This is a genomic window from Cytobacillus gottheilii (assembly GCF_018582665.1).
Taxonomy (GTDB): Bacteria; Bacillota; Bacilli; order Bacillales; family Cytobacillaceae; genus Cytobacillus; species Cytobacillus gottheilii.
Map to the genome: position 1 here is coordinate 3715344 of NZ_CP071709.1, position 55250 is coordinate 3770593.

General features: G+C 38.2%; 77 protein-coding genes and 1 riboswitch (1 of these 78 only partly in view). Of the genes, 12 read left to right on the forward strand and 65 right to left on the reverse strand.

What is annotated here, in order from left to right; genetic code table 11:
- From J1899_RS18440 to J1899_RS18540, 21 genes are all read right to left on the reverse strand, one after another.
- Positions 1-476, reverse strand: partial view of a hypothetical protein gene (locus tag J1899_RS18440; protein ID WP_214475719.1) — the 5' portion only. Its footprint begins 244 nt before the window's first position; 476 of the gene's 720 nt are visible here — the first part of the coding sequence; it begins with the start codon at positions 474-476; the stop codon falls past the left edge of the window.
- 251 nt (positions 477-727) lie between these two features.
- On the reverse strand, positions 728-1150 hold the full coding sequence (locus J1899_RS18445; RefSeq protein WP_214475721.1) for a phage tail assembly chaperone: 423 nt from the start codon (positions 1148-1150) through the stop codon (positions 728-730).
- Positions 1151-1209: 59 nt separating this feature from the next.
- Positions 1210-1680, reverse strand: coding sequence for a phage tail tube protein (locus tag J1899_RS18450; RefSeq protein WP_214475724.1), 471 nt, complete (start codon positions 1678-1680; stop codon positions 1210-1212).
- A gap of 33 nt (positions 1681-1713) precedes the next feature.
- The gene (locus tag J1899_RS18455) at positions 1714-2373 is read right to left on the reverse strand and encodes a MerR family transcriptional regulator (protein WP_214475726.1); all 660 of its coding nucleotides are present in this window, start codon (positions 2371-2373) and stop codon (positions 1714-1716) included.
- Positions 2374-2427: 54 nt separating this feature from the next.
- A complete protein-coding gene (locus J1899_RS18460) occupies positions 2428-3735 on the reverse strand; it encodes a phage tail sheath family protein (RefSeq protein ID WP_214475741.1) in 1308 nt (435 codons plus the stop codon).
- Positions 3736-3918, reverse strand: a complete 183-nt coding sequence (locus tag J1899_RS18465; RefSeq protein WP_214475743.1) for a hypothetical protein — start codon at positions 3916-3918, stop codon at positions 3736-3738. It lies immediately after the preceding gene.
- 1 nt (position 3919) lies between these two features.
- A complete protein-coding gene (locus J1899_RS18470) occupies positions 3920-4351 on the reverse strand; it encodes a phage tail terminator family protein (RefSeq protein WP_214475746.1) in 432 nt (143 codons plus the stop codon).
- Positions 4348-4842: an HK97 gp10 family phage protein gene (locus J1899_RS18475; protein WP_214475747.1), complete on the reverse strand. Its 495-nt coding sequence runs from the start codon at positions 4840-4842 to the stop codon at positions 4348-4350. The genes J1899_RS18470 and J1899_RS18475 overlap by 4 nt, the downstream gene beginning before the upstream one ends.
- Positions 4842-5207, reverse strand: coding sequence for an ABC transporter ATP-binding protein (locus J1899_RS18480; protein ID WP_214475750.1), 366 nt, complete (start codon positions 5205-5207; stop codon positions 4842-4844). The genes J1899_RS18475 and J1899_RS18480 overlap by 1 nt, the downstream gene beginning before the upstream one ends.
- Complete coding sequence (locus J1899_RS18485; protein ID WP_214475753.1) at positions 5204-5584, reverse strand: phage head-tail connector protein; 381 nt, start codon at positions 5582-5584, stop codon at positions 5204-5206. The genes J1899_RS18480 and J1899_RS18485 overlap by 4 nt, the downstream gene beginning before the upstream one ends.
- A complete protein-coding gene (locus tag J1899_RS18490; protein WP_214475755.1) occupies positions 5574-5903 on the reverse strand; it encodes a DUF7210 family protein in 330 nt (109 codons plus the stop codon). The genes J1899_RS18485 and J1899_RS18490 overlap by 11 nt, the downstream gene beginning before the upstream one ends.
- Before the next feature lie 41 nt (positions 5904-5944).
- Positions 5945-6988, reverse strand: a complete 1044-nt coding sequence (locus J1899_RS18495; RefSeq protein ID WP_214475758.1) for a major capsid protein — start codon at positions 6986-6988, stop codon at positions 5945-5947.
- Positions 6989-7015: 27 nt separating this feature from the next.
- The gene (locus J1899_RS18500; protein ID WP_214475759.1) at positions 7016-7387 is read right to left on the reverse strand and encodes a hypothetical protein; all 372 of its coding nucleotides are present in this window, start codon (positions 7385-7387) and stop codon (positions 7016-7018) included.
- Positions 7388-7400: 13 nt separating this feature from the next.
- A complete protein-coding gene (locus tag J1899_RS18505) occupies positions 7401-8126 on the reverse strand; it encodes a DUF4355 domain-containing protein (protein WP_214475762.1) in 726 nt (241 codons plus the stop codon).
- Between the two features lie 82 nt (positions 8127-8208).
- Positions 8209-9237, reverse strand: a complete 1029-nt coding sequence (locus J1899_RS18510) for a minor capsid protein (RefSeq protein ID WP_214475765.1) — start codon at positions 9235-9237, stop codon at positions 8209-8211.
- Entirely contained in the window at positions 9234-10571 is a 1338-nt protein-coding gene (locus tag J1899_RS18515; RefSeq protein WP_214475768.1) for a phage portal protein, read from the reverse strand. Before J1899_RS18515 ends, J1899_RS18510 begins: the two co-directional genes overlap by 4 nt.
- Before the next feature lie 12 nt (positions 10572-10583).
- Complete coding sequence (locus J1899_RS18520) at positions 10584-11879, reverse strand: PBSX family phage terminase large subunit (protein ID WP_214478910.1); 1296 nt, start codon at positions 11877-11879, stop codon at positions 10584-10586.
- Positions 11866-12636: a phage terminase small subunit gene (gene terS / locus J1899_RS18525; protein ID WP_214475771.1), complete on the reverse strand. Its 771-nt coding sequence runs from the start codon at positions 12634-12636 to the stop codon at positions 11866-11868. Before terS ends, J1899_RS18520 begins: the two co-directional genes overlap by 14 nt.
- Before the next feature lie 61 nt (positions 12637-12697).
- Positions 12698-13165: a hypothetical protein gene (locus tag J1899_RS18530; protein ID WP_214475774.1), complete on the reverse strand. Its 468-nt coding sequence runs from the start codon at positions 13163-13165 to the stop codon at positions 12698-12700.
- A gap of 14 nt (positions 13166-13179) precedes the next feature.
- Positions 13180-13635, reverse strand: a complete 456-nt coding sequence (locus J1899_RS18535) for a hypothetical protein (protein ID WP_214475775.1) — start codon at positions 13633-13635, stop codon at positions 13180-13182.
- Between the two features lie 222 nt (positions 13636-13857).
- Complete coding sequence (locus J1899_RS18540) at positions 13858-14316, reverse strand: helix-turn-helix domain-containing protein (protein WP_214475780.1); 459 nt, start codon at positions 14314-14316, stop codon at positions 13858-13860.
- 86 nt (positions 14317-14402) lie between these two features.
- Here J1899_RS18540 and J1899_RS18545 point away from each other — a divergent pair, with 86 nt between their 5' ends.
- A complete protein-coding gene (locus J1899_RS18545; RefSeq protein ID WP_214478979.1) occupies positions 14403-14567 on the forward strand; it encodes a DUF8096 family protein in 165 nt (54 codons plus the stop codon).
- 1011 nt (positions 14568-15578) lie between these two features.
- Here J1899_RS18545 and J1899_RS18550 read toward each other — a convergent pair.
- The 25 genes from J1899_RS18550 to J1899_RS18670 all read right to left on the reverse strand — a co-directional run bounded on the left by J1899_RS18550 (position 15579) and on the right by J1899_RS18670 (position 28444).
- Positions 15579-15824: a hypothetical protein gene (locus J1899_RS18550; RefSeq protein WP_214475782.1), complete on the reverse strand. Its 246-nt coding sequence runs from the start codon at positions 15822-15824 to the stop codon at positions 15579-15581.
- Between the two features lie 55 nt (positions 15825-15879).
- Positions 15880-16050, reverse strand: coding sequence for a hypothetical protein (locus tag J1899_RS18555; RefSeq protein WP_214475785.1), 171 nt, complete (start codon positions 16048-16050; stop codon positions 15880-15882).
- A 28-nt stretch (positions 16051-16078) separates the two neighbouring features.
- Positions 16079-17083, reverse strand: a complete 1005-nt coding sequence (locus J1899_RS18560; RefSeq protein WP_214475787.1) for a DNA cytosine methyltransferase — start codon at positions 17081-17083, stop codon at positions 16079-16081.
- Positions 17084-17115: 32 nt separating this feature from the next.
- Positions 17116-17463 (reverse strand): YopX family protein, encoded by a 348-nt coding sequence (locus J1899_RS18565; RefSeq protein WP_425514983.1) that lies wholly within the window; start codon positions 17461-17463, stop codon positions 17116-17118.
- Positions 17464-17716: 253 nt separating this feature from the next.
- Positions 17717-18112 carry a hypothetical protein gene (locus tag J1899_RS18570; RefSeq protein WP_214475791.1) on the reverse strand — a complete coding sequence of 132 codons (396 nt, stop codon included), beginning with the start codon at positions 18110-18112 and terminating at the stop codon, positions 17717-17719.
- 32 nt (positions 18113-18144) lie between these two features.
- Complete coding sequence (locus J1899_RS18575) at positions 18145-18642, reverse strand: site-specific integrase (RefSeq protein ID WP_425515013.1); 498 nt, start codon at positions 18640-18642, stop codon at positions 18145-18147.
- A gap of 59 nt (positions 18643-18701) precedes the next feature.
- Entirely contained in the window at positions 18702-18905 is a 204-nt protein-coding gene (locus J1899_RS18580) for a hypothetical protein (RefSeq protein ID WP_214475794.1), read from the reverse strand.
- 168 nt (positions 18906-19073) lie between these two features.
- Positions 19074-19493, reverse strand: coding sequence for a RusA family crossover junction endodeoxyribonuclease (locus J1899_RS18585; protein WP_214475797.1), 420 nt, complete (start codon positions 19491-19493; stop codon positions 19074-19076).
- The gene (locus J1899_RS18590) at positions 19493-19693 is read right to left on the reverse strand and encodes a DUF6011 domain-containing protein (protein WP_214475800.1); all 201 of its coding nucleotides are present in this window, start codon (positions 19691-19693) and stop codon (positions 19493-19495) included. The genes J1899_RS18585 and J1899_RS18590 overlap by 1 nt, the downstream gene beginning before the upstream one ends.
- Entirely contained in the window at positions 19693-19908 is a 216-nt protein-coding gene (locus J1899_RS18595; protein WP_214475802.1) for a hypothetical protein, read from the reverse strand. The genes J1899_RS18590 and J1899_RS18595 overlap by 1 nt, the downstream gene beginning before the upstream one ends.
- Before the next feature lie 96 nt (positions 19909-20004).
- Positions 20005-20331, reverse strand: a complete 327-nt coding sequence (locus tag J1899_RS18600; protein ID WP_214475805.1) for a hypothetical protein — start codon at positions 20329-20331, stop codon at positions 20005-20007.
- A gap of 271 nt (positions 20332-20602) precedes the next feature.
- Positions 20603-20791, reverse strand: a complete 189-nt coding sequence (locus J1899_RS18605; RefSeq protein WP_214475806.1) for a hypothetical protein — start codon at positions 20789-20791, stop codon at positions 20603-20605.
- Positions 20792-20793: 2 nt separating this feature from the next.
- Positions 20794-21657, reverse strand: a complete 864-nt coding sequence (locus J1899_RS18610) for a DnaD domain-containing protein (RefSeq protein WP_214475809.1) — start codon at positions 21655-21657, stop codon at positions 20794-20796.
- Positions 21658-21707: 50 nt separating this feature from the next.
- Positions 21708-22409 (reverse strand): MBL fold metallo-hydrolase, encoded by a 702-nt coding sequence (locus tag J1899_RS18615; RefSeq protein ID WP_214475811.1) that lies wholly within the window; start codon positions 22407-22409, stop codon positions 21708-21710.
- Positions 22409-23323: a recombinase RecT gene (locus tag J1899_RS18620; RefSeq protein WP_214475814.1), complete on the reverse strand. Its 915-nt coding sequence runs from the start codon at positions 23321-23323 to the stop codon at positions 22409-22411. Before J1899_RS18620 ends, J1899_RS18615 begins: the two co-directional genes overlap by 1 nt.
- Positions 23320-23490 (reverse strand): hypothetical protein, encoded by a 171-nt coding sequence (locus J1899_RS18625; RefSeq protein WP_214475816.1) that lies wholly within the window; start codon positions 23488-23490, stop codon positions 23320-23322. Before J1899_RS18625 ends, J1899_RS18620 begins: the two co-directional genes overlap by 4 nt.
- A complete protein-coding gene (locus J1899_RS18630) occupies positions 23490-25475 on the reverse strand; it encodes an AAA family ATPase (RefSeq protein ID WP_214475819.1) in 1986 nt (661 codons plus the stop codon). The genes J1899_RS18625 and J1899_RS18630 overlap by 1 nt, the downstream gene beginning before the upstream one ends.
- Positions 25460-25645: a hypothetical protein gene (locus tag J1899_RS18635; RefSeq protein WP_214475821.1), complete on the reverse strand. Its 186-nt coding sequence runs from the start codon at positions 25643-25645 to the stop codon at positions 25460-25462. The genes J1899_RS18630 and J1899_RS18635 overlap by 16 nt, the downstream gene beginning before the upstream one ends.
- A gap of 505 nt (positions 25646-26150) precedes the next feature.
- The gene (locus J1899_RS18640) at positions 26151-26459 is read right to left on the reverse strand and encodes a DUF6075 family protein (protein WP_214475824.1); all 309 of its coding nucleotides are present in this window, start codon (positions 26457-26459) and stop codon (positions 26151-26153) included.
- Positions 26460-26472: 13 nt separating this feature from the next.
- Entirely contained in the window at positions 26473-26736 is a 264-nt protein-coding gene (locus J1899_RS18645) for a helix-turn-helix domain-containing protein (RefSeq protein WP_214475827.1), read from the reverse strand.
- 142 nt (positions 26737-26878) lie between these two features.
- Complete coding sequence (locus tag J1899_RS18650) at positions 26879-27550, reverse strand: Rha family transcriptional regulator (protein WP_214475830.1); 672 nt, start codon at positions 27548-27550, stop codon at positions 26879-26881.
- A complete protein-coding gene (locus J1899_RS18655) occupies positions 27550-27876 on the reverse strand; it encodes a hypothetical protein (RefSeq protein WP_214475832.1) in 327 nt (108 codons plus the stop codon). The genes J1899_RS18650 and J1899_RS18655 overlap by 1 nt, the downstream gene beginning before the upstream one ends.
- 7 nt (positions 27877-27883) lie before the next feature.
- A complete protein-coding gene (locus J1899_RS18660) occupies positions 27884-28033 on the reverse strand; it encodes a hypothetical protein (RefSeq protein ID WP_214475836.1) in 150 nt (49 codons plus the stop codon).
- Between the two features lie 13 nt (positions 28034-28046).
- Positions 28047-28199 (reverse strand): hypothetical protein, encoded by a 153-nt coding sequence (locus J1899_RS18665; protein ID WP_214475839.1) that lies wholly within the window; start codon positions 28197-28199, stop codon positions 28047-28049.
- Positions 28200-28231: 32 nt separating this feature from the next.
- Entirely contained in the window at positions 28232-28444 is a 213-nt protein-coding gene (locus J1899_RS18670; protein WP_214475842.1) for a helix-turn-helix transcriptional regulator, read from the reverse strand.
- 168 nt (positions 28445-28612) lie between these two features.
- On the opposite strand from J1899_RS18670, the gene J1899_RS18675 reads away from it, so the two are divergent.
- The 5 genes from J1899_RS18675 to J1899_RS18695 all read left to right on the forward strand — a co-directional run bounded on the left by J1899_RS18675 (position 28613) and on the right by J1899_RS18695 (position 31581).
- Positions 28613-28939: a helix-turn-helix domain-containing protein gene (locus J1899_RS18675; protein ID WP_214475846.1), complete on the forward strand. Its 327-nt coding sequence runs from the start codon at positions 28613-28615 to the stop codon at positions 28937-28939.
- Positions 28940-29012: 73 nt separating this feature from the next.
- The gene (locus J1899_RS18680) at positions 29013-29630 is read left to right on the forward strand and encodes an ImmA/IrrE family metallo-endopeptidase (RefSeq protein WP_214475849.1); all 618 of its coding nucleotides are present in this window, start codon (positions 29013-29015) and stop codon (positions 29628-29630) included.
- Positions 29630-29986: a hypothetical protein gene (locus J1899_RS18685; RefSeq protein ID WP_214475851.1), complete on the forward strand. Its 357-nt coding sequence runs from the start codon at positions 29630-29632 to the stop codon at positions 29984-29986. The genes J1899_RS18680 and J1899_RS18685 overlap by 1 nt, the downstream gene beginning before the upstream one ends.
- A 4-nt stretch (positions 29987-29990) precedes the next feature.
- Entirely contained in the window at positions 29991-30368 is a 378-nt protein-coding gene (locus tag J1899_RS18690) for a hypothetical protein (RefSeq protein WP_214475852.1), read from the forward strand.
- A 37-nt stretch (positions 30369-30405) separates the two neighbouring features.
- Complete coding sequence (locus J1899_RS18695) at positions 30406-31581, forward strand: tyrosine-type recombinase/integrase (protein WP_214475855.1); 1176 nt, start codon at positions 30406-30408, stop codon at positions 31579-31581.
- A gap of 681 nt (positions 31582-32262) precedes the next feature.
- On the opposite strand, the gene J1899_RS18700 is transcribed toward J1899_RS18695, so the two are convergent.
- Both J1899_RS18700 and J1899_RS18705 read right to left on the reverse strand, forming a co-directional pair.
- Complete coding sequence (locus tag J1899_RS18700) at positions 32263-32913, reverse strand: DUF4309 domain-containing protein (protein WP_214475857.1); 651 nt, start codon at positions 32911-32913, stop codon at positions 32263-32265.
- 178 nt (positions 32914-33091) lie between these two features.
- Positions 33092-33415: a YuzD family protein gene (locus tag J1899_RS18705; protein ID WP_066442788.1), complete on the reverse strand. Its 324-nt coding sequence runs from the start codon at positions 33413-33415 to the stop codon at positions 33092-33094.
- 150 nt (positions 33416-33565) lie between these two features.
- Between J1899_RS18705 and J1899_RS18710 the strand changes: the two genes are divergently transcribed.
- Complete coding sequence (locus tag J1899_RS18710; RefSeq protein ID WP_066442787.1) at positions 33566-33805, forward strand: NifU family protein; 240 nt, start codon at positions 33566-33568, stop codon at positions 33803-33805.
- A gap of 16 nt (positions 33806-33821) precedes the next feature.
- Here the strand turns inward: J1899_RS18710 and thrB are convergent, their stop codons facing one another.
- From thrB to yutH, 4 genes are all read right to left on the reverse strand, one after another.
- Complete coding sequence (thrB, locus tag J1899_RS18715) at positions 33822-34748, reverse strand: homoserine kinase (protein WP_214475859.1); 927 nt, start codon at positions 34746-34748, stop codon at positions 33822-33824.
- The gene (gene thrC, locus J1899_RS18720; RefSeq protein WP_214475861.1) at positions 34745-35806 is read right to left on the reverse strand and encodes a threonine synthase; all 1062 of its coding nucleotides are present in this window, start codon (positions 35804-35806) and stop codon (positions 34745-34747) included. The genes thrB and thrC overlap by 4 nt, the downstream gene beginning before the upstream one ends.
- Positions 35803-37101 (reverse strand): homoserine dehydrogenase, encoded by a 1299-nt coding sequence (locus tag J1899_RS18725; protein ID WP_214475863.1) that lies wholly within the window; start codon positions 37099-37101, stop codon positions 35803-35805. Before J1899_RS18725 ends, thrC begins: the two co-directional genes overlap by 4 nt.
- 190 nt (positions 37102-37291) lie before the next feature.
- A complete protein-coding gene (gene yutH, locus J1899_RS18730) occupies positions 37292-38299 on the reverse strand; it encodes a spore coat putative kinase YutH (protein WP_066442783.1) in 1008 nt (335 codons plus the stop codon).
- 198 nt (positions 38300-38497) lie between these two features.
- Between yutH and J1899_RS18735 the strand changes: the two genes are divergently transcribed.
- Positions 38498-38998 carry a phosphatidylglycerophosphatase A family protein gene (locus tag J1899_RS18735; RefSeq protein WP_066442782.1) on the forward strand — a complete coding sequence of 167 codons (501 nt, stop codon included), beginning with the start codon at positions 38498-38500 and terminating at the stop codon, positions 38996-38998.
- Positions 38999-39052: 54 nt separating this feature from the next.
- Here the strand turns inward: J1899_RS18735 and J1899_RS18740 are convergent, their stop codons facing one another.
- The 3 genes from J1899_RS18740 to J1899_RS18750 are packed head-to-tail and all read right to left on the reverse strand — an operon-like array spanning position 39053 to position 41609.
- Entirely contained in the window at positions 39053-39817 is a 765-nt protein-coding gene (locus J1899_RS18740) for a TIGR01457 family HAD-type hydrolase (protein WP_214475865.1), read from the reverse strand.
- Between the two features lie 29 nt (positions 39818-39846).
- Entirely contained in the window at positions 39847-40284 is a 438-nt protein-coding gene (locus J1899_RS18745; protein ID WP_214475868.1) for a DUF86 domain-containing protein, read from the reverse strand.
- A gap of 17 nt (positions 40285-40301) precedes the next feature.
- Positions 40302-41609 (reverse strand): EAL domain-containing protein, encoded by a 1308-nt coding sequence (locus J1899_RS18750; RefSeq protein WP_066442779.1) that lies wholly within the window; start codon positions 41607-41609, stop codon positions 40302-40304.
- Positions 41610-41793: 184 nt separating this feature from the next.
- On the opposite strand from J1899_RS18750, the gene J1899_RS18755 reads away from it, so the two are divergent.
- Together J1899_RS18755 and J1899_RS18760 are read left to right on the forward strand one after the other, a co-directional pair.
- Entirely contained in the window at positions 41794-42060 is a 267-nt protein-coding gene (locus tag J1899_RS18755; RefSeq protein ID WP_214475870.1) for a DUF3055 domain-containing protein, read from the forward strand.
- Positions 42061-42140: 80 nt separating this feature from the next.
- Positions 42141-42428 carry a cytosolic protein gene (locus tag J1899_RS18760; protein WP_151574304.1) on the forward strand — a complete coding sequence of 96 codons (288 nt, stop codon included), beginning with the start codon at positions 42141-42143 and terminating at the stop codon, positions 42426-42428.
- 91 nt (positions 42429-42519) lie between these two features.
- Here the strand turns inward: J1899_RS18760 and J1899_RS18765 are convergent, their stop codons facing one another.
- A complete protein-coding gene (locus tag J1899_RS18765) occupies positions 42520-42795 on the reverse strand; it encodes a YutD family protein (protein WP_066442777.1) in 276 nt (91 codons plus the stop codon).
- 122 nt (positions 42796-42917) lie between these two features.
- On the opposite strand from J1899_RS18765, the gene J1899_RS18770 reads away from it, so the two are divergent.
- Positions 42918-43541 carry a YhcN/YlaJ family sporulation lipoprotein gene (locus J1899_RS18770; RefSeq protein WP_343216728.1) on the forward strand — a complete coding sequence of 208 codons (624 nt, stop codon included), beginning with the start codon at positions 42918-42920 and terminating at the stop codon, positions 43539-43541.
- Positions 43542-43588: 47 nt separating this feature from the next.
- Here J1899_RS18770 and lipA read toward each other — a convergent pair whose 3' ends face one another.
- Positions 43589-44506, reverse strand: a complete 918-nt coding sequence (gene lipA / locus J1899_RS18775) for a lipoyl synthase (protein WP_066442775.1) — start codon at positions 44504-44506, stop codon at positions 43589-43591.
- A gap of 254 nt (positions 44507-44760) precedes the next feature.
- Here lipA and J1899_RS18780 point away from each other — a divergent pair, with 254 nt between their 5' ends.
- Complete coding sequence (locus J1899_RS18780; protein WP_246586725.1) at positions 44761-45687, forward strand: M23 family metallopeptidase; 927 nt, start codon at positions 44761-44763, stop codon at positions 45685-45687.
- A gap of 103 nt (positions 45688-45790) precedes the next feature.
- Here the strand turns inward: J1899_RS18780 and J1899_RS18785 are convergent, their stop codons facing one another.
- From J1899_RS18785 to J1899_RS18820, 8 genes are all read right to left on the reverse strand, one after another.
- Positions 45791-45898 (reverse strand): MetS family NSS transporter small subunit, encoded by a 108-nt coding sequence (locus J1899_RS18785; RefSeq protein ID WP_151574298.1) that lies wholly within the window; start codon positions 45896-45898, stop codon positions 45791-45793.
- Positions 45898-47409 carry a sodium-dependent transporter gene (locus tag J1899_RS18790; protein WP_214475871.1) on the reverse strand — a complete coding sequence of 504 codons (1512 nt, stop codon included), beginning with the start codon at positions 47407-47409 and terminating at the stop codon, positions 45898-45900. The genes J1899_RS18785 and J1899_RS18790 overlap by 1 nt, the downstream gene beginning before the upstream one ends.
- Before the next feature lie 334 nt (positions 47410-47743).
- Positions 47744-49318, reverse strand: coding sequence for a Na+/H+ antiporter NhaC family protein (locus J1899_RS18795; RefSeq protein ID WP_214475873.1), 1575 nt, complete (start codon positions 49316-49318; stop codon positions 47744-47746).
- A gap of 116 nt (positions 49319-49434) precedes the next feature.
- Positions 49435-49656, reverse strand: a riboswitch (Lysine riboswitch).
- An 84-nt stretch (positions 49657-49740) separates the two neighbouring features.
- Positions 49741-50832: an HD-GYP domain-containing protein gene (locus J1899_RS18800; protein ID WP_214475876.1), complete on the reverse strand. Its 1092-nt coding sequence runs from the start codon at positions 50830-50832 to the stop codon at positions 49741-49743.
- 278 nt (positions 50833-51110) lie between these two features.
- The gene (locus J1899_RS18805) at positions 51111-51413 is read right to left on the reverse strand and encodes a YunC family protein (RefSeq protein ID WP_066442771.1); all 303 of its coding nucleotides are present in this window, start codon (positions 51411-51413) and stop codon (positions 51111-51113) included.
- A 94-nt stretch (positions 51414-51507) separates the two neighbouring features.
- The gene (locus J1899_RS18810; RefSeq protein ID WP_066442770.1) at positions 51508-52353 is read right to left on the reverse strand and encodes a DUF72 domain-containing protein; all 846 of its coding nucleotides are present in this window, start codon (positions 52351-52353) and stop codon (positions 51508-51510) included.
- Between the two features lie 187 nt (positions 52354-52540).
- Positions 52541-54667 carry a heavy metal translocating P-type ATPase gene (locus J1899_RS18815; protein ID WP_214475878.1) on the reverse strand — a complete coding sequence of 709 codons (2127 nt, stop codon included), beginning with the start codon at positions 54665-54667 and terminating at the stop codon, positions 52541-52543.
- Positions 54660-55028 carry an ArsR/SmtB family transcription factor gene (locus J1899_RS18820; protein ID WP_066442769.1) on the reverse strand — a complete coding sequence of 123 codons (369 nt, stop codon included), beginning with the start codon at positions 55026-55028 and terminating at the stop codon, positions 54660-54662. Before J1899_RS18820 ends, J1899_RS18815 begins: the two co-directional genes overlap by 8 nt.
- Positions 55029-55250 lie beyond the last annotated feature (222 nt).

Genomic DNA, 55250 nt, shown 5'->3' on the forward strand with positions numbered 1-55250 from the left:
ACATAGCTTTTTTGAATTTCGATATCAGTTTTTATAGTAATATCACTTATCTTTATCAAATCTAATTCATAAGTGTTGTTATTTCTCTCAAAAATCACCTTATCAGGGCATCTATACAAATGTACTTCTGCTCCCTCACTAATAGGTAAACCGTCCATATGTTTTCCCGTTATACAAATATCTGCATTAAGGTCATTGATCCTCGCCTTTGATCCAGGAACTTCTCTTTCTTTTTTATATTGTTCGTCTTTTCTTCTTTGCTTTTCTTTGCTTTTATTATCTCTATGAATCTCGTTAAGTGTTTTAAACTTTTTTATGAAGAGAATCTGCAAAAGTACAAATACAATGATAACACCAATGAACACAACATAACCACCGACGCTTGTATCATTTCCTAATTGCGCAAATAGTCCAATACCAAGTACAAATAAAACCAGGGCGTTAGCTATTGCTAAGAGTAACCATAACATTCTCATATCGTGTAGCCCCCTTTGTATTCTATATATATTAGAATATAACAAAAAAGGGCTATTTTACTATCGTTTTCTTTTTCTTGTTCCAGATTTGCTCTTTTTTTGCTCTTCTTTATCTTTCTCAATTTTTATTTGCACCGCAGCAATAACCATTGCTTTCTCAAACTTAGGCAAATTATTAAACTCTGATGGCCATTTATGAAGCTTATGCAAACAATAATAAGCAACATTAGCTTCAAAATCGCCATCATTAATTAGTTTTTTGCTTCTTCTACAGCCTCATCCATAGAAATCTCAAAGCCGTTTACCTCTTGAACTTTGGTTAGGTAGTCAGCATACTCACCCGGTGTAAGCATTTTCTTTAATACTGCATCATCACCCATTACCCCGTAGCTGTTTTGTAAATCGGCATCATGCAGGTTAGGATATACAGTACATTTAGCAGCAAGCTTCCCTAAATACTTCGGGAAATCCGTTTCTGGTACGAACTGATTTTTCTTTCCAGGCACTGGCACACGACGAGTACAAGCCTTTCTTAGAGCTTCATCTTCTTCTGAAGTAATTGAGCAGACTTCCCACTCTACAGGCTTTCCATCTTCAACAAACCGCTTAGAAGCAACGTACTTTTCATTTTCAATTTTTAATGCATTTTGGCTAAGAAATGCGTTCAAACTCATATATATCACCCTGTCCTTTTATTGTTTTTTAAAGTAAAACTCCCCATAAAGGGGAGCGATTATTGCATACCAGGCAGCAATGTAAACTTCTCAGGAATCTCAAAATCATCGAACGTAAAATCTAAGTCCTCATCAAGGTATTCTGCATCTGCATCGAATTTTGTTAGGATACCACCATCAATATTACAATCTTTTAAAATAACAGTCTGTCTGCCTACGGATGAAGTAGGATCTTCATTCGTAACTTGCATATCAAAGTAAATATCCTCACCTGTCTCTTTAAAACGATAAAGTAGTTCACGGAAAATGGAAGTATTATAGTGGAAAGTCGCTGATCCACTACCAGTCCACCCAGTCGATTTGTTCCCTCTTCCTGTTCTGCCTAGGATCGGTACTTCACTTTTAGATTTCTCAATAGAAGCTTCTAGATTAATAGCTTGCATAAAATTGTAGCGATTTCCATCGATCGTAACGAAACACTCAGCCAATGAAGCGCTGACTGCATCTTTAGCATTCATGGTTTGTCTCATATTCTCAGCTCCTTCCAAAAATAAGAACCAGCACTATTTGTACTGGTTCTTCCTTACATTCAGGCTTATGATTTCTTCAACAGCAAGTCCTTTATAATATCTAGCTCTTAGAGTACTTTCTTTCAATCCTGTGAGTTCAGATAACTGTTTAATAGTGTAAAGTTCCCCTCGATACTCGATTCTAATAGATAACCTCTTATTTCTATTTTGCTGATTTAAAGGGATCCACATACAGTTTTCAGGACAGTAATCACTATTTACATCTTTTCTCTCAATAGACAACCCTTCTTCATAACCGGCTCTAATTGCCCATTCTTTGAACGATGAATAGTCTTTCCATTCTTCACATACCTTAATCCCGCGACCACCGTAATCCCGATAAGGTATTGAATTAGAATTGTCGCATCGCCGTTTCATTCCTGCCCAAACACCATATAGCTTTGTACCGAAATCGCCATGCTTTCTAGATCTTTCACCAATCTTTGATTTATATCCTCTTACACTGGATATTTCTTTAGACAAACACCCACATGACTTAGTATTGCCGTTTGCCAAATGGACTCTTCTGATAACCTTCTCTATTCCACAATCACACTTACACAACCATCTTGACCCTTTGTCAATATTTTCGACACGCTTAACAACAACCAATCTCCCGAATCTCTCGCCAGTTAAATCACTTACTCTTCTCATGATATAACCTCCCTAAAAAAGATTATACCATTACGCTACCTATACAGTCATATATCAGTTCACTGTTACTGTCATATATAATTGCGACATAGCATTTACAACAGTTACAACATCACCAACAACAACAGCTTTTTTACCTTCACCTTGATCCACCGTTACATTTTCGGCATTGAAGTCCTCAATAGCCTGTAGAGTTTCTAATTCTTTATGATGCTTTACAATGTCGTTCCATAGGGAGACACGGCCGGATTCATTATTAGGAATTTTGCCAAGATATTTGTTATTGAAGATAACGGCAATATCATTAGCGATTTGATCGAGGACACGAATGGTTTGATTGCTGCTAAAGTCGCTATTCTTCTCTGGTGTATAGGTGACCAAGGTATTGATGTCCTCAAGGACCCTTACCTCATCTCCAACCTTATGAAATATGAATTTACCAGCTTTTAAAGCATCCTCAAGTGCTGTTTGAGTATAAGCAACATCGATCAAATATTCACCATCATACCGTTTGTTGGTATTGGATTTATTGATAGCACAACCTGCAGCTGCGCCAGTAACCCAATAAACCAAAGCATGAGGATCATCTTCTTCATTGAGGACCTTATTTTCAACTGAAATAACACCTTCATAATCTGCAAGTGTCTGATAAACAACCGTCTGGAACTTCGCACCTACTCTGTCACGCATACGTTTTGTGAATGCAGCAAAAAGTGCGGTAATGGCTGAATCACTAGTTGTACATCCAAGCGCATTAAAGTTATATGATTCAATCTTATCTAAGAAATCTTGAAATTCCGCCCCCGTTGGCGCTGATCCGTTACCTCCACCAGTGAAAGGTTCGCCTGCAGTTGCTGCAAGAGTAGATTCAGATTTCCAAGTTACAAAATCATTTGGAACGAGCTCAGAAGTCTCGCTGACAGTCTGACTATCTACTGTCGTTGTTCCTAATAACGTAACCACGTCAAACTTCTCAGAATCGTCTATATTCGTAGTTACAACGGTTTTTAAGTCATTGCCCCTAATACCTCCGTAATTTGCTGTAGCAAAGGAATTTGAAGCTTTTACTCCTGTGTTCAACTTATATAAATAAGCAGTGTGGATATTTCTAAATAGGTCTCTAATCGGCTTGAGTTTTTCATGGCCATAAGGATAACCAAAGATATTCAAAGAATTGCGTTCCAGATCATCAACTTTAACCGTAAAGACCTCACCCTCTACTCCCCAATCTAGCTGTAGAGCAAGTGCTGCTGTCCCTCGATCAGATAAAACAGAAGAAGCACGGGCCGCGCTAATAAAATTGATGTATGCACCTGGTAACACTTTATTTTGTGATGTAAACGTTCCGCCACCTAATGCCAATTATTTCACCCTCTTTTTCATGAATTTTTCTATAGTTTGATCAACCTCAGCTAAACTGTATTGTTGATCGTCCTTCAATAAGACACTTAACAAATCGCGTCTTTCTCTGTAATTTGCTGCTTTTAGAATCTGCTCTTTAGAAAAAACAGCTTCCTTAACAGATACTGGTTGCTTATTTACCAATTCAATCACCCCTTACCGTTCCAGTTACGGCCAGATCTCCCATTGACTCCTCAACAACTGCTTCTCGCCTTACGAAAAGGTTGAAATTGACCATAAAATGAAGCACTCCATCGACAACTTCACTGTTCATGTTGGTCCCACGTATTAGATCACCATTGACAGTGATGTATTCTAAAACATCCGATAGTTCCTCAGCTACTTCGTTTAACTCCAAGTTCCTGTCAGTTACACTTTTAGGGAAATAGTGAATATCAAAGAAATGTTCTTTAAAATATCTTTGACCAATTACCTGTGTCTGGCCATTCCGCAAAAAGGCAATAAAAAAACAAGGCTCATTAAGACCTTGTTTAATTTCTTCACTATAAATTCCATAGCTGTCACCAAATTCTTGGTTCAGTTTTATTGAAATCCCATCAATAATGCTATTAATCACTGAAAACACCTTCTTAAAAATTCAGCTACTCGTGTATTTACAATTGCTTGAGCTTGAGACCGTAATTCATCTTCTGAAATGCTAAGCATAAATTGCCCAGGTACCCAGCCTTTATGATTTCTGGTCCTATGTCCAAATTCCACATAGGGAGCATAATGAACAGGATTAATAACCAAAATTTTAAAAACGTTACCTGTCTTGGTTACAGGTAATGAATCTGCATAAACTTTTGCATTTTTGTTAGAACTACCACTTGCTGCTTCGGCGTGGGTTTTGGCAGTCCATCCTCTTTTTAATGTGCCTCCCACTTTGCCTGTCGATGCAGGATACTTACCAGTGGGCGTTCGTTTAATTACCTTAGCAAGCAATCGGGCTGCAAGTTCTTTTGCAACATCTTCGCAAAATTTATCAAACTCACTGGCTTGTACTTTGTTCAGTTGTCTCTGCAAATCTCTTAATTGTTGAAAATCTACCGTTCCCCAACTTGCCATTATGCCCACCCCTCAAACAATTTTAAGGATATCTCTTGATGAGTCGGATATACTGCTGGCAAACCACTCTGTGAATAGGAAGTTGTTACACCGTTCTGTGTGACAGTTATTTTAGATCCTGCTTTTATCTCAAGTTCAGGAGCAATAAAAAGTTTTGTAGTTTGTGCAATTGTCGTTGCGTTGTCCCGTTGGTTCGCTGCTGGAATAGTCTTAAATGACAAATGACAAGCTTGTCCACTTAAGACTGAAACTTCTTCTTGTTTTGTTCTTTTTGTGACTGGATCCCTTACAGATTGATATTCGCTAATTGTACACAATCCTGTATACATTGTTTCAATTGCTTTACGATGCCTATTGATATTCATATCGTTTTCAACCTTCGATACTTATTTAATTCAACAGAATAGTTTAAAACTAGGGAATCTAAGCTCCCTTTTGACGCACTGGTAATGTCATTACCTTTACTTGCATAAGAAACGTTCGTATCCCCTAATTTAACGGATGCAATGCCGTCACTGACACTTTCCATGACAGCTTGCTCATTAGGATGCTCAATCCGTAAAATATCGATTGTCATAGATGCCCAAACAAACTTAAGTTCTTCTGGCACCCTCGGCTGGTTGCAGTATGACTTGATCTTCATTTCGATTTGCTCAATGTATTCTTCGATTAGATCATCTAGAGAATCATCTTCAATTAATTTAAGGCGCCTTTTTACAATGGCAAGGACTTTATCCTTCATTAATAAGGCCGCCTTTTAGAAGATAATCGTAATCTTCCTCGGTCACTTCCGTTTTTTCTCCCTTTTTATAACGAACCGTGCCAAACTTAACATTCTTATTAAAACTAACTACTGTTAACTTTGGTTTATCCTCTGAATTATCATTGCTATCATTCAGTTCGTTATTAGATTCTAAAATATCATTTAAAGCATCTAGGAGTGTCTTACGCTTTTTTCCTTGCGATTCATAGGCAAGAGCCTCTTCTGCAGTTATTTCAGCTTTTTGTACAACTTCTAGGACTTCATTAACGTTTAAACTGTTGTATTGTTCCTCTGTCATTTGAAAATCCTCCTAAAAAACAGAGAGGCATTAAGCCTCTCTTAATTTACTTTTGCAATGAAGATGTTATCGATAGTTTCAAAGCTTGGTAGAGTGATCATTGAAACAATAGTTTGAACGTTTACAGGATGTGGTTCTTTAACAGTTGTAACAGCAATACCCGTGTTCACGATTGAAACATCTGCAGCAGTGCTTCCAGTCATTAAATCAGCTTCTTCAGGTGTTGTGCCGAAATAAGTGCTACCTAATGCACCATCTGGCAGCAAAGTTACATGATCATCTGGATAGAACAATTTGCTTGCTCCTGTTTCATCTTTATACTTTTTACTGTAAACCGCAACGTTGATGCCTACTTTATCCTGCAAGTATTGTTTTAATAGTGCATCCGTAAGAATGATGTTTTGTCCACCAAGTGGATTCATATCCAATCGGATACTCTTATTTTTAAGCAAGTATCCCCATGTTTTACGAGTCATAAGGGCGTTGGTTGGACGAACTCCGGTGTCATCCTCAACTTTATCCTGCCAAGCAATGATATCTTGGATAGGCTCTGAAGCATCATCTGCCCAAAGCGCAGTACCGGTAAGTGTTTCTTTATGCTCTTCTGACATTTTGTAATCATAATCATAATTAATGCGGTTAGCCGTAATGCTAATTTTACCGGTTGATAACAATTGCATAATCATTCTTTCAGGCTGAACAAGAGCGCCAGAAACAAGGTTTGTTACATCATCATAAATATTGTTAATCAACGGTTGGACCATGCTGTCTAGATTAGCTGCAATAAGGCGATTTAATTCCTGGCGATCCTTCTCTCCGATACGCATAGCTTCACGGAAGAAAGGCATTTCTGTTTGAATTTTGCTAAATCCGATTCGATCTCTTACTGTAGCCTTTGTATCGAATTCAGATGGCATTAAAGCAACCGGCAGCCCTTTAGACCCCTTAATCCAGCTAAGGTCTAATCCTAATTGTTTCTTAGCCGGGAATAGTGTTTGTCCTAATGAAGGCGTATTGTTAGATGGATTGTTTTGATAATAAGCTGCAATATTTGGTGCGTTTACTAAATCAAAAATTGTTGGCATGTGATCATTCCTCTCTTATTCCAAAAATTATTTTAAGAATGTGACTTGTTTTAGTGCTGCTATTTCTTCTGCTGTAGGTTGAGCTGGTAACTTATCCAAAGCAACAAAACCATGAATTAATGCCGCACCAGGCGCTGGACCATAAGTGACATCAACATCGTTAAATAGGATACCTTCTGCATTTGAAGCACCGTCTGCTACAGTTGCTTTTACTGCTTGTACGGTGTCATCAGCTAAAAAACCGCCGCCTAAGATAGTACCTGCAGGAACAATCTTCTTACCGTCTTCATTCGCTGAGACACCTGCATCACTGACTGTGACAGCAACATTTACATAATGATCCGGGAATTTTAAAATTTCTTTTTTGTTTGTATAGCTTGTTTGTACAAATTTGCTCATTAAAGTTCACTCCTTATTTAAAGTAAGATTGACGAGCTTTTTCAAGCTCCTCATTGTTCTTCGTAAAAGATTCAGCAACTTTCTTGCCATATTCTCCAGCTTGATTTGAAGCATTACCAACACCAGGCGTAGATCCTTTCATCTTTTCGGTTACCGCTGCATCTACTGCTGCACGGAAAGCTTTTTCAAACGTTTCAACATTACTGTTTGTCCTTTCAGCATCTTCAGCTAGCAAAAGATCAGCAAAATCAATCGGCAGCTTCTTACCATCAAGAATTTTAATGGTCTCCAATTTGAGTTCCCTTTGTTGCAGGGCCCTCTCTTTGTCTTTTAAATCATTTTCTTGCTTTTGTAGAAGCGCCTGCCTTTTTTCGTCTTCTGACATTTTGGCAAGCTTGGCAGCTTCTTGTTTCTCTTGCTCGAGCTTTTGGCTATATTCTGATTCCCATTTTTGCTGAGCCGTTTGTAAAGCACTTGTGACACGTTTATCTGCTTCACTTTGAAGAAGCTTTTTTAATTCTTCCTCTGTCTTTGGCAGTTCAAAATTATTGCCCTGCCCTGCTCCATTACCACCGTCATTTCCTTGGCCCTGTCCTTCGCCAGTTCCTGCTGCTCCTGCTCCTGTTCCTTCTCCACTTTCTCCTGCATGACGCTGTAAATCTAAAGGAAAAAATGACTTAAATGGCTTTCTTTCAGTAATATCAATTGTCTTAAACTGCTGTGGAATAATAGATTTCAATGTACTTCCTCCTAATGCCCCTCATAGTTCATGCCTACAAGTTGCAGTTTTTTGGCAAAATAAAAAGCCGCGTCAGCGACTGTTATGAAGCGTATTTTTCTTTCCATTCTTTGTAGGTGATGTTTGCAGGTACATAATAGGTTTTACCATCAGCACCCCTAGCAGCTCGCTCACCAAAGTTGTCATCAAAGTAAGGAACCGTAACCGTCCGGCACCAGGCATGAAAGGGTGGAGCTGTTGTGCCCACTTCATAATCCTTCATGTCAAACACTTTACCATCTAGATCTTGGCATATTTTACTCGTCTTGTTATCCAAAGTGGCTACAATCTCAAATTTATCGACATTAAGATCATTAAACGTTTCCTTTTGAGATGCTGAAGCAAAAAAAGCAGATTCAGTCATGATCAAACGGCCAGCTTTTCTCTTGGATACATCGAACTTCTCTGAAATCAATTTGATCATGCCATCCGGACTGTCACCACGAATTATCGACTGTGACAATTCGTTATGCAGCACGTTGATCAACTCAGTTTTATTTTTCCATATTCGATCAGAGAAATTTAATCCATCCGGTGCCCACGGTTTTAAAGCTACTCTGCTTATTCTCTTGGGATCCAGCGCAGGAATTGCCCACCCTACTGTTAAACCTTTTTGAACCTCAAAAATTGTTTGGTAATAACTCTCTGATATTAAAGTAGTTGAAAGAGCAGTAATGTTTTCTTGCTGCTGTGCAAAAATCACTTCCACTTGTTGTTGTATTTGAAGGCGCATGGCTTCTAAATACGAAATGTGTACTCTTGCTGAAGCATTCTCTAATTGACGTATCCACTGCTGGTTTAGTGCGTTTTGTTCTCCGTATTTTATATACTCTCGAACATCCCATTTAAACTCTTTTAATTCATTCTTGGATAACAGCTTTCGAGCATCAGCTAGAGTAATATTGTCGTTGTTGACACCTAACCTTGTATACCACTTCAGCAAATCCTTCTCCAAGCTCGCTAGTGCGATTTGATACTGGTTAATAATCTCTTTGTTGGCTTTATCTCCATCTTTCAACAGGCGCTCTTCTAGAGCTTCAAAACGCTTCCTCCAATATTCTTGTGATTTCATTCTTCTTCACCTTCATTGTTAGGAGGTACAGTTTGCTGCAGGTAAGGATCTTCACCAATAAGTTTATTTTGTTCTTCATCTTTTCTAGCGATTTCAGCATCAGCATCGTCGATAAAGGGCAACAAAGCAATCTGTGTTTTTTCACTAAGAATACCTGCTAAATCTTTAATCATTTGAACCAATTCGATTGTATTCTTAGGGATATTTCTGTGGAATTTAAGATTGATATTGTTGTAATCATACTGACCACCTTTGATGTTAAGGAAATGAGTGATCATCCGTAGTCGTTTGATCAATGGAGATTTAAACTTACGCTCCTTGATGGAAGCAATCTGCTCTAACCCCCAAAGCTTATATTTCATGGCTTCTCCAGATACATTGCCAGCAAACTGTTCATCAGATAAATCAGGTACTTGGCTTATCCGGTTAATATCCTTTTGCAGCCTAGTTTTATGATTCTCATTTGCCTGGTCATTAATTTGCTTAGTCAGCCACTCTGCTTTTCCGTTATCAGGTAGTAAGAAAACACGTTCTTCTTTAACCTGTCTTAAGTCTTCCTTATCAGTGCCTTGCATACCAAAAAGCATTAGATAAGCATCGGTGAAATATTCAAAGTCATTAGCCGTATCAGATTGCGATTTATTATAGGCATCAATTGATGAAAGCACTACTTCAAAATCACCCATCAATTCGTTGTTATTGGTGTATTCAATAACTGGAACTTCACCAAAATAATGATCACGGCGTTCGTATTCCTCAAACATTCCGTTAGCAGCATGATAATGTATGATTTCGTTCGCAGTATAAACCTCAGCCATTTCAGTTTTTTCCCCTGTAAGGATATCCTCTGTTTGATATTTACGAATGGCAAAAATAAGTTTTTCGTCAATGTCATTTGAATAAACAGGAATAATTGTCTTCTTATCGACCTGTTTAAACCGCACATTAGCTTCTTCATCGGCATACATCAATTCATAAGCGCGACCAGCAATACTTAGAGATTTAGCAATCTCAAAATTAACATCCTCTTCTACATTGGCATCCAGGATCTCAAACACCTTTTCTATTAATTCCTTATCGTCGCTCTCATAAGTGACTGGAATGCCCATAAAATAACCGGTAGCATTATCTGTAATAAGCTTCGCATAGTTGACTACTATTTTATTGTTCGGTTTATCAAGTTCCACTTCTCTTTTTAAAATTTCGTGCTCGCCTTTATAGTAATCTTCTAGTTTAGCGAGTCGGACAGCTTCGTGTGTTCCCCATTTGTTAATAACATTTGTTAGCAGCAAGGGATTTATTTCGACATCTTTAGGTACCTTTATTTTCTGCAAGTTATCACCACCTTATAGGCCTAATGAGGATTTGCTCATAGAGCCAAGTTTAGATTTATTAAATATGATCGTATTCACAAAATAACGATCTGCATCCATCTGGTGGTCATTCTGCTTCACTGGTTTATCCTCACCTCGTTTAGCAGCCTTTTCATCCCAGATGTAAGAAGAAAACTCTCTAAATGTTTCTTTGCAGCAGTCATTGTACATGATTAATTTATCGTTTAAGGCATTTGCTAAGTTTCTTATTCCATCAATTACTTCGTTTTTTGCTTTAATGACGTTGAATCGATTTTTCTTGAGAAGTGCTATAAAAGAAGCTGCAGACGGGTCAACTATGATTCCCTTAAGTGGAGTCGATCCTGCCACAAACTCCTGTAGGTCCTCAAGATATTCCTGGTCTGTTTTTTGCTTGCTCTTCTGCCGACCATCATAATGATACTCTTTAACTTTGTACCAAACTCCATCACAAAGACCCCAAAGACCAAATGTCGTTGGGTTCTGAGTACCATAGTCAATGCTGACATAGTGTTTCGTATATACTCTCTCGTTTGTCTGGACAACATGCTTATCTTTATCAAACATGTCATAAATGACACCTTCAGCCATTACCCATAAACCCATGATATAACGCTGAAAGAATACACCAGAAAACATACGGCAAAATCTATCTTTTACTTTTTCAGATAACGATAGATTATCATCCATCATGAAATGGAGAACATAGATTTTCTTTTCCTTAGCTTTATCAATGAATTCAGTTTTGAACCAATGATAAGGACCAGCTGGGTTACAGTTAAAGAATACTTTTGCTCCGTTTTCCCCAGTCTCTGCAGAACAACGACCAATCGCCTGATCAACAAATGATTTCGGAAAAAGAGCAACCTCATCCAAATAAGCGCCGGCAGCCGTTAAACCTTGTAGAACGTCTTGGCTGGCTTCGTTTGTGGCACCAAACAGATAATAAGTATTCGTGCCAATAACGATATGAGGATTCTCCGATCGATGGTAATGGAAATCGATGCCCTTAGCCGTTAATATTTGAAACATTGGCTCGAGCACGTTACGTTTTAAAGCACCCATGGACTTACCAGCTAGGATAAAGTTTTGATTTTTATGCTTTGCTAAGGACCAGGTAATGAATGAATCAATCATGGCCACTGTCTTGCCAGAACGAATAGAGCCATGGCAGATGATCATATCATATTCTTTATAAGGGCTTTTATCGGTCCACCACATCAGCAGCTTCTTCTGTTTATTGCTAAAAGGCTTGAACTTAAATGATGTGTTCTTTTTACGCTTCCTCATCATCTAACACCTCGTCTGCAAAAACCTCTGCTGCCTGTGCTCCTAAAGCTTCGACATAGCTATTTGCTTGTGCATGGGCATCACCTTCATTGTCACCGCGTAAGTTGCCAAGTTCAAGCTTGCTCTTATCAACTGACAACTGCATTTGCTCCAGTTTAAGTCTGCGTTCATCGTCTTCATGAGCCATATCATTAAATTGCTTAATAAGCGAACGCAATTCACTCATGGCTCTAGATTGGGCATTCATGAAGTTTGCTTGCTTATCCCAAGCAAATTGTATTTCATATTCTAATTCGTCACCGTACATACCAGGCTTTTCTTTCTTCAGCTGCTGAGTGAGATCATATTTGTCTTCAACATACATGATTTTTTGAGCACGAATAATGGCTGCATACTGAATCTCAATCTGATCATATATTAGATCAGCTGGTGAACGCTCTTGCATGATCTCGATGATCTCTAGTGTCTCGGCAGGAAGGAACTTAGAGAATAACCCATGTTTCTCAGCAACCTTGTTCCGTTTTGTAAACTGGTTCTGAGGATTAGGGTTGCCACTTCTTTTCCTTGGCGCACCCTCTTTTTCAAGGGTTGCAACCTTTTTCTTTTGGGTTGCATCCTTTTTAGGGGAACCTCTCGACCAACCTTCACGGCTTTTTCTGCTCTTTAAAGTACCTATTTTGATATCATGTTTTTCAGCAAGCGCCTTTAATGTAATTTTAGAGGTTTCAAATTCTTTTCTAATGTCATCCCAGTTCATTTTACATGGCACCTGCCTCCTAACATGTTATTACAATAAAAAAAGCACCCGGTATGGGTGCTTAGGCGTATCTTTCAAAGAAAAACCTTTTATAATCTTTTGGTGACACTACTTTATCTTTGCTTAACTTAAAACTAATCAATAATCGATCTTCACCGTATTTTTCATCGAATTTGTTTAATAATTGAATATTAGAATCTAAAAAATGTTTGAATCTCCATATTGAGTTCCAGATGATTCTAACAGCGATTAAAAAGTTTGAAGAACTTAAAATCTTTTTAAGTCTTTTCTTCTTTCTCACAGAAAACTCATCGCTTCTGTTTATTTCATGAATAAATTCTGATTTGTGGTTAACTATATCTCTATAGGCAAAAATGGGTAATGCAATTTGCAATATTATAATATTAACTACTTTTATAAAGTAATGTCTGTTTCTATTTGAATAATAAAATATTCTTAACAACCCACCCACTATAATTGAAAACAGAAACGCAACAAGAAGATAAATAATTTGAGTATTACTGATCATTATTATCGCCTCCTTTATGCAGCTTTTTCTCTATTTTGAACTAAACTAGGTGCATGCCTAACTCCTTGGTTAACTACCTCTACCCCTATAACAATCATTACTAACAACAAACTTATAAAAACATAAATGCCAGCATTAAAAGAACTTATAAAACTGGTCAAAAAGTTATCAGGATTCCCAGATAATATATAGCCCTTTTGAACTTTTTCTAGAATCAAGAATCCAAAGTAACCTAGTCCGTCAATAATTGAAAAGACTAGGGAGATAATAAATCCACATACACCAATAATTCTTTCCAATCCAATATTATAATATGCAACATGAGTATAATCAATGAGTAACATTAAAAAGAAAACTAATCTAGAAGCAAAAAATATTTTCACCTCTAATTCAGTGCTAGGATGGAAATTAATTAAGAGTAAATTAAATCCAATGAGAACTAAGCGAAAAACCACAAGTAATAATTTCATTTAACCACCTAACCAGTAAAAATATTCCTGTTCATAAACATATAATATCCAATATAGAACATTTTATCAATCCTTTTACCTATTTATTCTCTATATAGTAGGGAAAATCCTTCTTTACTGGTCTTTATTTCCAACAAAAAGTGCCACCGCAAGGTGACACCCAAAGGAGGAATTATGGCTTACCAACCAAAGAGAGCTTTCCGCTCCATCCTGCCTCCCATTTTAGCAAGCCGATTTATGATTCAGCAATTTCGTTTCATTTGTAACATTTGGAACATCTGAACTCATTTGGGAAACTATAGCATCTTTTATTCGCCCGATGTGCGAATGAGACAATCCCATATGAAGGGCAATCCATCTATAGCTTTTCCCTTCTAAAATCCAATGAAGCACTTCTTGTTCACGATTATCCCTAATGAGATGAAGCCTATCCTGAATAACGGAAATCTTTTCCTCATATTTATGAATAACTCCATAACGTTTCTCACGGCGCTTTACTTCTCTATAAACAGGATCACTTGTTGTTCCTTGAGGTTTAGGCATAGATGACTCATCACCATATTGGGCCGTCAAGCCTTCTCCTGCATCTTTCATGGAATCCCTTAAAACCTTAATAGAATTCATCATCCAATGGTAATCCTTTAGAATGGATTCAATTTGTTTGCTGGCAGCTTCTTTCAAGTGGACCCCTCCCATGATATAATTTAGTGGGCTGGCCGGGAGAGATCCTGGCTTTTTATTTTGTGTAAAGGGTGATACGTGATACCGTGGAAAAAGAAATCGATCTAAATGTTATTTACGAATATAAAGATTATCCTGATAAGAATAGTGGCCGCTGCGACAACTGTGACTCAGCCACTTTTAAAAGTACTGTTGGTGGCGGTAAATACATTCGTGAATGCCAAAACTGCGGTATGAAGAAAAATATATAAGGCTAACATCTACCCTTGGCTATGTTCAAGGGTTTTTAATTTACTGGCTCTATCTTGTGTTTCATAAAATTATCGAACTGTTCAACTGAATTCATTTTAGCCATTCTTTGTGTTGTTTGTTAAAACTCAATATTAATGCTATTGTTAACATGCACAGTGTTCCACCTGTGCTAGAGGAGCTTCACTTTGGTAAGTGATCTTAAACAGCATTTTATTAGGGAACTTGGTCATTTGCTTAATGAATTTAAAACCTGTACTGATTTTCATGTTAAGACAGTCATCTGCGAACATATCCTCTTGATTTGCATTGCATTAGTCAGTATTTCTGATTAATGCTTTTTTGAATGCTGTTTATATGTCGCAGTATGTGTCTCCTAAACATAACCTACCTTGTGTTTATTATCGTTGTATAATCCAATTTAAATTGCACACTCTAAAAAAAACGAGGTGGACAAGATGTTAGTCAACTTTTTTAGAGTATTTAATGCAATAGTTTTATGGGCAATAGTTTTCTTTTTTCTTCCCAAGCAATCCCTGAAAAGGTTTCTTCCTGTAACAGTTTTTTGTTCTGCCATTTTATTAATACAAACGCTTTTGAATCCTATATTTAATTGGTGGAAAGTTAAAGGCGGATATAAATATATGGTCTTCGACGCACTAGCCTTTATATTGGGACCGTTCTTTACTATAAATTTATGGGTATTCCACTTCACATATAAAAAATTTACTCTGTATGCTTTAATCAATTTAATAATGGATTTAATATTCGCATATATCCTAAGTCCTTTTTTTGAAAAAGTTGGCCACTATAAATTAAAAAACTTTTCACGTACAACATTATTTATTATTAGTTATTCATATGCCTTAATTAACTATGTTTTTCAAATGCTTTTTGAGAAGAATAATGTTCCAGAGAACAACTCTTAATAAAAATCCACTCGTGCCGAACAATAAATGTTTTCCACTTAGTTGTTCGGCAACAGCACTATCATTTTGTTTCATAAGGTTCATTTAAGATTGCATATGTTTGGCTAAACCAAACCAATTCTTCATAGAATCGACATCTCTTTCAGTCAATCGTGTTTGTAACTGAGATCCTTTTGAATACACCGTTAGCAAGATTTCATTTGTTTTGTAATCCATCGTGAACGAAGAAAAATTTGCTTCTTGTTTTATTTCTTCCGTTCCACAAGTAGGGCATTTTATCTCATAATCTTTATTGAATTCTTGATTACACAACTCACATTTATTATTCATAAAATCCTCCTTCATGTATGTTGTCTATTGCGAAACACGTTGCTTACCGTGTTTCCTATTTAACCTTTTTAAAATCTTTGTCATGAAATGCTACACAATAGCCATTTGTATAAACCATTGTTTTCTCCCCATAACTACCCTTGAAAACTTTTGCAGTGTAAGTTTCCCCTTGTACAATCCCTAACCAGCTGTCGGTTTTGATTGCTTTAACTAAAAACTCCTCCACCTTTTAGGTCACTCCCTTACTCTTGTGTTTAACAGATCAACTGCAGCTGCCCTGTTGAATCCGTTATTAATTCCATTCCATAATTTCCATCTAATATCACCTTGAATATCGCTTCTAAGACTGGAACCACAATGCTATTACCGGCAAGAGCATATAACGTAGCATTCCTTTTACCTGCTTTTGTCGGAAACTCTTTTAGCATGAGATCAAAGTCCTCATCATCAAATCCAAGCAACCTCCAGCATTCACGTTCAGTTAAGTAACGATATTGTGGTCTGTTTAAGCGAATTATGCCTGCATTTGGGCATCGATCTTGTCTTTCGGTTATCGTGTAACAGAAATCGGTAATGACATCCAATTGCCGTTTATAACTTCCACTAGGATTAGGATTAAATTCTTTGATCTTGTTTAGCATGGAAGGAATCGTAATTAGATATTGTTCTGGAATATCATCGTCTGGACCATACTCCAAGAATGAATTAATATCCTTCATCGGCTGATGCTGCACCTTTCCAAAATCAAATGTTTCTCCACCTAATAATGAAGCGCAAAATACTCTTTCTCTTGCATGAGGAATGCCGAACTTTCGAGCATCCAATACATCAAATGAGTTTGTGTATCCTAAATCCCTCATCTGCTGCAAGTAATAATTGAAAATCGGTACGACGTCTTTATCAAGGACACCTTTAACGTTCTCCCAGATGACCACTTTCGGCTTCCACTCGCCCATTTCCTTAATAATCCTTAATGTTTCGAGCATTAACTTTGAACGGGAACCGTCACTATTTCCTTTTCGATCTCGATTACCTCTGCTGTTATCCTGGCATGGTGATCCATGAACTAATATGTCTGGCTTTAGATTCCAACCGCGAATATCCTGCGGTTTATGAAGGTGATCATACAAAGCGTTATAGGCTTTAACCCTGTTCGCCTGCCATTCCACATAATCGATGCACTTATGATCTACACCAAGATTGATTAATGCTTTTCGAGGCGCGCCAATGCCTCCGAATAATTCAAGTATCTTAATCACTGGGCCAACCCCTTTCTAGGAAACTTAATAATTCAAGAGTTGATTAAATGTTTGTCCTCGTAAATGTTGCCGATTACTTCAACCTCTTCACAACATGTTAAATACTGAAAATTGCTGCCGTAGTTTTCATTTCCATTAGTTGCTTTGAAATCTAACTCCGATACGTCATATACAACGATTCCAACAAAGGATTTCCCATCATAGGTTGTATCAACAACATCCCCCTCATAAATCTCCTTGCCGTTCTTGTCTTTTAGACCTGTGTATTGCATGTATACTCCGTTTTCCTCTGCAAATATTTCATTGATGTTTCCATTGAAAGATGGCTCTAACATGCCAATTTTGTTCCCATACCAACCACGAAACTTTATCTCACGCACGTTCATTCCTCCTATTCGTTTTTCCGTATACTTTCCATTCACATGGAGAACAGAAAACTGGATTTATAGGCATCCCATAACAACCGCACATATATCCACTACAGCAATATTCAGATTTATAATCCTTTTGAACAAGAATTAACCGACCGCACCAATCACAACGATCATTTATGCGATTCTTTGTAAATCTCCATCTTTGCCTGTTTTTAGCCGCCACTTTCAAACCTCCAATTTAACGAAACATAATACAAAATTAATTACCTTTTTTATAGATTTCAGTACCTATTACTCGTGGATCGTGCACTTCAACAAGCCACTTGATCCAATTATTTGTCGTGTATCCTAGTTGAGAATAAATTTCCATTAACCACTCAGTGCTTTTTGAGCCATTTGCCTTATGGCCGAACCTCTCAACCCATGAATCAAAATCTTCATCAATCTTTACAAGACTATCCAAAGTCCAATTCAGATTATCTGGATATCGCTTTTCATATGCCTTAATTTTTTTGTTTAACTCAAGAGGTCTTTTTACATTTTCTCTTCTCGTTTTTAATCTTTTTAATTCATCTCTTAATTCCGAAATCTTTGTTTCTATCACTTCTATTTCAACATCTAAATCCACTAGATATTCCAAAGTTACTTTGCTCAAATTGATCACCACTTTCTAGAATTTATTGCTCCCTATAAACTAAAGCCATCTACCTTCTCATCGATGATATCTTGAGTGATCCCGATGTAACGCATTGTCACCGCCGGACTGCTATGGTTAAATATCTGCTGCAAGACTGCCACGTCTTTATACCGCTGGTAAAAGTGATACCCGAATGTCTTACGAAGGGTATGCGTACCGATCTCCTCTAAACCAACCTCACGGGCAGCTGCATTTAATATCTTCCATGCCTGCACCCGATGTATCCGATCACGGCCGCGCCTGGATTGAAACAGGTATGCAGCCACTTCCTTATCAATTGTAAAATTGCTTATATGATCCTGGAGCTCGCTATTGATCTTAAACCGTTTCAATTTCCCAGTTTTCTGTTCCGTGATTATGATATGGCTTTTGTTCCTAACATCACCGACTCTTAGTGCCAGCAAATCACTGATCCTCAAACCTGTATTGATTCCCAAAACGAATAGAAAGTAATTTCTGTAATGCTGTTGCATCAAGACCTCTTTCATTGCCGCGATTTTTGCCACGTCCCGTATGGGTTGTACGGTTTTCAATTTTGACATCTCCCTTATTTGATTTTTAAATATGTTCTGATTTTTTCTGCTGTCTTTGTTCCGATGCCCGGCACGCTTTCTAAGCCTTCAAGCAAGGTCATAAGATGCTTAGCGTCCTCAGCGCGTTGAATGTCTGCTCCAGTCTTTAAACCCTTCTGAAAAGCAGTTTTTATTGCTGGAGCAATATCCTTCTTGATTTGCTTAAGCGCCTTTCCCATTGCTGAACCTCACCTTTGGAATCTCAGTACCACCTAACCGATTGCATGCTGCACCCATCCGTGATGAACAACCTTTATAAAGACTGCAGCGAAGAAAACAAGCCATCATCTTATCCTCTTTCCGAATCCAAGCCGGCCGATCATCAGCGATTAAAACACTATGCACGACTACACCTCCAAAGAGATTTTTTCTTCACTAGCCTCCCATATTTCAAAACCAATACCCGGATTAAAGGAGTAAACCTTTTTACTATGAACCTCATAAACTTGGTTATCATCAGCCCAAGCAACTTTATTCAAACTGTCAAAAAATCCTTTTATTAAATTATCTATATCAGGTTTAGACTTATGAATAGCTCCATTGGAGTGATCCTTTTTCTTCTGGCTCCAGCTCTTCGGGATTGGCATATAAAACGTTACATCAACCAAAATTGGATTCTTGGTGGGAGTTTTAATATGCTGCCTCGTTAACCAAGCAATATGCCGCTTATATTCTAGATACTTTTTAGCCCGTTCATCCACAAACTTTTGTCTCTGAGTTGTTCGGACAGCTCCCATTGGCTGGATAGGGATGAATAACTTGTGCATTAGTGTTTTGCTCCTTCATTTAAATAATCATCGATTACCATTTGACCTTCCGGAGGCTCTTCTGCTACTATCTCCATCTTAAGTTGGTCTTGGTCCGCAGTATCTTTTAATTCAGACAGCTTACGAGCACAGACAGGTCCAATACCTGCTGCAATGCTCTTCGCGCTTTTTAAAGGACGGTTGCACATTGGGCAATTCATTAAGCTTCCCTCCTCATCACAGCAATCCAGCAAGAGTTATGATTGTTCTGGACAAAAATTTTCCTGTTGTAAGCATCTGTCTTAAATACCTTTCCTTCACTTCCGTATTCTTTTAAAGGGGTAACAATCTCAAACCCTCTCTTTAACAAATCCTGTATTGCCTGCTCTGCTTCGTGTTTGCGCCTTCTGGTGATCTTTGTTTGTTGGAAAGCCATCGACAATCCTCCTAATCAATTCATCCTGAGCCTCGGATGTCTTTTCCGTAAATCTAGCTATGTAGAGCAGCTGACTCAGGGTTGCATTGCTTAAATTCATTTACCTGTGCCCTCCACGGTCAGCAATTCAAGTGCGATTTGGATATAATCTTTGGACTCTGATTCCGTTGCTCTCAGTCCAGCTTTTAGGATCTCGATAACATGCGCTTTTCGCTCTCTAGCGCACTGACGATATTTCAGAAAGTCAGCGATTTCTTCATCCGCCATAGCTTCCCAATCGTAGTTAAGATAGTGCTGCAAAGCTTCTCCGTACCTTTCAACTCCGATATCATCTTGTTTATACATGACGGCCTGCAAATGACTTAATGACCTTTCTGATACCTCATGCTTTGGCACTTCTTCAAAATTTATATTTCTTGTCATAAAGTAACTTCCCCTCATGATGACCTGTATTTAAGTTGGTAACACTCCATGCAAGGCCCCGGCACTACATAACCGTTAGGATTTCCGCATTCTTTGCATTTAAGAGAGTGAGTGGTCCATTCGTTTTTGCATTCCTCGTCCTGGCAACGCATATCAAGTAACTCGTTGTTTTTTCTAAGTACCATGCCCTTAGTAAGGCATTTAGGACAACGTGAGACTGGTTTTACATTGTTGATTGACATTTAAACTGCTCCTTTCAAAACCATGTATTTTATGTTCTTTCGGTGTCTATGTCACGAAACGAAGCAAGAACATATTCGTATTTCAATTCTTCATAACTTAGCTGATCAAGGGGTATGCCTTGCTGACTGACTTGGATGCTCATACCTTGCAACCTTTCAAGAATGAAATTCTTTTTCAACCGTTTTTCTGCAACAGCAGCCTTATAAAGGACACCCATTCTTACCCACTCCCACGTAATCTTTTTAAAGCATCGTTCATTTTGGCTCTTTTAGCTTCTTCATCATTGACCGGTTTAGGGTTGCTGTTATTCTCCTGTTTATCATCAAACCATCCCGGTACCATTTCTGTTCTAATGCCTTTTCTGGGAGAAAAGTTGCTTTGCTGTTTACGTTGATTGTGTTGTTCTTGCTCTCTCTCAACGTCGGACATGCTCTTAACTCCTTGCTTTGCCCACCTGTTCAAAATGCTCCTAGCATACGCATATTTAGCTCCGGCTTCGGCAGCCTTTCTGAATGCAGTGCATACAACTTCAACCTCTAATCCATCTTGATCAATAAAACTATTAATCTCTTGAATCTGAATTGGATTAGGTTGTCCAGAAAAGCAAATCATGTATTCGTCAAAATAATTCGCGTGCGTAGCAGTAGCTGTTTTTATTGTTTCGTTTTGTTTAGTTTCTTTTAGTTTATTTAATGCGGAACTATCTCCGGCACTACCTACGGAACAACCCTCGGCACTATCCGTGACACTAACCGCGGAATTTATTTCCGTAGGTATGAAAGGCGCGGAATAATTTTCCGTAGAGAAGAAAGATATCAACTTATAAATAGGAGCTCTTCCGCCCTTCCTGGAGATGAAATCTATTCTGTTTTTCTGCTTAAGTTCATTTCTAACTTTTCGAAGGGTTCGATCGGTTAAACCTGTCTTAACGCAAAGCACCGATTCAGCTACCGTAAATGTTTCTGCCCATGCAGCCTTATTATTTATGTGCATTAATGCGTACCATAAATTAATTGCTGATGGAGACAGTTCATTTAGTTCGAGCCAATCATAGAAAGCGTTAAGCTCCTTAATGTAATTCATGTTGACTTATCCCCTCCTTTACAGTTTCTTGTTATATACAGAGCTGGTGTTTATGGAATGAAAACTAACTTTCCAGTTAACGCTTGTATTTCTCGTTTAAATAGATCTTCGTTACTATTTGTATCACTAAGATGCAGCAACCAAATCTCCTGAACCTTACTAAGATCATTTGCTTTAAAAAACTCTTTAACATTCTCTAAGCTAAAATGCGACTGTTCTAATCGCTTTTTCATCACTTTTGGCAACCTGCCATCAATGATGTTTTGGACTAGGATATCTCTTGAATAATTGCACTCCACCATGATGTGTGTAAGACCTTCAAACTTGTATTTGATGTAGTAAGTGTCAGTGGCGAATAAAAGCTTTTCTCCTGCTTCGTTGGCCAGTAAGAACCCAAAAGGCTCGCTGACATCATGCTGAACATCGAATGGCTTTATGGTCCAGGTACCTATTTGAAATTGTTGCAGGGAATTCACTCTTTTAATACGATGATGATCAACCTTAAGGGCATCTGCAGTACCGTTTGACATATAGCAGTTAATCCCCGATTTCAGCACATCTTTAATACTTTTAGAGTGATCTCCATGCTCATGCGTTATTAAGCAGCCAGCAACCTCTGACAGTCGAAAATTAAATGCTCTTTGTATTTCTTTGTAGTTAATACCGCATTCCAGCAGAAGGGGAGTATGACCGTCTGTAACACGGTAGCAGTTCCCCTTACTTCCAGATGCGATTGATGTGATCTCAATCATTACCAGTTCGGACCATCATCGGCAGCATGCCCCCGTTGACTTTCGTCAGTATGTTGGAACTGATCCTGTTTCTTTTCTTCTGAAGCATCAATAATCACAGGTTGCTTTTTTAAAGGTTCATTTCTCTTAATATCAATAACTTCTTGATTTGCATTTTGCTCAATTTCCTTTTGAGTAGCATATTCAGGGTTAATTTCTTTACGATCATCTTCATACTCATGTTCTGTTGACCTATTAATGGCATCTACAAGTAAATCACTATCATCAGATGTGTTAATAAAGGATTTAGCAGCACGATTGATTACTGTACGTTTTGCCATTTCTTGAGGGAATTTATTTTGCACGTTCTTTGTTTTTGCTTGGCTCCAGGAAGTATCGATTTCTTTTCGAGTCATAACAGTTAGTATTTCTTCATCGTCATTTGTTTTTACAACCGCATAGGCACCTAAGATTTCGTTATCCCTATTCAGAAAATTAGTTTCATGCTTTATGAGTTTTTCTCGACCACCTTCGATTGCATAATCAAACACATCTCCTTCAAAGATCACGTTTGCCCAGATATCTTTGACGTTTGTTAATCGCTTAAGAACTGCCTGTGTACCGAAGTAGGAGCGATTTAATTGCAATTGGTTGCCGTAAACAATGAAGTAGCATTGCGTCTTTGCTGGACTTAGTCCCTGTGTAACCATGTCCAAGAGAGTATTTGCGATTGATTCCCTTGTACAAACATCTAAGGCTGGCTTACCATTCTTGTCTTTTATTTCTTGTAATTTGAAAAAAGCACTCTTTAATGCATTACTTGCATTGTAACTAGGAGGCAGGACTAAACCGTCATCCTGCAACCTAGTCAAGCTTTTGTTCACGTCATCTGTTATATCCTTCTGGATTATTGAGACTTGATTATTATTACTCATGATTGAACCTCCTTCACTACTGTCTGGGAATTCTCTGTCAACTCATACACTGTACGTTTATTTAAATGTTGATTTTTAAATGAAAGGACTGCTTCTTGAGCGTTGTTAGCTTCTATCTCTCCCCTGATGGTAATAACCTTCTCTTCTTCAATGATGTACTTAGCCACTAGATTGCCTCCTTCATATCTTCTGGATCTGTTTCCACTCTTAGCTTCTTATCATGCTCAGAGACTACAAGACTCACCGTTTGTGACTTAGTATCAATTATCTTAGTGACTGCTTCACTGTTGTCTATGAAGATTGGCGCAAAGAAACCGTAATGCTCTGAAAGGGTATTAATGATGTCTAGGCCGACATTAATCCTAGCAGCGTTGTTCAGACCGCTAGAATATGGGACACCGTTATATGTCGTTTCGCAAATTTCTTCCAAACCTCCATTGATATTTGTTTTAAATAGATTAAAACGTGCATATTTGAAACGGCTGTTGATCTTATCTTCCAACAGATCAACTTTAGTTCTGATGAATTGATCAGCAAGATAAAGCTCGTGCTCTATACGTTCGAACTCAGCACCCAATTCTCTTTCCTGTGCTTCTAATTCAGAAATCCGGACATTAGCATGGTCGACAACGGAAAATTTACTAATTTCATCTTGTTTTACATCACGCATATCACGCAATTTCATGATTTCACTTTGAATGTATTTTACTGATTCCTCAGCTAATTCTTGTACCTGTTTAATTCCTTCTTCTAATGTCTGCTTTTCTATGAGTTTTTCAACATATGCAGTATTATCAAGGACATCGGTTACAAGGCCTTCTTGTTGTTGAAGTTGAGTTTCAAGCTTCGCTACCAATTCTTCCTTTTCAGTAACTTGGGAGTTGAGTTTTTCATAATCTTTTTTCAATTTTTCATTATCACTATTTAGAGATTCCTTACGAGCCTTCGCTTGTTTTCCTCTCGTGTCGATCCCTTCTAGCTTTCGTGCCTTTTCAAGATTAAATTGTTCCAGAGCTTTCTCACGGGCAGCACTTACTTGTTCTTCTGGTAGTGCCTGTCCACAAGAAGGACATTCACATTCTAAATTATGAGTAAACACCTGGTTATTAATCTCATGCCATTCATCACGCAGTATTGAAAGCTGAGTATCAATGGATTTAATGTTTTCATCATTATGACGCTTGCTAGAAGTGATACTGCTGACCTTAGATTGCAGTATAGATAGGTTAGATTTCTCTTCTTGAATGCGGGCTCTCAATTGGTAGATCGTATCTTTTGCGCCAGCATCATGATCACGCTTGATTTCTAAGAGTGCTATTTCAATTTCCTGAATTTCCTTCTGTTTATCAGAAATGGCTTTACCGTTCTTAATGCTGCTGATCTGTGTCATGAGTTCATCTATCTCTGCATTCAGCTTCTTTACCTCTGCTTCAAGTGAAATTTTATCTACATCACTTAGATCTGGTATCCCGCGCTGAACCTCGCTGATGCGGACTGGAATTCTATCAAGTTCCTTATTAATCTCAGCTCTCCTTGCGGCGATGATCTTTCTGTGATCTTCAAGTTTTCGAGCTTGTAAGATTGTTGGAAGTGCAGCTAATTCAGGATTACTGGCAATTACATCGTCATCTGAGATATCACCACAAATTTCTAGCAATGTTTTACGACGATCCTGCCACTTAAGCTGCTCATTAAAGAAAGAAGGGCTCGTAAGAAGTTTGAATACATCTTCTTGAACAATTGAATCAACAAGCGCTTTATATTCCTTTAGCTTTGAAGGGACACCATCGATGAAGTAATCTGTTGTGTGTCCCGAAAACTCTGCAGTTGCAGAACCACGCTTCTTTGTCCATTTCTCGGAATAGACTTTTTTAAGTGAAAGTTGCTTTCCATCCAGATAAAACTGACCTTCCACTTCATGATCAAGACCATGCAATTCTTTGCCATCGGCTAAAGTTTTTAATGAAAAGTCCTTTTTGTTTTGGCTATCTTTATCGAATAGCAACCAAACAAAGGCATCGAATAAAGTAGTCTTTCCAGTGGCATTATCACCAAAAATTTTTACATTTCCACCAGCAGCCATTAACGAAAATTCCTTAACTCCTTTAAAATTTCTAAGTGTGAGGGTAAGTAAAGTTAAGCGCTTTGACATTTCATTTCCTCCTTTAAGTCCTGATCGAGAGTTTCATATGCTTCAACCAAATCTTCAAAAACTCGACTGCCGTCTAAAACAGGGGCATTTTTCTTCAACGTATTGAATAGACTAGTTAATATAGGATTTACAGGCTCGTACACCATTCCTTTTTTAGTTTCAAAAGACACAGTTTTATCCTCCCTTTACCGCCAAATGGCAGTATGATAAAATGACGATAATAATATTTTTTCAAGCCGACTCCTGTTGCAGCAGGGGTCTTTTTTGTGTAGCAACATATGCACGTCTAATGGACATGTAGCGATCAACAGGACTCAAACTAAGCCAATCCTTTACTTTTACTCGCATGACCTGCCTCCTCTCTATCTAGTTTTCATGGATCAGTTGGTGCTTTGTTCCGCACCGTTCAGACTAGGAAGGTAAAGGGGGATGGGGAGAAAACCCTTCCTAGCCTCAACGACGAGAACAAAGGTTCTTGTCGCGCCATCTTATTTGTGTTAAAATGACATTAATTCGATTATTCTGCGTCGTTGACGCTGATTGGGCAGTGAGCTGGGCAAAGCTTACTGCTTTTTCTTTTCTGCTTTGAAATCTCCGTAAACTACTCCTATAAAAAAAGTCAGTAATGGCAGTAACATCAGTACTGCGATATATTGATCCATTTCATAAACCCTCCTAAAAGAACCTTAATCTGATAGCTTCCATTGCTAGCTTTTTATTGTTGTCATCCAATAGATCCATATCTGATAGATTTACTTTGTTGTTCTGATTAAATAAATGGAGCGCAAGATTCAGCATGAACTTCTCTGAACTTGACCAAGGCGCTGCGTTTCTTTTTAATGCAGTTATCTTGATCGTGCCTTCTTCTAAATCAAAATATTTAGTGGTAAAAACACTTTGTAGTTTTACGTTATTTTTAAATAGATAAATAACAGCTCTCCAATAACGATCGTTACTCATATACGAAGGAATCACGTTCCCCATTTTGTTCACTTCCTTATAAGAATTTGATAAACCCACCAACTAACGGCATCATCTGTTGCATCAACATGACTGGATCAACTCCAGAGACAATTGCACAAGCAATGTCTGTTGCAGATGTTTCATTCATCCATCTGATAAATGTTCCTAAATCTAATGTTTTCTTATCGCTCTCTATTTTTGATATGCAGCTCCGGGACCTATGTAATTTTTCTGCTAGTTGTTCTTGTGAGAACCCGGCTTTTTCTCTGCAAATCTTCAAAATTCCACCGACTTGCATCTTTCTATCTCCCCTCCTCTTTTGTTCCAGTTTGGAACAGTGCCAGCGCGGAACAGATTTTTAACTAGATTGCTAATAAAATATATATATGAAGGAAAGCGCACCGTTTCTTTAGCCTGGCAGCTTCACGGTGCTGCTTTACTCATGCTGTTTTGCGTGGTATCCAGCTTTCTATGTAACGAAGAGCCGCCTGCAGCTCCTTCTTCTTGAGGTCTTTATAGCTGGCAACACCGAAACGGTCTTTAATTTCTCGATGCAATTCTCTAAAAAGGGTTGGCCGAACTTTGGGATCATCACTGGTCTCATAAACTTTAGTAGCAATTCCTCTTTGTAGCCTACGTTGTTCACCTGATGTAAGAGTGATCTGTTCATCAACCTTTTGTTCAAGTGTGATGATTTTATTTTCGATCTGATCTACCTTTTCAGATGTTTCAAGTGTGATTCTCATAGAGGCCATGAGTTGCTCTCTTTCAGTCAGCACACGTGGCTGTGATAGTTGTTCACGCATTTTTTTGAATTCTTGTATGAATTTCACTTTCATAGTCATTGCTTCTGGAGTTACATAAGACATTGCGATTATAGTGAAAGCATCTTCTGTTAAGTTGATCTTTCGGTATTTCCTATGCCGATCGTTTACATAAGTTGACTCCTTAAAGTTTAGGAGTGAGAATTCCTTTTCTCCGGCAGCAACCAATTTTTCGATTTGATTTTCAATGTCTGAAACAACATTGTCATGACGCTTTCCAAAAACTTCAGCAACTGTGAGACTGTCAGTAACAGCTTGATTTTTTTCAATAAAAACTAATTGGTTCATTACATAGCCTCCTTACTAAAATAATTAGTGTTCTTATCAACCCATGTTGAGTTGTTAGTTATCCAACTAAAAACTTGCTCTCTGGGATATCTAGCGCGAACATCCTTCAATTTCGGAAATGTTGGAATAGCTACAATTTTATTTACAGTGGATTTTTCAACTTGAAAGATCTCAACAAGGTGCTCCTTTGTTAGAACCTCTGGAAAACTGAATTTTTTCCTGGCATCTTCTACACCTTGTTCGTAAGCTTGCTGACAGAGTAGTTTGATATGATCAACCACTACTTCGTTGGCCATTTCACTTAACGGAATATTAATGCTTGGCATATATTAATCACCTCGGTTCTGTATTATCGAGTAACTCAACAATCTCCATGAGTTTTTCAGTGACATCTGCATTCGAGTAATCGTCATTTAGCATCATGGCTGATTCTAGGACTTTGAGTTTGATTTCAGCCCAGATGACTTTCTGGGTGATATCCATTTGCTTCCTCCCTTTAAGGAATGCGAATAAACTGTTGCTGACTGAGTTCTTTCAGTTCAGCTTCCATACTTTCAATGATGCTAGGAACATCTGCGAAAGTAACATGGTTATCTGAGAATAATTGAAGAAGATCTTGCAAGACTTTGTCTTTTTGTTTTTGGGTCATTTTCTGCACTCTCCTTGGTTGGGTGACTCAATTCAACCAACTTCGCGAATCGCGTAGCGACTAGGTAAAAAAATTTCTTCGGTAGACATGTTATAAAGTTTTGCAATTTCTTTGGCTCTTTCAGCACTTATTTGTCTTTGCCCATTTTCAATTTGAGAAAGGTATCCTCCAGATATATTAAGCAATTTAGCTGCGTTTTCTATACTCAATCCAGCTTGTAACCTAGCTTGTTTTGGAAGACTCATTACTTATCACTCCCTTCAAAACTTTGCATATTGTGTTGTTAAATATATATTAACATCGCATAACGCAAAGAGTCAACGCATTTTGCAAAGTTTTTTAAAAAAAGTTGAAGTTTGCATATTGCGAAGTATAATTTATATTAAGAACATATAATGTAAGGTGGTATACCGATGGAGTTTGGCCAAAGGTTAAGAAGCTTACGGAAAGAAAGAAAGTTAACCTCAAAACAACTCGGTGAAAAATTCAAGCTTGCAGAGTCTACTATTTCTGGATATGAGACTGGTGCAAGAAAACCTGATATAGAATTGGTTAAGTCTTTTGCTCACTTCTTTGAAGTTTCAACTGACTATATCCTCGGGGAATCAAACGAACGCGAAAAAGAGAAAAAGAACATTAATTCTGCGTTTCATGATTATGAAAATATTACCGAAGAAGAAAAAGACTATCTTGATCTTCAACTTGAGATATTCCGTAAAATGAAAGAAAAAAATAAGTAAGGGAGCCATCCCTTTTTTATTTTCACTTTAAATAGAACATACGTTTGTAAAATCAACCAAGGGAGAGATTATTGTGTTCGCAAACTATGTAAAAACCGAACTGGAACTAATCATTGAGGATATTTACAAAAGAAATGATATGTGGTCACCAGCTGATCTAACCCTCAGAAACTTAGAAGCTGCGTTCAATATTAAAGTAAAATTTTTAGATGATGCACCAAATAGGGCGATCTGGGATGACGACTTTGCTGTAGTGTTTTTAAATCCTAAACAATCAGTTAAAGAGATTCGCTCTGTATTTTTTCATGAAATTGGTCATCCGTTTAGACATGTAGGAAGCCAGGAGCAGTTACCTGATTTGTTTCGACATTTACAAGAAACGCAAGCAAATCAATTTTTGTTATACGCAGCAATACCGTTCTATATGTTTGAGGAATTAGAAAAACCGTTAAGTGAACACGAATTTATTAATTTAATAGAAGAAACTTTTCTAATTAATCGTGATATAGCGGTGAAAAGGCTAGAACAGATAAGAAATAGAGTTCGCACATTTGAAATGGATAATAAATTAAAAGAACGAGAGAAACATAGATATCGTAAGGCTTCTACGATGCTCTCACCTGAAACTATAAGAATTCTTAATCAACTAAATAAACAAATTAGTGTAAATAAAGATGAGGTGAAAATCTAATGATTAGACAAGCAGTTTATTATGATGAGATTGATGCCATGATCTACCCGTATTGGTATGGCATTAGATTTGAAGATGATGATGTGGATTGGTCAGAAGAGACATTTTATTTCGATGTTACAGCTCCGTTTGAGCGTATAAAGACTACCGATTTAGATGACAGCTTAATGAGTGTATCAATCGACTCTGCTGAGATTTTGAAATCCACATTGCGGCCAAATCGCCTAGGCATTTCTCTATCTCGCATTAAAGCTCGCGCTCTAGAACAAGATGCAAATGTCCATTATATAAGGCAATTCATTCTGCTTGTTGCAGATGTTGAAGAATGTTTATTGCTAAATAATCAAAGGTGGTAATCCAATGCCTCAGCAAAGACTTTATTTTGAAGAAATAAATAAGCTACTGGTGCCCTATATGTACGTACTCACTTTCAAACCAACAGAAATCAAGTGGGACAAGCCTGTACATTTCTTTGATGCAATTACACCTTTTAATTATGTAGGAACTGAAAAATTCAATGAGAATCTTAACAGTGCTGCTATTTATTTTTCAGATTTTATTTTTAATGAAGTGATTCCCGATCGTTTTGGTTTAAATTTAGTTTCTATTAAGAAAAGGATTCATGATCACGGTGTAGACCCTTATGTAATCAATCAATTTATACTACCCACAAATGAAATCAGCAAAGTAATGTCCGTTATACCCAAAGAAAATAATAAGAGTATTTTACTTATATGAGGAGATCTTCCTCATTCAAACTGGAGGAGGATTCAGCATGCACTTTAGGGAAGTCAAACTTAAAAAAGGTAAAGTAATAGAAGCGCAATCTGATACTTTAAAAGACCCCGTTAGTGGTAAAAGAAGACAAATATCCGCCAGGGGGAAAAGCAAGAAGGAAGCTAAAGCGAATCTTGAAAAGAAACTAAAGGAAATTGAGGAGTTTGGTTTACTTACAGGTACAACTTCAAATACGACATTTGCTGAACTTGCTTCTTCTTGGTTGGATGCTAATAAAAATAATCTAAAAATTAGTGCTCACAGATCTCAAATATACCATGTTAAGCGTTTTGGAAAATACATAGCGAATATTCAGGTCAATAAAATATCAAGAGCTATGTATCAAAATGTAATTAAGAAAATGCAGAAGGACGGTTATTCTCGAAATACAATCGTCAACGCACACACTTGCGCTAAAAAGATATTTCTATACGCGATTATAAACAACATTATCAAGGAATCTCCTGCTGATTTTGCTGTTATTCCAAAGAAGTTACTAACTGTTGAAGAAATTGAAGCAAATGAAGTCGAAGAGAAGTATCTGGAACATGAAGAACTAAAGGAGTTTTTATCCTTGGTCGAAGATCGAGGATTAATTAATGATCTGGAGATGTTCTACTTACTTTCCTTTACCGGCATGAGAATTGGTGAATTGTGTGCTCTTAAGGAAAGTGATCTTAATGTCTTCATTAAAGAAATTAGCATATCAAAAACAATCTATAATATCGATGGTAAGATGCATGAATACGAATTACTTACTCCCAAAACCGAAAAATCCATTAGGACAATTTCTATTGATCCTAAAATTGTTGAAATGCTGATAAGACATATGAAGAGACAAAAGGAAAGAAAAATGGCAATGAGAGATGAATGGCACGACGCCAATTTTTTATTCACACGTGATAACGGTTTTCCCTTATCACCTCGATTTGTCCATCACAGGTTAAAAAGATATAATAAATGGACCACTTTCGAAAAAAACTTACATCCTCACATATTTAGACATACACACACTTCTATGCTTGCAGAAGCAAAAGCTTCTCTTCCGGCCATAATGAAAAGACTCGGACATTCTGACGGAAGAATTACTACACAGATTTATACACACGTTACAAAAAAGATGCAATCACAAGTCGACGACGGACTATCAAAAATCATTAATAGTATCCTTTAAAAATCAAAAACTAAAAAAATGTTGGGTTTTTGTTGGGTTTTATAGAGAATCTGCTTAATTATATTGCTTTAACCCTTGGTACAATAGGCTTTTTAAATAATTGTACGATGCATAAGTATCATAACGGATAACTATTCACCCAATAATATTTGGTAATATAGAATGTTGATTTAGCAATCTTTATTTATATTTGAAATAAGAAAAGTGCAATCAAAAACAGCAGATTGCACTTTTTTTGTTGGGTTTTTATATCACACTGCCAATTTCCTTAAGTACATCCAATAACAGTAGCATTATTTGAATCCAATACGGTACATGAGCAGCAGCTGTTCTCTTGAGATAGCTCTTGCTTACATATTGTTACACACGTTAAAATAAGGTAAGGGCGGTGGGGACAACGTATGATATCTAAATTTAAAAAGTTTCCGACGAGAAACAAAATTACAATAATCATTGGAATTGTTATTGTTTTAGTCGGTGTTATTATGACAATCAGCGAAAAGTTATGAGGCGAACAAGCGACGCCAATGTTAATAGGTGCGTCGAATTACATAAATATTAAGGTCTTTGAAAATACAGATAAGATAATCTACAGATAAAAAAAGTGCAATCTCTAATTAAAATAGATTGCACTTTTCTCTTTTTTTAAATAATCTTAAGATTACTCAAAAATAATCCTCTTTAAGAAGCCGTGTCCACCAATTGATCATCAATCAGCCATATCGTTTGAACAGCTTTAGATGCTGGATGAAAATAAACTAAGAGACGATATTCACCTATTGAGTATGAATAAGCTGTATAATCGTCGTGTTCAACCCATATGCTTCCTTCGCCTAATTCATTTACAATATCCTCAAGTGCAAATGGAAATAATGTATCCGTTACTTTAATGCTATGAACCTTTTCAGCATGATTAGCGATCACTGTAAAATCCTGATAATGATAATAATCGCCTTCCATATAATTCTCTGTACGTAACGGTTCACCATACGCTTGCTTTACATCATCCATCTGTGATGCAAGCTGGACATCGACTCCATCCAGAACCCCATTTTGCGCTTGCTCTAGCCACTGATCGAGATTCATCTCTGTCTCTTGCTCAGAGGTTTGGTCTTCTGTTTCTTTATCATCGTGTTGAACCGCAGCATTATCTTCGTTCTGTTTAATATCGTCACCGGATTCTTGCCCTTTCTGTACTTCATTAGTTGCTAATTCTTCTGCAGATTGGGTTGCAACTGCCTGTTCCCGCTCATCTTGGTTATTCAAAAAAAATATCGCACCGCCGGCTGCCAATAGAAATAAAAATCCATATAAATACCATTTTTTCTTCAAAATAGTTCCCTCCTCAATTACATTCATACATTAGACGACTGAGAAATGAGAAAGTCTCAATATTTTACAAAAATATTTCATTTTGATTACAAAAAATGATCTTCTATTAGCATAATTCCACTGTATTGAATGAATAAACGCTGTTAAAAAAGATTGCAGAACATGTCTGCAATCTTTTTTATGCCGGTGTATAGCCGTATTTCTCCATTTCAGCGTAAATCGTTTTTAGCTTCGGATTTCCTTCTCCAACAATTTCTTCTTCAATTAAGACAACTGGATAAAACATATCCTCTTCAATCACTCTTTGAGCAAACTGCTGTTTTTCTTGGTTTTCGGGCGGCTGATGAATATCAACATAGGATATTGTAAATGGCTGTTCCGGGTATTTACGCGATATAGCAGCCTCCAGCCATTCATATGTTTCCTTTGATGAAGGCAAGTTTACACAGCTTGGGCACAGCACCTCTGCTCCATAGATCGTTACTTCTACTTTACGGTTCATCTTTCTGCCTCCTTTTTTCTACTTCCTATTTTACAATATGTCGATATAGGAAACATATGAAAAAGTTACAAGGAGCGGAATTTCGTGTTTGAGAATAGATTTTTGCTAAGCATTTGATTATAATATAGGTAGGAAAGGAGTCGATTTCATATGGCAGAACAAACAACTATGAATGAACAAGTACAGGAAGTATTAGATAAATTACGTCCGTTCCTTCTTCGTGATGGCGGCGATTGTGAACTCGTTGATGTAGAGGATGGTATTGTTAAGCTTCGCTTGCTAGGCGCATGCGGCACATGCCCAAGTTCAACAATTACGTTAAAAGCTGGTATTGAACGCGCTCTTTTAGAAGAGGTTCCAGGCGTAGTAGAAGTAGAACAAGTATTTTAATAACAAAAGCGATGTCTTAGGACATCGCTTTTTTATTTCCATTCGACATGACCACTGTGCTGCCGCCATGATCCACTCGTAATGACTTAAAATCCAGGAGCGGCATATCTTCTTTCAGCTTTCTCATTAAGTCCGCTGAATAACCAGAACGAGTAAAGCATAAAACGGATGGACCAGCGCCGCTTAGAGCTACACCAAATGCTCCGTACTTTATTGCTTTCTCCTCTAAATCGGCTAAATGTGGAATAAGCTCTTTACGATAAGGCTGGTGATACAAATCACTCTGCATCATTTTCCCAGCCAGCTCGAATTGTCCATTTGCCAAAGCAGCAACAAGAACATTGCCAACGGCTCCAGCTTTCACTGCTTCATGGAACTTTAAGTGGCTTGGAAGAACCTTTCGTGATTCTTTTGTCAGCAATTCTTCCTGTGGAATCGCAGCGACGACTTCAAAATCCAAGTCATGCAGAACAACTGCATCTGTATAATTCTCCATCATAACTCCGATGACAAGTCCGCCATACAGTGAGGCTCCTGCATTATCAGGATGTCCCTCATATGCAGAAGCTAAGCCAAACTTATCCTGTTTGCTTAATTTTAATTCACATAAAGCATCCGCCAGCTCAATGCCTGCAACGATCGCGGCCGCACTGGAGCCAAGCCCGCGTGCCAATGGAATTTCACTTGATATTTCCATTGTACACGTTGGCAGAACCTTCCCATATGCTTTTGCTGTCTTCATGGCAATTTGAAAGATAAAATGGCTCTCATCAGTCGGAAAGTCTGTTAAATTACTTGTAAGTGGAACAACTGTCCACGTTTCTGAATGTGTTATCTCTAGCTTTAAATATAAATTAAGCGCTAATCCAATTGAATCAAAACCTGGTCCTAAATTAGCTGAGCTGGCAGGTACTTCAATGGTCAGCATTTCCCCTTCCATCATACATGGACAGCTCCTTTAATATGTGCAGCAACAATATCTTCATCATTCGGCAGATGTACAGGCTGAATCAGACTGGCTGTCATTGCTGTGTCCGGATCTTTTAAACCATTGCCTGTTAATACAGCAACTATTTGCGTTTTATGCGCAATTTCTCCATTGCGAAGCTGCTTATAAACTCCAGCCAGTGATGCACATGAAGCCGGCTCTGCAAAAATACCTTCTGTTGAAGCAAGCTTCCGGTACATGGAAAGAATCTCTTCGTCACTTACTTCATCAATCTTTCCATTGGATTCTTGTAATGCATTGGAAGCCAAACCCCAGCTGGCTGGATTTCCTATACGGATCGCAGTAGCAATTGTTTCTGGATTTTCAAAAACTCGATTGTGAACAATTGCTGCAGCCCCTGCAGCCTGCATCCCATGCATTTTCGGGAGTCCTGTAGAATTTACCTGATGGTATTCTTTAAAACCTTTCCAATAGGCACTGATATTCCCGGCATTGCCTACAGGTAATGCTAATACATCAGGTGCGCCACCTAATCCGTCGCATATTTCAAAAGCGGCCGTCTTCTGTCCTTCAAGCCGGTACGGATTAACAGAGTTAACAAGTGTCACTTGTCCCTCTTTTGCGATATTTCGAACAATGGATAGTGCTTCATCAAAGTTACCATCAATTGAAATGACCTCAGCACCGTACATGACGGCCTGTGCCAGCTTTCCTGCTGCTATTTTCCCTTCAGGAATAACGACGATACAGCGCAATCCCGCTCTTGCTGCATAAGCAGCAGCTGCAGCAGAAGTGTTTCCTGTTGAAGCGCAAATAATAGCCTCACTGCCCTCTTCCTTTGCTTTTGCAACAGCCATAACCATGCCTCTGTCCTTGAAGGAGCCAGTCGGATTCGCTCCCTCCGTTTTTACATATAAATCCACTCCCCAGTCTCTAGAAAGCTTATCCAAGCGGATGAGAGGGGTATTGCCTTCATTTAAGGTCAGCAGCGGCGTTTCCTCATTGACCGGCAAATATTGTTTGTATGTTTTTAGCAAGCCTTCCCATCTCATGCCTTTACACTTCCTTCTACTCGGTAAGAGCTTTTAATTGTATGAACTGGTTCTAAATCCCGCAGTTGTACGAGGATATTTTCATAATCGCTTAATGCTGCCTTATGTGTAACAACGACTATTTCTGCCATTCCCTCTTCTTCAAGGGGAAGCTGCAGAATTTTTTCGAAGCTGACATGATGATCAGAAAAAATGCTTGTAATGTTAGCAAAAACGCCAACCTGGTCTTTTACATGAATGCGCATAAAGTATTTAGAAAAAATTTCATCAGCACTCTTTAATTTTTTGTCATATTGAGGTGTCACTGCACTTTTGCCATTTACCCCTAGACGCATATTTTTCATAACACCAACAACATCAGAAACAACTGCTGTTGCAGTTGGCATACTGCCTGCACCTGGTCCGTAAAACATCGTTTCGCCAACCGCCTCTCCATATACATACACTGCATTGTATTCATCTTGCACAGATGCCAGCGGATGTGATTTGGCTAACAATGTAGGCTGAACACTTACCTCTACCTTTTCACCATCTCGTTCGGCAATGCCGATCAGTTTCATGCAATAGCCAAATTGCTTTCCATATGCCAGATCTTCTTCCGTAATACTTGAAATGCCTTTAACCTTTACATCATCCAAATCAATATTCATCGAGAAGCCGAGAGTAGATAGAATGGCCATTTTCCTTGCTGCATCAAGTCCTTCTACATCAGCAGTTGGATCACTCTCCGCGTAGCCAAGTTCCTGGGCTTCTTTAAGCACATCTTCATAGGCTAATCCTTGCTGGCTCATCTTTGTTAGGATAAAATTGGTCGTTCCATTGACAATACCCATCATTTTTGTAATACGATCTGAGGAAAGTCCATCGGCAAGCCCTCTTAAGATCGGGATTCCGCCTGCCACGCTTGCTTCATAAAACAAATCACAGCCATATTGTGATGCAACAGCAAGTAATTCTGGTCCATAAACGGCCATTAAATCTTTATTTGCTGTCACTACATGCTTCCGATTTTTTAAGGCAGTCAGCAAATACTCCTTTGTTTCTTCGACACCGCCCATAACTTCAATAATGACATCAATATCTGCATCATTGATCACCTCATCTGGATCTGTTGTGACCAGTGAAGAATCAACCTCTACTGCGCGCTGTTTATGTACATCTTTAACAAGAATCTTCTTAATGGAAACAGGGCAGCCAACTTGATGCATGAGTTTATCCTGATGATTTTTTATAATTTTTACGACACCTGAACCTACTGTTCCAAGTCCTAATAATCCGATCGAGATTCCGTTCATCGAGTCTTCTCCCCTTTAAATGTTCACCTTAAAAGAACAATTGTTTTTCTATAGTAGACATTATAATATTGAATAACTGACATTACAATAAGAATTTTAAGAAAACTTTTGTCTAATTGAGGAAAAAACAGTTCAATTCTTATAAAAAATCAGCAATCAAAAAATAAAAGCAGAGGAAATTCCCCTGCTTTTACACATACAGCCATTCTGGTACAGCAATATTCCATTGTTTACGCGGAACCTCTGCTAACTCAAAAAATCCAGCCAGAAAGCGTTCATGGTCAACTGACTGCTGCAGATACTTTTCCAGGCGTTCCTCGAGCATATGTTTTTCCTGTTCTGAACTGGAGCTATAATAGGCTTCAACGCATTCAAAATAATGAAGCGGGAAAAACAGCCGAGAGTAATATAATCTCCATGAGAACGAAGAAAGAGGGCTAATTGATTGATATTCCTTTAAAAATTGCTTTAGCTCAGGTTCATATGTTTTGATGTTATAAAAATATCTTTCACGGGTCCATTCGGCAAGGTCCCGTGTGCTATGATCAAAAACCCACTCAAATGGGTTCTTTAAGTAATAAGCCCCTGACCATGTTTTTGAGGTGAAGCGCCCATGACATACTGTACCACTGTCATTCATCGTTGGCTCGTCATCAAATTCGGAATCCACAAGAAACTGAATGGCATTTTCACAGATGCCCATATAATAGGGAAATGATTCTAGGAAAAGACGATCAAAATCACTTTCTGGTTCTTGAAATAACATTTCATTCCAAACCTTTTCCATTTGATCTAATCGAGTCTCCCACATCTGTTTCCACTGACCGATACGGCTTAGTTTTTTAACAGGAAAAGAAACAGACCTTCCTCTGTAATGAAATTTTGCCAGCTTTCTGCCGCATTTCATTCCCTTCCTTCTTTCCAGCTGCTGATTGACCAGAACACAATATTTCGCTTGTTCCCAATTACTGAATTCTCTTCCTTCTTTTGTTTTTAAAAATGTACTGACATGCCGTTCTCCATTATTGACGAGATGTGCTGCAATTTGATCGAGTTCCATAATTTCATCTTCCTGTAAATGATCAGCAGGCACCAGCATATAATATTGATTATTAAATCTGCATGCAGCATAATTGCCAATTCTCATCTCTTCCTCAGCTTTTATCCCGTACATTTCGTTTAATAGCCTTGTAATCATATTATTGTCCCCTTTCACGTATGATAGTTATATGTATGATTCAAATTGCAGAATCTTTCTTTATGACTTGTATAAGTACATTCAACAGGGAAAAGATGAAAATGTGGTATTTCCGGCAGCAATATAATTTGCTATTTAAGTGTATTACTGGAAAAATGGGTATATAGATGAAGAATATAAATAGAAAAGGTGACAGCAATGAGTAAAGAAAAAGAAATTTCATTAACCGAGAAGACAGCTCGAAAATGGCTGCATGAAAGAGGAGTAGAAATTAATGACATCGCTGAACTTGTCTTCTTTCTCCAGGAAAAATATCATCCAAACCTCCAAATGGATACGTGTGTAGATAATGTACAACGCGTCTTATCTAAAAGAGAAGTACAAAATGCGATTCTAACAGGGATCCAGCTCGATATGCTTGCAGAACAGAAGAAACTGCTTGATCCGCTGCAAACCATTATTGAAATTGATGAAGGATTATATGGTGTGGATGAAGTATTGGCCTTATCTATTGTGAATGTATATGGATCCATTGGATTAACCAATTTTGGTTATATCGATAAGTTAAAGCCAGGGATTTTAAAGGAACTTAATGATAAAAATTCAGACAGATGCCATACATTTTTAGATGATATTGTCGGCGCTATTGCCGCTGCTGCGTCAAGCAGACTTGCACATAGTGCTAAAGGCGAGAAATAAATAAGAGGTTCACTAAAAAAAGATGGAGCGGTTTAGGCTCCATCTTTTCTTATATTAAAACTCCCATTGTGCAAGTGAATCCAATACATAGGTTGGTTTCTTTTCATAGCCGAGCAGGAGTTCCTTTGTGGTAACCCCAGTATGGACGAGCAATGTATCCATTCCCGCATTCATGCCTGCTAAGATGTCGGTATCATAATTGTCTCCAACCATTATAGTATCTTCCAGGCTTGTCCCTAACACTTTTAAAGCCTGTTCCATGATAATCGATTCAGGTTTGCCGATAAAAGTTGGTTTAGTCTGTGTGGAAACCGTTATAACAGATGTGATGGAACCATTTCCAGGAAGCAGCCCTCTTTCAGTCGGGAGCGCAATATCGCCGTTTGTAGAAATAAATTGAGCTCCATTTCTTACAGCCAAACAGGCTGTTGCCAGCTTCTCATAAGAAATCGCTCGATCAATCCCTACAACAACATACTCAGCATCTTCCTCAGCAGAACGTAAATTCTGCTCGGCAATCGCTGTTCTGATGCCTTCTTCTCCAATCACATAAACAGATGCATCTTTCTTCTTTTCGGCAATATAATTGGCAGTTGCCATACTTGTTGTAAATACTTGATCTTTATGAGCAGCAATACTGAAATCATTTAGCTTTTCCGCAACCTGCTCAGGAGTTTTAGAAGAATTGTTTGTGACAAACAAATAAGGTATATTCCGCTCTTTCAGCTTCTGCACAAAATCAGCTGCTTCTTGAATTAATTCAGTACCTCTATACATCGTACCGTCTAAATCAATCATATAGCCTTTGTAGTTATTCACGATTACAGCCTCCTAACGATGTCGAAATCCTATTCTTTGAATGCAGAAACAGGTCCGAGTTCATTTGTTAAGTAATTCCTGATTTTCTCAGGGAATATCTCTAAAATATGTAAGTTGTTTTTGGTTATAGTCAGCAGCTGCTGATGGTCTATATTTATGTAGTCTTGCACAAGTATTTTACGGTAGGATATGAATTCCTTCATTCCGCTGCTCATTGTATCTTCGATAACCTTTTCATCTTCAAGGATGTCGATAATATCATCATAGCTTCCAGGATCCCGCATAATAAAACCATCAATCATGGCATTTCCTGTGTCCAGAATCGCTTCAATCATAATATGTGTGACTCTTGCCAGTGCAGCCTTTTCAATCGGAGTTGTCCATTCAGACTGCTGCTTGAATAGCAGGAGCTGGCTATTATAATGCTGTAGTGTGTCCTCTATCTTGTTGCGATCAACAAAGTACATTTATCTCACCTATCCTTTTAATCCATTGCGATTTCTAAAGATCTGTTAAGTACACCCGGACGCGCATACAAGTAGCCTTGTGCAAGGTCTACCTTATTCCGTGCAAGGACGGATTCCTCTTCTTTGCTCTCAATTCCTTCTGCTACTACAATTGAACCTGTTTCTTTTGCAACCAGCAGCAGTCCTTTCAGCAAGGATTCTTTTACTGTATTTTTGTCAATATCCTGAATAACAGCACGGTCAATTTTTATAATATCCGGCAAAATTTCACTGATCGAATTTAAACTCGCATATCCCGCACCAGTATCGTCAATAGCAATTCTAAAGCCTAGAGTACGAAGCACTTTTATATTGTAAATAAAATGGTCCATCCCTTCAATTGAATCGCGTTCAGTAATTTCAAAAATCATTTGCTTTGGAGAAATTTCGCTATGTCTTTGAAGCGTCTCCTTTATATCTCTGACAAATCGCTGATTCCCCAGTGTAATTGGAGTGAAATTAATGAAAATTTCCTGTGTGCAGCCTGTAGCAATAATTTGCTGCAGTATTTTTTCGAAAACAATCATTTCCAGATTGTATAGCATTCCAGTTTGTCTCGCAACGGAGAAAAGCTGAAGCGGATTCTCTAATGTTGTTCCCTTCGGACCTCTTGTAAGCATTTCCCATGCTCTAACTTCCCCTGTGGCAAGGGTAATAATCGGCTGTGCCAGGATATGTATATCTTTTTGGGAAATAATTTTGCTGATGGAATATACCATTTCATTAAATTCTGTTTTTACTCTTTTTTCTGCCATTGCTACTGCCTGCTGATGGGCTTTGTAAATTGATTCTTGTATAGAATAGTGCTTTCGCTGAATAAACATGTATCCAGTTTCGAATTTAGGCTTTATTTGCCCTAATTCAGGAAACATCATTTTTTCAGATTCACGCAATATTTTTTTCATTGTGCTGTCAATATCAGACACGCTATGTATATTATGATTTACTCTAATAAATAAGGCTAATCCATCACTATAATAGTCATGCAATGCAATTAAATCGTCATTTACCTCCTGTGCAATTACCTTTTGAAAGGTCTTTTTCATTAAGCTAATGAAACGGACATATTCTGTTTCACCAAGCTGATCGGATAGCTCCTGCAGATTCTTAATATTATAGACGATCACCGCAGTTTCAAAATCCATTTTAAAAGCTTTTTTTACACCTTCTGCAATCGGATCACGAATTACAAACCTTGGTGGAAAATAGCGCAGCTGATTTAGCGGAAGAAGAATTTTCCCCCATTGAAAAAGCGCTTTTACTTTTTTTATTATTTGACCAGCCATTGTCCCATTCCTCTCAGAAGCAAACATCGATTTATTTTGATTCAATTGTATCATAATATGCATACTTTAGCGGTTTTTTCCATTAAAAATACGGTGTTTTCTTCCGCTTATCCGTTAAAATGCAACAAATCTGTTAAGATATAGAATGAGATGAGCAATTATGAGAATTAAAGGAGATTTTGAAATGTCTGAACGTTTTTTTCTTTATAATGATCTTGAGGATACAAAAACCAGATTCATTAGTTTTATGGGTGAAAATAAGCGCTTCGACTTAGCGTTAATCCGTTCAAACCGGTTTTATGGAAAACAGCTTGTCCTTGACCTGCAAGGCAGCCGTTTTGCGATTATCGGAAGCGATGACCTAGAGGAAGAGGGATATCTTGAATCCATTTACCAGCTTTCAGAGGAAGATGCTGCAGAGCTGCGTACGTTTCTTTATGAGGTAATTTAAGACTGAATATATGTTTGTAAAGCCGCAAATGCTATTAATGCGGAACTTCTTCGCTACTTTTTCATTGGAGTGATGTCATGATGGCTGACAAAGAACAAGAAGCATATACAGACTTTTCCAATGCAGAAACACAGAAAAATTTTATTATCCCGGAAGATTTACCAGAAGGACCGTACGGGTCTCCAATTAATGCCACTGAACCTGTCCAGAATAAAAGCACACCATGGGAAGAGGGACAGCGCCCTTATAGTGCTTTTAATTATGAATTTAAGTCGCTTCATCAAAATTTGCCCAGACAAATGGATGGCGCCCACCCAACACATGATGATCCAGATGTAAATGAAGAGCAGCCATATACGGAAACCTAAGGATAAAAAGAATATTCTTAAAAAGCCCAAGAATTTAATAAAATTCTTGGGCTTTAATTTAAGAACAAAGAAATCAACGTGATTACATATGTTATTTACTTATCTTTTTAACCACAAAATAAGGACAGCCAAAATTACAATACTCATATAAGTATTCCGTAAGCGTGCTTATTTTTGTATCGAAGGTTGCTTTATGGTTTTGATCATCAAAAAAACCTCTTAACCGCAGCTGCCCATAGCCCCAATCCCCAACGATATAATCATATCGGGCTAAAATTTCACTAAATCTGCCCTTGAAAGCTTCCTCATTAAAGCCATCGCGCTGCTCTTCAACCACTTCATAGCATAAATTATTAATGCAAATCATACTTTCACCTCTTTGGAAGCAAGTTCAATTGTTTTCGTTAATTAAATTATAACTGATTCTCCATCAATTACTAAGAGAAAAAAATAAAACATAAGGCAATTCTAATAGTACTGGAGGTGTTTATGATGAAAAAAACATTTATTTTTCTTTGTCTTTGTGGATTAACTGCCCTAACAGGCTGTCAAAATGATAGTGCCCAAAATGATCTTTATCAGGAAAGCGGCAACACCATTAATGTAAACGACCAGCGAGCTGAATTGTATCATCAAGGAAACGATGGCGACCGTGATGATGTCAGTGAAGACTTTGGTTATGTACGTCACCAGCGCAGTCCTGTTCTCGGAGAAAGTGTTGCCAATGAGCATTATGCAGCAATTGATCGCGAACAATTGGCTGATATAATCAGTAAATATTCAACCGAGGTGCCAAACGTCGATGATGTATCTACTTTGGTTACAGATGAAGAAGTCATTATTATTTATGACGCAGATACAGAGGATCGAAACTATACAGCGGATCAGGTCAAACGAATGGCCTTGTCAGTTGTTCCGAGCTGGTATCACATATATGTAAGTGATAATACAAATTTGCGTAAAACAGTAGAAAGCTATGCCACCATGGATTCCAATAGTGAAAATGCAGATTACGGCATCAGTCAGCTTATTAAGGAACTGCAGAAATCTCCTCAGGGTGTAAAGAAAAAGGGAGACCCGGATCAGGGAACAATGGATGAAAATAATCTTTAAATTCATGAAAAAATCAAGAGGCTGTCTGCCTCTTGATTTTCTTAATATTATGCTTGTTGAACCTGCTTATCACCCATAGCTTGTCTTTGTTTTGCAGCAGCATTAACTTGTTCGTCAGCATGGTAGGAAGAACGGACAAGTGGACCCGCTTCACAATGGCTGAATCCTTTTTCCATTGCAATTTCCTTTAATTCATTGAACTCTTCTGGTGAATAATACTTAAGAACTTTCAGATGTTTTTTAGATGGCTGTAAATACTGTCCAATTGTCATAATATCAACATCATGTGCTCTTAAATCATCCATTGTCGCAATGATTTCCTCTTTTGTTTCTCCTAAACCAATCATTAAGCTGGACTTGGTAGGAATTTCAGGCTGCATTTCTTTGGCTTGCTTTAGAAAATCCAAGGAACGTTGATATTTCGCACGAGCACGGACTCTTGGAGTTAATCTTTCAACCGTTTCAATATTATGGTTCAAAATATCCGGCTTAGCATCCATTACAAGTTTTAAATTCTCGGTTGCGCCACCAAGATCAGATGGCAATACTTCCACAGTGGTAAAAGGGCTTTTCCTGCGGATCGCTCTTATGGTTTCTGCCAAAACAGCTGCTCCGCCATCCTTTTGATCATCTCTGGCTACCATTGTAATAACAGCATGTTTTAAATTCATCAAGGCAACTGAATCAGCTACTCTTTCTGGCTCTTGAAGATCCAGTTCAGTTGGCAAACCTGTTTTCACAGCGCAAAAGCGGCAGGCGCGCGTACATACAGATCCTAAAATCATAAATGTAGCCGTTCTTCTGACTGCCCAGCATTCGTGAATATTCGGACATTTTGCTTCCTCACAAACTGTGTGCAAGCTGTTTTCCCGCATCATTTTTTTAAGACCAGTGTAATTTTCATTCGTGTTCAACTTTATTTTAAGCCATTCAGGCTTGCGCAAATACTCTTCCTTTTTGCTCAAAACACTCACTCCATCCTGAGAAATTACTAAATCCGCAATTTTCAATATGTAATGTCAAAATACTCTTTCACTTGTCACTGTATCATATGCACCCATCAAGGACAAGTAGTACAGTTTTTTCATTACCAAAATTTATGATCTATTGTTTTTGTCTTTTTTCATAAACTAACTAGGAAAGAAAAAGTGAAAGGAGGTTCAATGTGCGTCTTTTTAACATTATTCTTTATACTGTCTTATGTTTTGCTGCATTTCAACTGAATGTATTTGCTGAATCAAATGAAAATGAATACGTTAAAAGGATGGAGCTTTATACACGAACGGAAGCTGTGACAAACATACCGTGGTACTATTTAGCGGCCATTGATCAATATGAAAGAAATGTTCGTCAAGCTCGCCGGGATATTCCTAAGGCTGAAGGTTTGACTGGTATATACTTTAAAGAGGAACAATGGACGGGCGTTTTAAATCCAAATAAACAAGATGAGAATCCTAAAACGATAGCCTTATTTAACGGATTAGGCACAGATGGGGATGGAGATGGGAAAGCGAGTCTAAAGAGCGATGAAGATGTTCTATTTTCTTTCGCTAAGCTTCTTCTTGCATATGGAACAGATCATGATAATTTAAAAATTGGCTTATGGAATTACTATAAAAGAGATAAAGCAGTCAGAATTATAATTGGGAAAGCAGATATTTATAAGCATTACGGGCGTCTAAACTTAGATGAGCATGCCTTTCCAGTCCCTCTTAACAGCACATACAGCTATCGAAATACTTGGGGCGATGCACGCGGATGGGGCGGACGCAGAATACATGAAGGAACAGATATCTTTGCTGGATACGGTGTCCCAGTTAGAGCCACTTCCTATGGCATTGTGGAAATGAAAGGCTGGAACAAGTATGGCGGATGGCGTGTGGGCATTCGTGACATCAACAATAACTATCACTACTATGCTCATTTAAGCGGCTTTACAAAGGATCTTAAAGTTGGACAGATTGTTGAACCCGGCATGATGATTGGCGGTGTCGGAAGCTCTGGATATGGACCTCCTGGAACATCAGGGAAATTCCCTCCACATCTGCATTATGGAATGTACAAAGACAACGGTATATCAGAATGGTCCTATGACCCATATCCACACTTAAAGCTATGGGAACGGCAGGAAAGGAAAAGGAAATAAAGTTATTATCAGCATCCAGTCTAAGACAGGAGCTGTTATAATTTCACACAAAAAAGGAGAGTCAATTGCCGCAGCATGGCCAATTGACTCTCCCCTATTTACTTTATTTACTTTTCTTTGCTTTGGAAATGGCATTGCCTATACTTGCAGCAAGTCCTCCCCAGATAATAAGCATCCCAATGATCATTACTGTAATGGATACACCAGACATTATTGAGATACCTCCTTGTTTTCTGGAACATCAAGCTCTGTTCCTTTATTCCACTTAAGAGCCATAAAGACGAACCCAAGAATAATAGCCAATACGGCAACAGCCCATCCAGACCAGATTAAGAATCCTGTAGGGTAGCCTTCATAGTTCTCTTTAATGTTTGTGTAAATGTTTTGAATCATCATGTAACCAAGGACGATTGGTGTAATAAAACCTAAGCATAGTTTCCACCAGCCGCCTAATTGAATATCAGACATGCTGTTTGCATGTTTTTGAAGGTTTGATAATTCTCTCATTACCCATACAACGATAATAACCTCAACCAAACCAGCTAATGCAACTCCAAAGTTATTGATAAAATAGTCAGCTGCATCTAAGAAGTTTAGTCCGCCTCGTGTAGCAAAAACGAGTGAAACTAAAGCTGCTAAGCCGCCGCCTACCAATACAGCTTTTGTACGGGAAACTTTAAACTTATCTTCAATACCAGCAACAAATGTTTCAACAATCGACATTAAGGATGTTAAACCAGCAAGCGTTAAGCAGATAAAGAATGCTGCTCCAAACGCTCCGCTAAGTGCAGGCATTTCACTAATAATTTGTGGAAATACCATAAATGCCAGGCCAACTCCACTAGAAACAACCTCACTTACATCCACGCCAGATTGCGCAGCCATAAATCCTAATGCTGCAAACACCCCAATTCCGGCTAATAGCTCAACACTGGAGTTTGCAAATCCTGTTATAAAGGCATTGTTTGTAATGTCAGTCTTTCTAGGAAGATAGCTTGAATACGTAATCATGATGGCAAAAGCAATTGATAAGCTGAAAAAGATTTGACCATAAGCCGCTACCCATACAGTCGGACTGGCAATCTGACTCCAGTCAGGTGTAAAGAAGGCTTCTAATCCAGCTGCTGCTCCATCTAATGTTATAGCTCTGACAACGATAAATAAGAATAAAATAATTAGTGCAGGAATAAAAATTCTGTTTGCTGCTTCGATCCCCTTCTTAACACCTTTGAATAGGATACCGAGTGTAATAACCCATACGATTATTAGTGGTATAAGCACTCCTGGAACCATTCCGCCAAATTCACCTGGATTTGCAACTTGAAGATATTCTCCAACCAGGAATGATGTTGGATCATCTCCCCATTTTAAATTCAATGAGAAAAGTGCATAAGACATGGCCCAAGCGATGATAACTGCATAATATGTGGCAATAACAAATGAGATAGCAACCTGCCACCAGCCAAGCCATTCATACTTTTTATTCATTCTCGCATACGATAAAGGAGCAGAGCCGCGATATTTCTGACCGATGGTGAATTCCATAATCAATAAAGGAATCCCAGCGGTTAGAAGAGCAAATAAATAAGGAATAAAAAATGCTCCTCCTCCATTGTCATATGCTACTGCCGGGAATCGCCAGATATTTCCCAAACCAACAGCTGAACCTACAGCCGCCAAAATGAATCCAGCTCTCGTACCCCACTGAGGACGATTTTCCATAATCTATTATACCCCCTACAATAGTCCGCATTAAATTTTCCGCAAGTGGGAAATTTTTATATTTTCAGACTATTTAATTTAATATAAATTTAGTATATATACTTTTACTACTACTGTCAAAACATTATTTGGGACATAATATTTATTTATTTTTCGTTACTAGAAAAGCAATTACGTTCATCTTCTCGTATTTCCGGCAGTCCCAGTCCCTCCTCCTCTCAATCTATATGTATGCATGTAAGAGAATTTCTTTCTGTATATTTCAGAAAGTTTTAAAAATACAATAAAAAAAGAAAAGCCCTCCCGCTATTGACGAGAAGACTCTTTATCATCATTATTTCATCTGTTCCATGTCTAACTTGAATTTTCGAGTACCGACAAAGGTAAATACAATCAGTAATAGAGCAATGGCGGCCACACTTAAGATCGTACTGTCTGTAAAACCAAGGATCAGGAAACCGACACCCGATATTGCTGCTGATATAAGGGCATATGGAAGCTGTGTAAGAACATGGTCGATATGATTGCATCCTGCTCCTGTTGACGAAAGAATCGTTGTATCTGATATAGGAGAACAATGATCGCCAAAAACGGCTCCAGCTAGTACAGCTGCCATTGCAGGCAGCAGCAGGTTTATATCTGTTGCTGCAGCAATATCACCTGCAATCGGGAGTAATATTCCAAAAGATCCCCATGAAGTTCCTGTGCTGAACGCCATTACTCCCGCGATGATAAATAGAAGGAAGGGCAAAAAGGATATCTCCATATTTGAATTCTCAACAAGTCCAGCCAGGTAGGCACCTGTTTCCAGCTGTCCAATTAAATCAACAATCGCCCAGGCAAATAGAAGAATATAGATTGCCGGGAGCATCGATTTAATTCCGCTCCAAATCCCTTTGAAAACAACAGAGCCTTCAATCCCTTTTTTCACGGTAACTTGTCTTGTAAAGAACAGCAATGTAACAATTAATCCAATGACGCCACCGAGAACAAGGGATTTTGAGACATCTGTATTTTCAAAAATCGTTAAAATGGTCGCATTACCCGTTACAGCCTGATAACCAGTCCAGATCATCGCCCCCACTGTACCTGCCACTAATGCGATAATTGGCCAGACTAAGTCGCCGACTGTTCCTTTTGTACTAACAGGTAAATCTTCCTCTAATTTTCCAGGTGCAGGCTTCTCAGGGTCCATTACCTGATTATCTCTTACAGCCCGAATTTCATGCTTTTTCATTGGCCCGATCTCAAATCCTTTGATCGCAACGATAAAAACGATGGCCAGCGTTGTCCACACATATAAATTCATAGGAATCATCTGCAAAAATACCGAAAAGGCTGTATAGTCCGTTAAATTATGAGATGCAAGAATGGTACCGATTAAAGCAATAATATAGGCACCCCAGCTTGAAACAGGTGATACAACACAGACAGGAGCAGATGTCGAATCAATTAAATAAGCAAGCTTGGCTCTTGATACCTTTTGACGATCAGTAATCGGCCGTGAAATCTGACCAACTGCAAGCGCATTAAAATAATCATCAATAAAGATAATCACGCCTAATATGGCACCGATCACCTGTGCACCTGCCCGGGTTTTTACCCGTTTCATTGCCCATTCGCCAAAGGCCCTGCTTCCTCCCGATATAGAGATGAACGCTGTAATAACCCCTAATATCAGTAGGAATAAAATAATATACATATTCCACGTATTAATGCTTCCACCATCAATAAAAATTCCTTTTACGGTTTCCCATAGTATAGATCCAGCTTCAAGAAAGTCCATTTCAGCAAGTATAATTGATGCTGTAAGAATCCCTACTCCTAGCGAAAGCAGCACTTTTCTCGTTAAAATAACAAGAAGTATTGCAACAAGCGGCGGAAGCAGAGAAAATATTGTATTTTCCATTATATTTAACCCTCCCAGAAATCATTTCGGCAGAGGCATAGCAAAAGAGCTCAAAATAAAAAGAGCAATGGCAGAGAATCTCTATCATCACTCTTGATAATCTATTCTTCTCCATTACGATCTGTAGCTCCCCATTGCAAGGGTCAACGAAAAGAATGCAATAAAGACTGCAAAGACTTTTCAAATCTTGCAATGACAGTGTTACCTCTCTTAAAGGTAACCCCAGCGAGATAGCCGCTGACATCAGCTATCCACTTCGGCAGTATTCCCTTTCAGCTGCTCTCCTTGTTGTCATCCTCAAACAGCTTACTAATGAATATTGCACCTCTACCCCATCGGATATGATAAGGTTCATATTCAATTAGAATAATTATATCAAAATAATAAACATTCTACAATGGAGGTCTTTTCCTCTATAAACATTAGTTCTGCCATGTTGTATCACAGCCGCTTATCATGATTGATAAGTCTTGCTTTAAATCTAGTTCATAGGCCTCAACCCTTAAACCGCTCTCTTCAAGAATCCGCACAATAGGGCGATCGCACATTCCTACATTTTGATGAATCACAACACCTTTTCTTCCATCGTTTAACTCAACAGTCATCCCGACTGGATATAAAGCAACAGATTGCCGAAAGCTTTCAATCAGTTTTGCATCGAATAATGTGCCAGACCCTGCATATAAGATTTCCATACCTTCATGCGGAAGCATAGCTTGACGATAAATACGATTAGATGTGACGGCATCAAACACATCTGCGACAGCGATAATTTTGGCAAAGGGATGGATGTCTTCTCCAGAAATACCTCGTGGATATCCGCTTCCATTCAAACGCTCATGATGCTGATAGGCGCAATGAGCCACGATTAATGAGACACTATGTACTCCACGTAATAAGTCGAACCCTGCTTCAGCATGCTTCTTGATTTGAAGAAACTCTTCCTCCGTTAATCTGCCGGGCTTTAACAGTATGTTCTCAGGTATCTGCATTTTCCCAACATCATGCAATATCGCCCCCATACCCAGCAGTTCTAAATCCTTTTGGGAGAAGTTAAGCTGTAAACCAATCGCTAAGGAATAAAGTGTAACATTTAAAGAATGAGAGAAAATATAATGATCATATGTATACACGTCAGACATTATTGAAATGAGGTTTTGATCTCCTTTTATCTCATCCAAGAGCGTGCTGATCAGCTTGGAGAAACTTTTTGACGCCTTATCTATAACGAAGGATTTATCTAAATTCTGGTCATTTGCTGATTGCCGAAACGTATCTTCAATCATAAGAATTGCTTCTCGGCGCAATTTTTCCGGCAATGTGGATTTATAAACAATATCCTTCATTCTCTCGTCTACTACATATATATATGTAATCCCCATTTTCTGCAGCCTGGATAACATTCTTCCGTCAAGCTTTACTCCTCTATTTAAAAGGATTTTGCCTTTATCATTATATATGGATTTCCCTAGTACACTGCCAATTTTGGCAGATTTTGTTGACACTAATCTCATGAAAAAACCTCTTTTTCATCTATAAGTTATCCATTCTAATTCTACTTTTCGCTTTTATCATCAATATTTTACATGTTTGCCCATATTATTCAAGTTTGAGCATTTCAAAGCAGGAATTTAGTCTTAATCATATATTATCATTCCTCCAGCAGCTAGCAAAAGAAAATTTATAAATTATCTGTTTTTCTCTTCACATGGAGATTGATTCTTAATTATCAGTATATAGCCTGCTAAAAAAGCTGAGACTGCATATAGCAATCTCAGCTTCTAAATATTATTTATATCATTTTTAAAAGAGCGTCTCTGCCTGTCATGCCTTTCTTAATTCCAAGTGTTTCAGCTTCAAATGTGACAGATTCAAGCGGCGCTTCAATTAATTGTTCTATCGTTTTTACACCAACAGCTCTTCCTGCAATCACTTTTCGATCTTTTAGCTTTTCATTTAGAAGTGCCACATCTAATGCTCCGCACATGATATATCCTTTATCATTTGTAACTACAAGTAGATTTGTTTTAGGAAGTTCCACCGATACACTTAAGAATGTATGGCCATCAATCTCTATAGGACTTAAATTCATCATATCTTGCCCCACTCCTTTCCTTACACCATATGATGGTACAAGAAAAAAAGTGTAGAACCTGGGAAATCTCTTATGAAAACCTACTTATCAGCCACTAAAATAAATCGAGCTGCCTTGGTGCTAAGCAGCTATATTCAATGCCAAGCATATCAATGAACTGCTTAGCATTGTCAGCAGCGTCTCCGCCGGAGTTATTATTAAACAATACATAAATTTGCTCACACTTCTGTTCTAGTGTTCGAATATACTCAGCCCATTGTGCAAGCTCTTCTTTATTATAGTTATACAAATAACGTACCTCACGCCAATTGTCATGATTTTTCTTTTGCCAGCCATGGACATTACGACCATGAAAACGAACAAGAAGCTTATCAGATCGAGGGGCTGCGAGTACGATCGGGATCGATCCTTCCCCTGCCTGCGGTTCATCACATATTGTATGAATCCAATCTTCATCCTTTATAAATTGCAGCGTCTTCTCCCTAAAGTGTTCCTTAAACCATGACTGATGGCGGAACTCCAGTGCACATGGAATATCTCCCATCTGTGCCTTGCACCATCGCAGATAGTCTACATTCTTTTTTTGGCAATCAAACCATGGCGGGAATTGGAAAAGAACCATCGCCAGTTTATTACGATCTATATAAGGCTGAAGTGATTCTTTAAATGCTGAAAACATTTCTTCCTTGCTTTCAAAGGGGATCTTACCTCGTTCATGCCCTGTCATCCCCTGGTACGCTTTGACAACAAACTGAAAACCATCTGGGGTATCCTCTGTCCACCTTTTCGCATTTCGTACAGGCTGAACAGCGTAAAACGCTGAATCAACTTCTACGACTGGAAAATGGGCGCTATATTCCTTCAGCTTATCGCGTGCAGCTACATTGCCAGTATATAATTGATCATGATCTCCCCACCCAGTTACACCTATGGTGATCATCGAATATCCCCCTCTCTATTTATAATGAATATATCCCAATTTGGTGTATTTTAAGCAAAATGCAAGATATAGAGCTTTATAGTTCATAATCCATTTATAGCACATTTATTACTGGTAAGCATGGCCGTCAGTTTCATGCATTTAATTCAGTTCATACAGAGGTTCCCCTAGATAGCGAACCTCAAATCTATTTATCCTGCACCCTCAGCAGCCTTAACCCATTCAATGTAACAATTAGTGTTGCACCCATATCTGCAAAAATAGCAATCCACAGTGTTAGCCAGCCTGGAACAACTAAGAGTAAGGCCAATAGTTTAATGCCTAAAGAGAATATAATATTCTGTTTAATAATGTATAATGTTCTTCTGCTCAACTTAACTGCAAAAGGCAGTTTTTCAAGATCATCCGCCATTAATGCAATGTCAGCTGTTTCCAAAGCCGTATCTGTTCCAGCACCGCCCATTGCAATACCAACAGTAGAGGCTGCTAAAGCGGGAGCATCATTGACACCATCCCCAACCATAGCCACCCGGCCATATTCGCTTCTCAGACCTTTAATAAACGTTAATTTATCCTGCGGCAGCAAATCTGCCTTTAGATCCGAAACACCTGCCTGTTGGCCGATTGCATTTGCAGTGCCAGCATTATCTCCTGTCAGCATAATGGTCTTTTGAATTCCTAATGAATGTAACTTTTGAATAACCTCTTTACTATTTGTTCTTAATTCATCAGCAACAGCAATCAGCCCTAAAACTTTAGAAGATGTTCCGGCAGCCATGACCGTTTTGCCCTGTTCTTGAAGCTGCGAGATCGTTTCCTTCTGCTCATTTGATAATCCATTTTCTAATATTTCTTCAAATAGACTTGGACTGCCGACATAATAGGTTATGCCATGTATTGAGCCTGTAACTCCTTTTCCTGTTATTGATAAAAATTTTTCAATCGATATACTTTTGTATTTTAAATCTTCTTCATCAGCTTTTTTTATAATGGCAGAAGCCAGCGGATGCTGTGAACCATTTTCCAAAGCTGCAACAATAGTCAGCAGTTCATCAGAATCAATATCTGTATTTGGAAGGTAATCCGTTACCACAGGAACTCCTTTTGTTAAGGTCCCTGTTTTATCGAAGGCAATTGCTTTAATTCCTCCCATTTCTTCAAGATGAATGCCGCCTTTGATCAGAACACCATTACGTGCTGCATTCCCAATTGCCGTTACAATAGATACGGGTGTGGAAATAACAAGGGCACATGGACAGCCGACTACTAAAACAGCTAATCCCTGGTAAATCCATCTCTCCCAATCTCCATCGAAGAATAAAGGAGGTACAACAGCTGCGGCAAGTGCAACCAGCATGATGATTGGGGTATAGTACCTGGCAAAGCGATCTACAAATGCCTGTGATGGTGCCCGTTCTGCCTGAGCTTCTTCCACTAATTGTATGATCTTTGCAATGGTTGTATCATCCACAAGTTTTGTAACTCTTACCTCTAGCAGTCCTTCTTCATTTAACGTTCCTGCGAAAACTTCATCTTCAATTGATTTTGACACAGGTACTGATTCACCCGTAATAGCTGCTTGATTGACTGTTGATACTCCTTTTAAAACGATTCCGTCCATTGCTATTTTTTGCCCAGGTTTAACGATCATAATATCGTCAACTTGAATATCATCTACATTAATAAAGCGTTCTTCATTTCCTCTTCTGATTAAAGCTTCTTTAGGAGCAATGTCCATCAATGATCGTATTGATTGGCGTGCTTTATCCATGGAGTATGTTTCAAGGGCTTCACTGATCGCAAACAAGATAACAACTGTTGCACCCTCACCCCATTCACCAATAACAGCAGCACCAATAACTGCAATGGTCATTAAAGTTTTCATATCAAACTCTAAACGGAATAAATTCATAACTCCTGTTTTAAAGAGCCGATAACCGCCCACTAAAATAGAACTGGCATATGCCAGTATAGAAACCATGCTATTTTCACCTGATATTTCTGCAGCCAACCAGCCTATTAACAGGAATATAAGCGATGCGATGACTGTCCCGTGTTTTTGGAAAAATGGAATCTTTTTCTCTTCAAATTTTTGTTTTTCAGGATACAGTTTTAAGTTTTCAAAGGCTCCTGCTTTTTCGAGTTCTTCAATCGTTGTCTCACCATAAACAGTAAGCTTAGATGCACCAAAATTAACATTTGCATTAGAAACACCATCCAGGTGTTTGACGTTCTTTTCGAACTTTGTCGCACAGCCTGCTCAGGTGAAGCCTTGAACGCGGTAAACACTTTTCTGTAATTCGGAGTTATTCATGAAGCTTTCCCTCCTGCTGATGTGCAAAGGCTATTTGAATCAATTGTCTGACATGCTCGTCATCCAAGGAATAATACACGAGTTTACCTCGTTTCTGATACTTTGCCAGACCAAGATTTTTAAGATGACGTAAATGGTGAGACGCAGTAGCCATTGTGCTGCCAACAATATTAGCAACATCGCATACACAAAGTTCATCTTCTTCGCATAAAGCAAAAGCGATTCTAATCCTCGTATCATCAGAAAGAGCTTTAAATATTTGTGCAACAGACATCGTATCCTTCTGCTGGATCGAATTTTTCACTCGATTTACTTTTACCTCATCCACACAGCTCACTTCGCAAATATCATCGTGTTTCAAAATATCCCCTCCTCATTCAAACATTCATTTGATTATTAGTATATGCAAGATTATTCTAATGGTCAAATGATTGTTTGAATAATTGATAGATCTTTTAAGATCTAGTCTAATACACAAAAAGTACTTCCTCTAAAAGGAAGCGGGATGATGATTTAAACAGGTTATTCGCCGTAAAAAGAATTTTTTCGCCGTTAGGATGCACTTATTCGCCGTAAAAAAATT

Excerpts from the sequence above, each read along its gene's own strand:
- J1899_RS18445 (WP_214475721.1), bottom strand. The coding sequence starts at position 1,150 with ATGAGTTTGAACGCATTTCTTAGCCAAAATGCATTAAAAATTGAAAAT.
- J1899_RS18450 (WP_214475724.1), bottom strand. The coding sequence starts at position 1,680 with ATGAGACAAACCATGAATGCTAAAGATGCAGTCAGCGCTTCATTGGCT.
- J1899_RS18455 (WP_214475726.1), bottom strand. The coding sequence starts at position 2,373 with ATGAGAAGAGTAAGTGATTTAACTGGCGAGAGATTCGGGAGATTGGTT.
- J1899_RS18475 (WP_214475747.1), bottom strand. The coding sequence starts at position 4,842 with ATGGCAAGTTGGGGAACGGTAGATTTTCAACAATTAAGAGATTTGCAG.
- J1899_RS18480 (WP_214475750.1), bottom strand. The coding sequence starts at position 5,207 with ATGAATATCAATAGGCATCGTAAAGCAATTGAAACAATGTATACAGGA.
- J1899_RS18485 (WP_214475753.1), bottom strand. The coding sequence starts at position 5,584 with ATGAAGGATAAAGTCCTTGCCATTGTAAAAAGGCGCCTTAAATTAATT.
- J1899_RS18490 (WP_214475755.1), bottom strand. The coding sequence starts at position 5,903 with ATGACAGAGGAACAATACAACAGTTTAAACGTTAATGAAGTCCTAGAA.
- J1899_RS18495 (WP_214475758.1), bottom strand. The coding sequence starts at position 6,988 with ATGCCAACAATTTTTGATTTAGTAAACGCACCAAATATTGCAGCTTAT.
- J1899_RS18500 (WP_214475759.1), bottom strand. The coding sequence starts at position 7,387 with ATGAGCAAATTTGTACAAACAAGCTATACAAACAAAAAAGAAATTTTA.
- J1899_RS18510 (WP_214475765.1), bottom strand. The coding sequence starts at position 9,237 with ATGAAATCACAAGAATATTGGAGGAAGCGTTTTGAAGCTCTAGAAGAG.
- J1899_RS18520 (WP_214478910.1), bottom strand. The coding sequence starts at position 11,879 with ATGAGGAAGCGTAAAAAGAACACATCATTTAAGTTCAAGCCTTTTAGC.
- terS (WP_214475771.1), bottom strand. The coding sequence starts at position 12,636 with ATGAACTGGGATGACATTAGAAAAGAATTTGAAACCTCTAAAATTACA.
- J1899_RS18530 (WP_214475774.1), bottom strand. The coding sequence starts at position 13,165 with ATGATCAGTAATACTCAAATTATTTATCTTCTTGTTGCGTTTCTGTTT.
- J1899_RS18535 (WP_214475775.1), bottom strand. The coding sequence starts at position 13,635 with ATGAAATTATTACTTGTGGTTTTTCGCTTAGTTCTCATTGGATTTAAT.
- J1899_RS18550 (WP_214475782.1), bottom strand. The coding sequence starts at position 15,824 with ATGAATAATAAATGTGAGTTGTGTAATCAAGAATTCAATAAAGATTAT.
- J1899_RS18575 (WP_425515013.1), bottom strand. The coding sequence starts at position 18,642 with ATGAAAGAGGTCTTGATGCAACAGCATTACAGAAATTACTTTCTATTC.
- J1899_RS18580 (WP_214475794.1), bottom strand. The coding sequence starts at position 18,905 with ATGGGAAAGGCGCTTAAGCAAATCAAGAAGGATATTGCTCCAGCAATA.
- J1899_RS18585 (WP_214475797.1), bottom strand. The coding sequence starts at position 19,493 with ATGCACAAGTTATTCATCCCTATCCAGCCAATGGGAGCTGTCCGAACA.
- J1899_RS18590 (WP_214475800.1), bottom strand. The coding sequence starts at position 19,693 with ATGAATTGCCCAATGTGCAACCGTCCTTTAAAAAGCGCGAAGAGCATT.
- J1899_RS18595 (WP_214475802.1), bottom strand. The coding sequence starts at position 19,908 with ATGGCTTTCCAACAAACAAAGATCACCAGAAGGCGCAAACACGAAGCA.
- J1899_RS18600 (WP_214475805.1), bottom strand. The coding sequence starts at position 20,331 with ATGACAAGAAATATAAATTTTGAAGAAGTGCCAAAGCATGAGGTATCA.
- J1899_RS18605 (WP_214475806.1), bottom strand. The coding sequence starts at position 20,791 with ATGGGTGTCCTTTATAAGGCTGCTGTTGCAGAAAAACGGTTGAAAAAG.
- J1899_RS18610 (WP_214475809.1), bottom strand. The coding sequence starts at position 21,657 with ATGAATTACATTAAGGAGCTTAACGCTTTCTATGATTGGCTCGAACTA.
- J1899_RS18615 (WP_214475811.1), bottom strand. The coding sequence starts at position 22,409 with ATGATTGAGATCACATCAATCGCATCTGGAAGTAAGGGGAACTGCTAC.
- J1899_RS18620 (WP_214475814.1), bottom strand. The coding sequence starts at position 23,323 with ATGAGTAATAATAATCAAGTCTCAATAATCCAGAAGGATATAACAGAT.
- J1899_RS18630 (WP_214475819.1), bottom strand. The coding sequence starts at position 25,475 with ATGTCAAAGCGCTTAACTTTACTTACCCTCACACTTAGAAATTTTAAA.
- J1899_RS18640 (WP_214475824.1), bottom strand. The coding sequence starts at position 26,459 with ATGGGGAACGTGATTCCTTCGTATATGAGTAACGATCGTTATTGGAGA.
- J1899_RS18645 (WP_214475827.1), bottom strand. The coding sequence starts at position 26,736 with ATGCAAGTCGGTGGAATTTTGAAGATTTGCAGAGAAAAAGCCGGGTTC.
- J1899_RS18650 (WP_214475830.1), bottom strand. The coding sequence starts at position 27,550 with ATGAACCAATTAGTTTTTATTGAAAAAAATCAAGCTGTTACTGACAGT.
- J1899_RS18655 (WP_214475832.1), bottom strand. The coding sequence starts at position 27,876 with ATGCCAAGCATTAATATTCCGTTAAGTGAAATGGCCAACGAAGTAGTG.
- J1899_RS18660 (WP_214475836.1), bottom strand. The coding sequence starts at position 28,033 with ATGGATATCACCCAGAAAGTCATCTGGGCTGAAATCAAACTCAAAGTC.
- J1899_RS18665 (WP_214475839.1), bottom strand. The coding sequence starts at position 28,199 with ATGACCCAAAAACAAAAAGACAAAGTCTTGCAAGATCTTCTTCAATTA.
- J1899_RS18670 (WP_214475842.1), bottom strand. The coding sequence starts at position 28,444 with ATGAGTCTTCCAAAACAAGCTAGGTTACAAGCTGGATTGAGTATAGAA.
- J1899_RS18675 (WP_214475846.1), top strand. The coding sequence starts at position 28,613 with ATGGAGTTTGGCCAAAGGTTAAGAAGCTTACGGAAAGAAAGAAAGTTA.
- J1899_RS18685 (WP_214475851.1), top strand. The coding sequence starts at position 29,630 with ATGATTAGACAAGCAGTTTATTATGATGAGATTGATGCCATGATCTAC.
- J1899_RS18690 (WP_214475852.1), top strand. The coding sequence starts at position 29,991 with ATGCCTCAGCAAAGACTTTATTTTGAAGAAATAAATAAGCTACTGGTG.
- J1899_RS18695 (WP_214475855.1), top strand. The coding sequence starts at position 30,406 with ATGCACTTTAGGGAAGTCAAACTTAAAAAAGGTAAAGTAATAGAAGCG.
- J1899_RS18705 (WP_066442788.1), bottom strand. The coding sequence starts at position 33,415 with ATGAACCGTAAAGTAGAAGTAACGATCTATGGAGCAGAGGTGCTGTGC.
- J1899_RS18710 (WP_066442787.1), top strand. The coding sequence starts at position 33,566 with ATGGCAGAACAAACAACTATGAATGAACAAGTACAGGAAGTATTAGAT.
- thrB (WP_214475859.1), bottom strand. The coding sequence starts at position 34,748 with ATGATGGAAGGGGAAATGCTGACCATTGAAGTACCTGCCAGCTCAGCT.
- thrC (WP_214475861.1), bottom strand. The coding sequence starts at position 35,806 with ATGAGATGGGAAGGCTTGCTAAAAACATACAAACAATATTTGCCGGTC.
- J1899_RS18725 (WP_214475863.1), bottom strand. The coding sequence starts at position 37,101 with ATGAACGGAATCTCGATCGGATTATTAGGACTTGGAACAGTAGGTTCA.
- yutH (WP_066442783.1), bottom strand. The coding sequence starts at position 38,299 with ATGATTACAAGGCTATTAAACGAAATGTACGGGATAAAAGCTGAGGAA.
- J1899_RS18735 (WP_066442782.1), top strand. The coding sequence starts at position 38,498 with ATGAGTAAAGAAAAAGAAATTTCATTAACCGAGAAGACAGCTCGAAAA.
- J1899_RS18745 (WP_214475868.1), bottom strand. The coding sequence starts at position 40,284 with ATGTACTTTGTTGATCGCAACAAGATAGAGGACACACTACAGCATTAT.
- J1899_RS18750 (WP_066442779.1), bottom strand. The coding sequence starts at position 41,609 with ATGGCTGGTCAAATAATAAAAAAAGTAAAAGCGCTTTTTCAATGGGGG.
- J1899_RS18755 (WP_214475870.1), top strand. The coding sequence starts at position 41,794 with ATGTCTGAACGTTTTTTTCTTTATAATGATCTTGAGGATACAAAAACC.
- J1899_RS18760 (WP_151574304.1), top strand. The coding sequence starts at position 42,141 with ATGGCTGACAAAGAACAAGAAGCATATACAGACTTTTCCAATGCAGAA.
- J1899_RS18765 (WP_066442777.1), bottom strand. The coding sequence starts at position 42,795 with ATGATTTGCATTAATAATTTATGCTATGAAGTGGTTGAAGAGCAGCGC.
- J1899_RS18770 (WP_343216728.1), top strand. The coding sequence starts at position 42,918 with ATGATGAAAAAAACATTTATTTTTCTTTGTCTTTGTGGATTAACTGCC.
- J1899_RS18785 (WP_151574298.1), bottom strand. The coding sequence starts at position 45,898 with ATGTCTGGTGTATCCATTACAGTAATGATCATTGGGATGCTTATTATC.
- J1899_RS18790 (WP_214475871.1), bottom strand. The coding sequence starts at position 47,409 with ATGGAAAATCGTCCTCAGTGGGGTACGAGAGCTGGATTCATTTTGGCG.
- J1899_RS18795 (WP_214475873.1), bottom strand. The coding sequence starts at position 49,318 with ATGGAAAATACAATATTTTCTCTGCTTCCGCCGCTTGTTGCAATACTT.
- J1899_RS18800 (WP_214475876.1), bottom strand. The coding sequence starts at position 50,832 with ATGAGATTAGTGTCAACAAAATCTGCCAAAATTGGCAGTGTACTAGGG.
- J1899_RS18805 (WP_066442771.1), bottom strand. The coding sequence starts at position 51,413 with ATGATGAATTTAAGTCCTATAGAGATTGATGGCCATACATTCTTAAGT.
- J1899_RS18810 (WP_066442770.1), bottom strand. The coding sequence starts at position 52,353 with ATGATCACCATAGGTGTAACTGGGTGGGGAGATCATGATCAATTATAT.